The following is a 56,372-nucleotide window of genomic DNA, read 5'->3' as shown; positions in this document are numbered from 1 at the left end:
CAATGGGCGAGCAGCACAGGACCAGCCGCGAGGTACTCCGCGAGGCCGTACTCACCGGAGTGCTCGAGAGCATCGCTGATCTGCGGGTTCGACCGGAGAGCCTCGGCTCGCCCGACTTCCTCGGCCGTGAACCTCCGCTCCAGTGCGATCGAGTGGGCTTGGTCGAGTACCCGCCGCACGTCGTCGCCGAGCTGGGAGTCGTCCCCCTCGGTGAGCCGGTGCAGTTCCTCGCGGCGGAGCGTCGCCACGATCACGCCGGACCTGACGCGTGCGATGGCGGCAACGGTCAGCCCGCCCGATCCCAGGAACCGCTCGAGGTCGTCGAGCCAGAGCACGCTCTCCTTCGCAGCGGCCACGGCGTCGACCGCGGCGTCCAGCACGTCGCGAGTCTCCGGCGCGACGAGGCGCGAACGAGGCAGCGCGGCCGCGATCGCCTCGAAGGCGGTGCGCGTCTTGCCGGCTGTCGAGTCACCGACCAGGAGCACGAAGCTCCCAGGTCGCAGGTTGTCCACGACCTCGTCGAACACGTCACGGCGCACGTACGGCGGCTGCGTCGACTCAAGAGAACGGTGCACCCCGAGCAGCGTCGGGTCGGCGATGTCGCGCACCCGGCACTTGCCGCCGGCCAACGCAGCCCGGCTGAGCGAGAGCACAGAGTCCTCGCGGCGCTGGAACACCCGCTTGATCTTGTCCTCGTAGACCTTCAACGGGATGCCGACCAGCGCCCCACCGACAGCACCGAGCAGGAGCCAGCGCCAGTCGTTGACACCCAGGACCTTCAGCACCGCGGGCGCGGCTACCGCCGCCACCACGGCAATGGTGGTCGCCAGCACCCACGCGCCTCTGCCCATCCGAGATTGGTACCACGAGAGAGGCCTCCCGTTCGGCAGGCCTCTCTCGTGGCGTTCGCTCAGTACTGCTCGCCCCGCGCCGCGCGGTCGCGCAGCGAGGAGGACGGCCGGAACCGCTCCCCGTAGGTGTCGGCCAGGTAGTCGGCCCGCTCGACGAACGCGGCCAGCCCGGTGGAGTTGACGAACTGCAGCGTCCCGCCGCTCCACGGCGCGAACCCGAACCCGAAGATGCTGCCGATGTTGGCGTCACCGACCGAGGTCAGCACGTTCTCGTCCAGGCACCGCACGGTCTCCAGCGACTGGATGAACAGCAACCGGTCGTGAACGTCCTGTTCGGACACTCCGGCCTCGTCGCGGGTGAACCGGGTGACGAGCTCGGGCCACAGGAACTTCTTGCCATCGGCCGGGTACTCGTAGAACCCGGCACCACCGGACTTCCCGGTGCGTCCCAGGTCCACGAGCTGTTGCAGCACACCGAAAGCGGGGTGCTCGGCCAGCCCGGCCGATGACGGGTCGTCCGCCAGCGTCTGCTCGCGGATCTTCAGCTGCAGCGTCAGCGTCACCTCGTCGGACACCGCCAGCGGGCCGACGGCCATGCCGGCCTTGCGGGCGACGTTCTCGATCAGCGCCGGGTGCACGCCCTCGGCGAGCATGGTGATCGCCTCGGTGACGTACGTGCCGAACGTGCGCGAGGTGTAGAAACCGCGGCTGTCGTTGACGACGATCGGCGTCTTGCCGATCTGGCGCACGTAGTCCAGCGCGCGGGTCAGCGTCTCCTCGGACGTCTTCTCGCCGCGGATGATCTCCACCAGCTGCATCTTCGGCACCGGCGAGAAGAAGTGCAGCCCGATGAACTTCTCCGGGTCGGACACCGCCGAAGCCAGGCCGGTGATCGGCAACGTCGAGGTGTTCGACGCGATCACGGCGTCCGGCAGGGCGGCGGACTCGGCCGCGGGCAGCACCTTGTTCTTCAGCTCGCGGTTCTCGAACACCGCCTCGATGATCAGGTCGCAGCCCGCGAGGTCGGTGTCCGAGTCGGTGGGCGTGATGCCCGGCAGGTCCCGCGCGCCGCGCGAAGCCGCCTCGAGCGAGACGTCCTTCAGCACCACGGAGATGCCCGCCTTGGCGCTCACCTCGGCGATACCGGCGCCCATCATGCCCGCGCCGAGCACACCCAGCTTGGTCACCTTGTTGCGCGACGACGAGCCGCGCGCGTTGATCTCGTTGAGCTGGAACCAGAACGCGGTGATCATGTTCTTCGAGACCTGGCCCGCGGCCAGCTCGACGAAGTAGCGGCCCTCGATCTTCAACGCGGTGTCGAAGTCGACGTGCGCGCCCTCGACGGCCGCGGCGAGGATCTTCTCCGGTGCGGGGAACACGCCGCGCGTCTTCTTGTGCAGGAACGCGGGTGCGGCGGCGAGGAACGGGTAGAGCTCCGACTCGCCGACCTTGAAGTCCGGCACGTGGTGCCCCGGCACGTCCCACGGCTGCACGGGGCCGGGGTTGATCGCGATCCACGCGCGGGCCTGTGCGATCAGGTCCTCGCGGGACGACGCCAGCGCGTCCACGATCTTCGCCTGCAGCGCGCGCTGGGGACGCAGCTGCGTGCCCTGGGTCAGCAGCGGAAGGGCCGCCTGGATGCCGAGCATGCGCACCAGACGCGTCACGCCACCGCTGCCGGGCAGCAGTCCCAGCGTCACCTCGGGCAGGCCGAGCTTGATCGTGTCGTCGTCCAGCACCACCCGGTGGTGGCAGGCCAGCGCGATCTCCAGGCCACCGCCGAGCGCGGCGCCGTTGATCGCGGCGACGACGGGCTTGCCGAGCTTCTCCAGGCGACGCAGCTGGGCCTTGATCTCCTCGACGCTCTCCAGCGCCTCGACCGCGTTGTCCGGGGTGATCTGGATCAACGTCTTCAGGTCGCCACCGGCGAAGAACGTCTTCTTCGCGGACGTGATGATCACGCCGGTCAGCTGGTCCTGCTCCAGGCGGGAGACGGCCTCGCCCATCGCGGCCACGTAGTCGGCGTTCATCACGTTCGCCGAGCCGGCCATGTCCATCGTCAGGGTGACGATGCCGTCGGCGTCCTTCTCGTAGTGGAACGTGCCCTCAGGAATCGACACTGCTCAGACCCTCTCGATGATCGTGGCGATGCCCATGCCGCCGCCGACGCACAACGTGGCGAGGCCGCGGCGCAGGTCCTGGCGCTCCAGCTCGTCGAGCAGCGTCGACAGGATCATGCAGCCGGTGGCGCCCAGCGGGTGGCCGAGCGCGATCGCGCCGCCGTTCACGTTGACCTTCTCCTCAGGGAGGTCCATGTCCCGCAGGAACTTCAGCACCACGGACGAGAACGCCTCGTTGATCTCGACCAGGTCGATGTCCTCGATGGACAGACCGGCCTTGTCCAGCGCCTTGCGCGCGGCGGGCGCCGGACCGGTCAGCATGATCGTCGGCTCGGTGCCGACGACCGCGAGCGACACGATCCGGGCGCGCGGCGTGAGGCCCAGCTCACCGCCCGCGCGGGCGGTGCCGATCAGCATCGCGGCGGCGCCGTCGACGATCTGCGACGAGTTGCCCGGCGTGTGCACGTGCGAGATGCGCTCGACGGTGGGGTAGCGGTCGATCGCCACGGTGTCGAAGCCGACCTCGCCGGTCATCAGGAAGCTCGGCTTGAGCTTGCCGAGACCGTCCAGCGTGGTCTCCGGCCGGATGGCCTCGTCGAACTCCAGCACCGCGGTGCCGTTCTGGTCGACCACCGGCACGACCGAGCGGTCGAAGTAGCCCTTGTCCCGCGCCAGCGTCGCGCGCTGGTGCGACCGCACCGCCCACGCGTCGACGTCCTCGCGCGAGTAGCCCTCGAGCGTCGCGATCAGGTCCGCGCTCACGCCCTGCGGCACGAACGACAGGCCCAGCGCCGTCTCGGGGTCCATCGCCCACGCGCCGCCGTCCGACCCCATCGCCACACGCGACATCGACTCGACGCCACCCGCCACGACCAGGTCCTCGAAGCCGGACGCGACCTTCGCCGCCGCCAGGTTCACCGCCTCGAGGCCGGACGCGCAGAACCGGTTGAGCTGCACGCCCGCCGGCCGCTGGTCCCAGCCCGCGGCCAGCAGCGCGGTCCGCGCGATGTCCGAGCCCTGCTCACCGACCGGCGACACGACGCCGAGCACGACGTCGTCGACGGCCGAGGTGTCCAACGAGTTGCGGTCCGCGATCGCGCGCAGCACACCCGCGGCGAGCGCCACGGGCTTCACGCTGTGCAGCGAACCGCGTTTTCCCCTGCCACGCGGCGTGCGCACCGCGTCGAAGATCAAGGCTTCGCTCATGGGTCCACCGTAGGCACAGTCCGGCGGGCCCACCATGACCGTCGAGGGTGACCGTTCAGCTCACCTGGAAGTCCACATCGAGTACAGCGCCAGCCAGTCCTGCTCCGGCGAGCACGCCGCGATCCCAGCCGTCCGGCAGGACCCGTCTGATCAGCATGCCGACGAGCCTGACCGACCCCGGCTGATTTTTTCGCTCACTTTTTCGCCGGTCGGGAAGCGCGGCGGTCATGGCGGGGACCACCTCGCGGTGGTTTCGTGGTGACATGGCAGACCGTCGATCGCCGTGGATGGACGAAGATCTCGACCAGCTCCGCGGGCTGGCCCGGACGTTCCTGGAGAAGGAGGTCGCGCCGCACCAGGAGCGCTTCGCGCAGCAGAAGCAGGTGGACCGCGACCTGTGGCGGCGGGCGGGCGACGTCGGCCTGCTGTGCCTGAGCGTCCCCGAGGAGTACGGCGGCGGGGGTGGGACGTTCGCGCACGAGGCCGTGCTCATCGAGGAGCAGGCCCGCGTCGGCGACAGCTCGTGGGGCAACAGCGTCCACAGCGGGATCGTCGCCCACTACCTCTTGTCTTACGGGACCGAGGAGCAGAAGCAGCGGTGGCTGCCGAAGCTGGCGTCCGGTGAGTACGTCGGCGCCATCGCGATGTCCGAGCCCGGTGCGGGCTCCGACCTGCAGGGCATCCGGACGAAGGCGCTCAGGGACGGCGACGACTACGTCATCAACGGCTCGAAGACGTTCATCACCAACGGCGGCCAGGCCGACCTGGTCATCGTGGTCGCCAAGACCGACCCCGCCGAGGGCGCGCAGGGGATCTCGTTGCTGGTCGTCGAGGGCGAGATCCGGCGCGGCCGGGTGCTGGACAAGGTCGGGCTGAAGGGCCAGGACACCGCCGAGCTGTTCTTCGACGACGTCCGGGTGCCCGCGGCCAACCTGCTCGGCGGCCAGGAGGGCCTCGGGTTCGTGCAGCTCATGCAGCAGCTGCCGCAGGAACGCCTGCTCATCGCCGTCGCCTCCGTCGCGGGGCTGGAGCGCGCCGTCGAGGTGACGACCGAGTACACGAAGGACCGCACGGCGTTCGGCCGCGAGCTGTTCAAGTTCCAGAACACCAGGTTCAAGCTCGCCGAGTGCGCGACCGAGGCGGCCGTGACCAGGGCGTTCGTCGACGACTGCGTCGAGAAGCACCTGCTCGGCGAGCTGGACGTGCCCACCGCGGCGATGGCCAAGTGGTGGTCGACGGACCGGTTGTGCCGGGTCGTGGACGACTGCGTCCAGCTGTTCGGCGGCTACGGGTACATGACCGAGTACCCGATCGCCCGCGCCTGGGCCGATGCCCGCGTGCAGCGCATCTACGGTGGTACGAACGAGATCATGAAGGAAATCATCGCGAGGTCGCTCTAGATGGGGCCGCTCGAAGGGCTGAAGGTCGTCGAGCTGGCCGGCCTCGCGCCCGCGCCGTTCGGCTGCATGGTGCTGGCCGACCTCGGCGCGGACGTCGTCCGGGTCGACCGGCCAGGCTCGGTGCACCCGGTGCCGGGCGACTTCCTCGGCCGCAACCGGCGCTCCGTCGGCATCGACATCCGCAGGCCCGAGGGGCTCGCGCTCGTTCTATCTCTAGTAGAACAGTCGGACGTGCTCATCGAGGGCTTCCGGCCGGGCGTGACCGAGCGCCTCGGCCTGGGGCCCGCCCAGGCACTCGCCCGCAACCCGCGCCTCATCTACGGGCGGATGACCGGCTGGGGCCAGGACGGCCCGCTGGCGAACAGCGCCGGCCACGACATCAACTACATCGCCGTGTCCGGTGCGCTGGAACCCATCGGACGGGCCGACGCGCCGCCCACGGTGCCGCTGAACATCCTCGGCGACTTCGGCGGTGGCGGGCTGCTGCTCGCGACGGGTGTGCTGGCCGCGTTGTACGAGCGGGAGCGGTCCGGTAGGGGACAGGTCGTCGACGCCGCGATGACCGACGGCTCGGCGCTGCTCACGACGTTCCTGCACGGGCTGCGTGCGGCGGGCATGTGGTCGGGGCCGCGCGGCGCGAACATGTTCGACGGCGGCACGCCCTGGTACGACGTCTACGAGGCGGCTGACGGCAGGTACGTCAGCATCGGCGCGCTGGAGGAGAAGTTCTACGCGGAGCTCGTCCGGGTGCTCGGCATCGAGGACGCTCCCTCGCGGCACGACCCGGCGAACTGGCCGGAGGTGCGCTCGCGGATCGCGGCGGCGGTGAAGACCCGCACGCGGGACGAGTGGGCGGAGCTCGCGGAGGGCACGGACGCGTGCCTGGCCCCGGTGCTCGACCCCGCCGAGGCGACCCGGCACCCGCACAACGTCGCGCGTGCCACTTTCGTGGAGGTCGACGGTCGCGTTCAGCCCGCCCCGGCACCCCGGTTCGAGCGAACCCCGACCGCGGTTCCACTCCCTCCGGTGAACGTCGGAATGCACACGAACGAAGTACTTGAGGACATGGGTGTGGCGCCCGCCGAAATTGCGGAACTGCGTCGTACAGGTGTCATTGTGTGAACATGAGGCCACATATAAATAAGGGCAGCACGCGGTAACGCAGCGTGTTGCCGTGGTTTGGCGTACGGGTGAGCCCACCTGGTGGGGGTCTGGGGGCGCGGGAGCGGCGGTGCTTGCCTCGCACACAGGACATCGGCGCAGTACAGGGAGTCCTTGAGCGGCCAAACGGGTGATGTTCGGTAGCGTGTACTCGTGCCGAATCGGCTGATCCTAGGGCCATCCGGGCGTGGTTGTTGTTCATCATGCGGGTGAATGAGGGACCATGGCGGGTGAACCGGGCGGTCAGCCGCCCACGAGTGAGCTAAACGGACGGAGAGGGACCTGTGAACCTCAAGAAGGTGCTAGTGCTGGCGTCGGTTGCGCTGGTGCTGTTCCTCCTGATCACCCAGCCCGAGCAGTCCGCCTCGGCGGTCCAGCAGGTGCTCAGCTGGTTGCGTCAGGGCGCGGAGTCGATCATCACCTTCATCAGGAGTCTCTTCGCGTAGGACGTCCCGCGTGACTCTCGGCGGGTCGCTACAGCCGGTGACATTCAGCCTCCGGCGTTGAGCCTAACGGGTGGAATGAGGGCTATAACGCACAGGTAACTGGGGCTTTGGCGAATCAAGGTCTAGCGGTTGTCGGACCCCTGAAATACGGTGCGTCGCAATGGCCGATCCCCGACCGACGAGGAGGCATCTATGGTCGAGGACTCCGGGGTCCACGAGCTGTTGCAGCAGTGGGCAGCTGAACGGTCTGCTGACGCTGAGATGCAGGAGGTGAACCGGATCAAGAACGCGTGGCTCGCTGAGGCTCCCCCCTCGGCGCCTGGCATCCCCGTCCAGCGGGGCGGCAGGGGCGGGTCGTCGCGTGGCTTGGTCAAGGTGGATTCGGCCGACCCGGCCTACATCGCCGCGATGAGGAAGCGTGCCCCGGAGGCACCGGAGGCCCTGCTCGCCGCCGCGGCGAGCTACTGGCAGCTGGTCGGGGACGTCGCGGAAGCCGAGCAGTGGTGGGACGCGGGCATCAGCCCGCTGGACCAGCGCGCACTCGACTACCGCGCGGCGGGCCTGACGCCCGCTGATCTCGGCCGCCGGCTCGGACCCATGACGGTTCTCCAGCACCTTCGCCGCGGTTCCGCCGCAGCCTGGTGCGTTGCACGGCTCCAGCGTCAGCGCCGGGACGGCGTTGCGTAGGTAGTGCGGTTGGCCTCCCGGATCGGGAGGCCTGATTTTCACCAGTGGTGAGTGCGCTCGCGGGGAGTGCGTGATCCACGCGGTCGGCAGGGCTCCACAACTGCGTGGACTCTGCTCGCGGAACGCGCTCGCCGGGGTTGTTCCGGCGAGTCTTGTGGGGGCCGAGCCCCCACACCCCCAGCCGGGGCTCTGCCCCGGACCCCGTTGGCGGGGCTCCCGATTGGGAGCCCGCTACGACCCTCGCTGTAATCTTGGGCCGTGCGCGGCCTCTTCACCCCCATGCGACTGCTCATCGGGCTGGTGTGCCTGGTGTCCCTCGTCGCGTGCTGCGGGCTCGCGTACTGGCAGTGGACGCGGTTCGAGTCCGCGAGCGGCACGTTCCAGAACCTGGGATACGTGCTGCAGTGGCCCCTCTTCGGCCTGTTCCCGGCTTTCATGGTGTGGCGCATCCGCAAGCTCGACCGCGAGCGCAAGGCCAAGCCGGTTGAAGCGCCTCCGGTTCCGATGACTACGGTTGACGTCGTCAAACCCGCGCGCCCCGTCGTCCACGACGACGAGCCGGACGACGAGCTGGCGGCCTACAACCGCATGCTCGCCGAGCTCAACGCGCGGGACGAACGATGAGCGAGCGTGAGGGCGGGTCGATGGAGAAGGAGCTCAAGCGGTTCAAGGTGCTGGCCTACGTGGTCGGTGTGGCCTTGCTGCTGCTCTGTGTCGCGCTCGTCCTGAAGTACGTCGGCGACGCGCCGACCATGATGCGGATCATCGGCCCCGGTCACGGCTTCCTCTACGCCGTGTACCTGGTGGTGTCGATCGACCTCGCGATCAAGGCCCGCTGGAGCATGAAGGGCACCGGGCTGGTGCTCGTCGCGGGCATGATCCCGTTCCTGTCGTTCTACGCGGAGCGCAAGGTCCACGAGAAGATGCAGGCTGGATTGCCGCTGTGAACCTGCTAGCGTCTGGCGGTATCAACTGAACACGGCCGTCGATGTCGCGCGGGAGAGTCCCACCACGGGTGGGCGCCGAAGGAGCAAGTCCTCCCCGGAATCTCTCAGGCACAGCTACCGCACGACGAAGGCAACTCTGGAAAGCAGGCGCAAGCCTCGCCCACGGTGCAAGCCGCTCTGCAGCGGCGAAGCTCTCAGGCTCATGACAGAGGGGGAGGCTTCCGACGAGGAGTCTCCGATGGACCGTGTCATCCTTTCTCAGTGCCCGCCGGCCGAGCCCGGCTCTTCGGCACGCCCGCACCAGGGAGGAACGAGCTGATGGACAGCCAGCCAAATGAGTCCAGGCTGACGCCTTTGAACGCCGAACACGAGGCTCTCGGCGCGATGTTCACGGACTTCGCGGGCTGGCGGATGCCGCTGCGCTACGACAGCGAGCTCGCCGAGCACCACGCGGTGCGCAAGACGGCCGGTCTGTTCGACCTGACGCACATGGGTGAGATCGTCCTGACCGGTCCCGAGGCGGGCGCCGCGCTCGACTACGCGCTGGTCGGCCACATCTCCGCGCTGGCCGTCGGCAAGGCCAGGTACACGATGATCACCCAGGCGGACGGCGGTGTGCTGGACGACCTGATCGTCTACCGCCTCGGCGACGAGGAGTACCTGGTCGTCGCGAACGCGTCCAACGCGGCCGTCGTGCACGAGGCGCTCGTCGAGCGGGCTGCTCGGTTCGAGACGGTCGTCACCGACAAGTCCACCGAGTACGCGCTGCTCGCCGTGCAGGGCCCGAAGTCGACGGAGATCGTCGCCGGGCTCACCGACACCGACCTCGCGACGGTGAAGTACTACGCGTCCTACCCGACTCAGGTCGCCGGCGTCGACGTGCTGCTCGCCCGCACCGGCTACACCGGTGAGGACGGCTTCGAGCTGTTCGTGTCGCCCGCGAACGCGCCCGCGCTGTGGCAGGCCCTGCTCGAGGCGGGCCAGCCGCACGACCTGCGCCCCGCCGGACTCGGCTGCCGCGACACGCTGCGCCTCGAGGCCGGGATGCCGTTGTACGGCAACGAGCTGACCGCGGCCCTGACCCCGTTCAACGCGAACCTCGGCCGCGTCGTCAAGCTCGACAAGCCGGGAGACTTCGTCGGCCGCGACGCGCTCGCGAAGGTCGCCGAGTCCGGTGTGGACTCCGTCCTCGTCGGCCTCAAGACGCCCGAGCGCCGCGCCCCGCGGCACGGCTACTCGGTGCTCGCCGGTGACGAGGTCGTCGGCGAGATCACCAGCGGCGCGCTGTCGCCGACCCTCGGGTACTCGGTCGCCATGGCGTACGTGACCAAGGCGCACGCCGAGCCCGGCACCCAGTTGTTCGTCGACGTCCGTGGCAAGCAGCAGCCCGTCGAGGTCGTCGCACTGCCCTTCTACAAGCGCGCGAAGTAATAGGGAGAAGTCATGTCCTCGCAGTTCAACGCCTCTCTCGCGGAGTTCGATCCCGAGGTGGCCGAGGCCGTTGCCGCCGAGCTGGCGCGTCAGCAGGGCACCCTCGAGATGATCGCGTCGGAGAACTTCACGCCGGTCTCGGTGCTGCAGGCGCAGGGCTCGGTGCTGACCAACAAGTACGCCGAGGGTTACCCCGGTCGCCGGTACTACGGCGGCTGCGAGCACGTCGACGTGGTCGAGCGGCTCGCCATCGCCCGGATCAAGGAGCTCTTCGGCGCCGGGTTCGCCAACGTGCAGCCGCACTCGGGTGCGCAGGCCAACGCCGCCGCGATGTTCGCCCTGCTGACGCCGGGCGACACGATCCTCGGGCTCGACCTGGCGCACGGCGGGCACCTGACGCACGGCATGCGGATCAACTTCTCCGGCAAGCTCTACAACGTCGTGCCGTACCACGTCGCGGACTCCGACGGCCTGGTCGACATGGCGGAGGTCGAGAAGCTCGCGCTGGAGCACCGGCCGAAGCTGATCGTCGCCGGCTGGTCCGCCTACCCGCGGCAGCTGGACTTCGCCGAGTTCCGCCGGATCGCCGACGCTGTCGACGCGTACCTGATGGTGGACATGGCGCACTTCGCCGGTCTCGTCGCGGCCGGGCTGCACCCGTCACCGGTGCCGCACGCGCACGTCACGACCACGACCACGCACAAGACGCTGGGCGGACCTCGCGGTGGCGTGATCCTCTCCAACGAGGCCGACATCGCCAAGAAGATCAACTCGGCGGTGTTCCCCGGTCAGCAGGGTGGGCCGCTGGAGCACGTGATCGCGGCCAAGGCGGTGGCGTTCAAGCACGCCGCCTCGCCCGAGTTCGCCGACCGCCAGCAGCGCACGCTCGACGGCGCCCGGATCCTCGCCGACCGGCTGTCGCAGGCCGACGTCGCCGGCGCCGGGGTCAAGGTGCTCACCGGCGGCACCGACGTGCACCTGGTGCTCGTCGACCTGGTCAACTCCGAGCTCGACGGCAAGCAGGCCGAGGACGTGCTGCACCAGATCGGGATCACCGTCAACCGCAACGCGGTGCCGAACGACCCGCGTCCGCCGATGGTGACGTCCGGTCTGCGGATCGGCACGCCCGCTCTCGCCACTCGCGGGTTCGGGACCGAGGACTTCACCGAGGTCGCTGACGTGATCGCGCTGGCTCTCATTCCTGGTGCGAACCTCGAGGAGCTTCGGGGGCGCGTTGAGGTGCTGTCCGCGAAGCACCCGCTGTACAGCACGCTGTAGTAGCCGCGGAAAGGCCCTCGTCCAGGCGGAAAAGCCGCCTTGACGAGGGCCTTTCCGCGTGGGCAAGGCTTCGCCTGATCCGCTGGGACCTCCCACCCCTGCCCTCCGGGGAAAGTTTGGTCTGATCGTTCGGCCGCCGGTTTGTGCTCGGGGGCCGCGCCCGGTTGGCAGTGCGGGGGTTGGGAGTGCGGCGGGCGCTCGATTCTCTTGATACGAGCCGGTCTGAACGCCATGAAGGGAGCTTTCCCAGCGCTGACACCGCTGGGAAAGCTCCCTTCATGGCATACACCGTTGAGCGAACGGCGGATGTGCGGGAACCCCGGCCCCTTCCCCAGGGCCGGGGTTCCCCGTTCTACGGGGGTGTTGCTCTCATGTGGACGCTGAGATCTAGGCGGCCGGGGGAACCACCGTGCCGGCGGGGAGGCACTCGAGGTTGCGCTTGCCGTCAGGCTGGATCACGAACCACGTGTTGCCGACGCCCTGGCCCTTCCACTGGCCGGGCTTCTCGTCCTTCGAGTAGAAGTAGACCGGCCAGTCGCCGATGGCGACCTGCTTCTTGCCGTCCGCTCGCGTGATCAGCTTGACGATCGCGGGGTCCACGCCTTCGATCTGGGGGACCGTGTCGGACAGCATCGGGGGCCAGGTCACGGCGCATCCGCCGTTGCAGTTGGACTTCGTCTCAGGCTTCGGGGTGTCCTTCTCGAATCGGTACAGCGTGCGGCCGTCGCCGTCCTGGACGACGTTGCCCATCTTCTCGACGGCCTTGCCGACGATCTTGACGCCACTTGCGGGTGCTTGCTGCACGGGCGCCTGGGTCTGCGGTTGCTGAGTCTGCGGCGGAGCCGCCGGCGTCTCGGTTGCCGGAGCCTGTGCGGGCTCCTGCAGCACCGGGGGCTGACCCACGTCTCCGTAGTCACCCAGGACGCCCAGGTCGGTTTCCGTCTGTGCCACCGGATTCGGGTTCGCGCCGTTGCTGGTGGCGCTCCACACACCCAGACCAAGCACGACTGCCAGTCCTGCGGCCAGCCCGATGGCGATGCGGTTACGTCGGATCACACTCATGTCCTCCTTGTCCGTCCGTTCGCTCTATCGAGGCCTTACGGGCGGGGTTGCGTCTCGGTTCAGAAACAAACCGAACGCGATGCTGACTCGAACGTCGGGCAGGCACCTGAGTCGCAGGAGGTACAGGGTGATCGTCGCAGGTCAGCTCGCCGCGCTGGCGGAACGCGTGCTCGGCGCACCGCTCCCGATCGGATTTCGCGCGTGGGACGGCAGCAGCGCCGGGCCGCAGGACGGGCCCGTTGTGGTCATCCGATCACGGGACGCGCTGCGCAGGCTCGTGTGGCGGCCGGGGGAGCTGGGGCTCGCGCGTGCGTACGTGAGCGGGGAACTCGACGTCGAGGGAGACCTCACCGAGGGGCTCCGGCGGATTTGGGCGCTGGTGCGGGGCGGGACGACCAACCGGCCGAAGCTGGGTGAGGTGGTCAAGCTCGCGTGGCGGCTCGGCGTCATCGGGCCCAACCCGGCCCCACCCGCCGAGGAGGCGCGGCTGGGTGGGCGGCTGCACACGCGTGAGCGGGACCGGGACGCGATCTCGCACCACTACGACCTGAGCAACGCGTTCTACCAGCTCGTGCTCGACCCGAGCATGGCGTACTCGTGCGCGTACTTCACCGACGAGGACGAGTCGCTCGAACAGGCGCAGCGGAACAAGCTCGACCTCGTGTGCCGCAAACTCGACCTGCGGTCCGGCAAGCGCTTGCTCGACGTCGGGTGCGGGTGGGGCTCGATGATCATCCACGCGGCGAAGTACTACGGGGTGCGCGCGACCGGGGTGACGATCTCCGCGCAGCAGCGCGAGCACATCGCCCAGCGCATCGAGCGCGAAGGGCTGCAGGGGCAGGTCGAGGTGCGGCTGCAGGACTACCGCGAGATCGCCGGCGACGGGTTCGACGCGATCTCGACCATCGAGATGGGCGAGCACGTGGGGGAGGAGAACTACCCGACGTACGCCTCGACGTTGCACCGGTTGCTGCGGCCCGGTGGCCGGCTGCTGCTCCAGCAGATGTCGCGCGGGGCGAACCACCCCGGCGGTGGCGCGTTCATCGAGTCGTACGTGGCACCGGACATGCACATGCGGCCGGTCAGCCGGACGATGTCGCACCTGGAGTCGGCGGGACTCGAGATCAGGGACGTGCACGCGTTGCGCGAGCACTACGTCTGGACCGTGCGGGCCTGGGCGGAGACACTGGAGCGGCGCTGGGACGACGTCGTCGCGCTGGTCGGCGAAGGCCAGGCACGGGTGTGGCGGCTGTACCTCGCGGGCGGTGCGTTGACCTTCGAGGAGGGCCGGATGGGCGTTGACCAGATCCTGGCGGTGCGGGTGACCGAGAGCGGTCGCAGTGGCATGCCGCGCACGCGCCGGGAGTTGGTGGCCCGATGAGCTACCTGATCAGCGCGCTCGTCGCGCTCGCAGTGGTGACCGCGCTCTTCGCGTACGCGGATCGGGTGAAGCGCTACGACCTCATCGACTCGCTGTGGGGTCCCGGCTTCGCGGTGATCGCCGTCACCACGCTGCTGCTGGCGGACGGCAACCCGGCGCGGCAGTGGCTCGTCACCGCGCTCACCGCAATCTGGGGCCTGCGGCTCGGCGCGCACATCCACGCGCGCAACCGCAAGAAGGACGAGGACCCGCGCTACGTCGACATGTACCGGCGCGCCAAGGGAAACCCGCGCCTGCGCATGTACCGGGTGTACGCGATCCAAGCCGTGATCATGTGGATCGTGTCGTTGCCCGTTCAGGTCGCGCTTCACCTGGACGCGCCGTTGAACGTGCTCGACTGGCTGGGGCTGCTGCTCTGGTTGGTGGGCTTCACGTTCGAGGCCGTCGGCGACTGGCAGCTCGCCCGGTTCAAGGCCGATCCCTCGAGCAAGGGTCAGGTCATGGACACCGGTCTGTGGCGCTACACGAGGCACCCCAACTACTTCGGCGACGCCGTCGTGTGGTGGGGGCTGTTCCTGTTCGCGCTGCACACGTGGCCCGCGGTGCTCACGATCGTCGGCCCGTTGGTGATGACCTTGCTGCTTGCGAAGGGAACCGGTAAACCATTGCTGGAAAAGGACATCGGTCAGCGACGGCCGGGCTACGCGGAGTACGTCCGGCGGACAAGCGGCTTCATCCCTATGCCGCCGAGGAAGCTGGCCTGATCGGGTTATCGTGACGGCGTGGGCAACGAGATCTCCTTCCCGCGCCAGCACGCGCGCACCCAGCGGTTCACCCTCGGCGCACCGAGGACCTTCACCGTCGCACCCGACGGTTCCCGAGTTCTCTTCCTGCGGATCGCGTCGGCCACCAGCCGGGCGAACGGTCTGTGGGAACTGGACACCACCACCGGCGCCGAGCGGCTGCTCGTCGACCCGGCGGTGCTGCTGACCTCCGGCGAGGAGAACCTGCCGCCGGAGGAGCGCGCACGCAGAGAGCGCAGCCGCGAGCAGGCGGCGGGCATCGTCGCCTACGCGACGGACAAGGCCGCGCGGGTCGCGTCGTTCGCGTTGTCCGGCAGGCTCTTCGTCGCCGATCTGGAGTCCGGCTCGGCGCGCGAGCTGCCGACGTCCGGCGGCGTGATCGACCCGCGGGTCGACCCGACCGGCGCGCGAGTCGCGTACGTGTCCGGCGGCGTGCTGCGCGTCGCGGACCTGACCTCGGGTTCGGACGTCGCGCTGGCCTCGCCCGACGCCGACGACGTGACCTGGGGCGTCGCCGAGTTCGTCGCCGCCGAGGAGATGTCGCGCTACCGCGGCTACTGGTGGTCGCCGGACGGCACGCGCGTGCTCGCCGCCCGCGTCGACAACAGCCCCGTGCAGCGCTGGTACATCGCCGATCCGGCCAACCCGGCGACCCCGGCCACCGAGATCGCCTACCCGGCGGCGGGCACACCCAACGCCTCGGTGTCGCTGTCCGTGCTGTCGTTGGACGGCTCAGCCGTGCCGGTTCCGCTCGAGTTCGACTACCTGAACTCGGTGCACTGGTCCGGCGGCGGCGACCCGCTGCTGACCGTGCAGTCACGCGACCAGAAGACCGTGCGGATACTCGCTCTTTCGCCGGACACCGGCGCCGTCGCCGAGCTCGTCACCGAGACCGACGCGCAGTGGGTCGAGGTCGCGGCGGGTGCCCCGGCGTGGACGCCGGACGGCAGGCTCGTGCGGATCGTCACGGAGGACGACGAGTACCGCCTGAAGGTCGGCGACGACGTGGTGTCCGGCGACGGCCTGCAGGTCCGCTCGGTGCTCGACGTGGCCGACGACTCGGTGCTGATCACGGCGTCCGCAGGCGACTCGACGCAGATGCACGTCTACTCGATCGGTTCCTCCGTGGCACGGCTGTCCGATTCGGACGGTGTGCACTCCGCCGTGCGGGGCGGGGATGTCGTGGTCCTCTCGTCGTCCACTATGGACCACTTCGGCGCTCGGGTGACGGTGTCGACCGGCCACGTCGTAGCGTCGCATGCGGAGACCCCGGTGCTGACGCCCGCGGTCCGGCTGCTGACGCTCGGCGAGCGCGGGCTGCGCGCCGCTCTGCTGCTGCCCACCGGCCACGTGCCCGGCACCAAGCTGCCGGTGCTGCTCGACCCCTACGGCGGCCCGCACGCACAGCGCGTGCTGAGCGCCCGCAACGCCTACCTGGTGTCGCAGTGGCTGGCGGACCAGGGGTTCGCGGTGCTCGTGGCCGACGGCCGGGGCACGCCTGGGCGGGGCCCCGCCTGGGAGCGGGAGATCGCGTTCGACTTCGCGGGCGCGACACTGGAGGACCAGGTCGACGCCCTGCACGCGGCCGCCGCTCTCGAGCCCGACCTCGACCTGTCCCGCGTCGCGATCCGCGGCTGGTCCTACGGCGGGTACCTGTCGGCGCTGGCCGTGCTGCGGCGTCCGGACGTGTTCCACGCGGGCATCGCCGGGGCGCCGGTGACGGACTGGCGGCTGTACGACACCCACTACACCGAGCGGTACCTCGGCCACCCGGACGAGCGGCCCGAGGTGTACGACGGCAACTCGCTGCTCGCCGACGCGGACAAGCTGTCCCGGCCTTTGATGATCATCCACGGACTGGCTGACGACAACGTGGTGGCCGCGCACACGCTGCGGTTGTCCAACGCCCTGCTGGCGGCTGGGCGGCCGCACACCGTGCTGCCGCTCTCCGGGGTCACGCACATGACGCCGCAGGAGCAGGTGGCCGAGAACCTGCTGCTGCTCCAGGTCGACTTCCTGAAGCGCTCGCTGGCCTGACGGACTTGGGCCGCACCGGGTGACTTGCTGAAGCGCTGGCTCGCTTCATGATCGCGAGTTGTCCACACGGCGGCAGTTGTCCACAGATCGCCGAACGGCTCGCTGACCAGCGCATTTGTCGATAGACTGGCCGAGGGGCCGCCCCCCGGGATGAGTGGGGGCTGCCCCTCGGCCGTTTTTGGCGTTTACGCCTGCGCGTTCCGCACCCGGTAGGGCGGAATGCTGTTGCCGATCAACGCCAGGTCGTCGATCGTCTCCGGCTGGTACCCAGCGGCAGCCAACCGAGACACCATCAGCTGAGTCGGGTCGTCGACCGAGTCGGCGCGCCCGAACAGGTACGCCCACTCGTGCTCGTCCGAGCCGTAGTAGGCGACGGTGTCGAACACGTCGTTGAACCGCTGCCACATGCGGACCAGCGTGGTGTTCCGCCACATCGTCTGGCAGCCCGCCTGCGACACGACGACGCCGCCCTCGCGCAGCAGCGCCTTGCACATGCCGAGGAACTCGGCGCCGTACAGGCGGTTGTGCTGCGCCTCCTCCTCACGCTCGTCCGGCAGGTCCACCAGGACGATGTCGTAGCGCTCGGAGGTCGTGCGGATGTACTCGTACCCGTCGATGTACTGCACGCGGATCGGACCGGAACCCGACTCCGCGAGAGCCAGCTCGTCCAGCGTGTACCCGTAGGGCAGGTGCTCGGCGCACAGCTTGACGGCCTGCGAGTCGATGTCGATGTGGTCGACCACGGTGGCACCGTGCTGGACCGCCATCTGGCACACGACGCCCTCGCTGGAGCCGATGACCAGCACGCGCTCGACGCGGTCGGCCAGCAGCAGCGCCGGGACCATCAGCGCCTCGTGGTACGTGAGCTGGCTGAAGTCGGTGCTCTGCCGGTCGTCGTCGCAGAACAGCGAGACGCCCTGCGCGGTGCGGGCGATCACCAGGTGCTGGAAGTCGGTCTTGGTGTCGACCAGCACCTCGTTGGTCTCCCACAGCCGGGTGAGGCCTGCGCCGAGTGGTTCCTGAATCACGCCACGTGCTCCTTAATGCCCCGAGTGACGACGTCCGTCCTCGTCGAGGTAGCGCCCAAGGCGTCGGACAACAGCTGGACGGCCAGCTCGGGTTTCGCACGGGTGCCGCAGGTGAACACGTCCACGAACACCGATCCGACTTCCGGATAGGTGTGTATCGACGCGTGCGACTCCGACAACAACGCCAGCACCGTGACCCCCTGCGGATCGAACTTCTTGGAGATCACCTCCAGCACGGTCGCGTCGGCCTGCGTGAGAACCTCACCGAGGGCGTGTCGCAGGAACTGCTCGTCGTCGAGGAGTTCGGCGCTCACACCCGCGAGCTCTGCAAGTACGTGCTGTCCCGCGAACAAGCCGACAGGCTCGGTCTGACAGGGCGCTTCGGACATCAATCACTCCAAACTATGTGAAATTCGATCAGATGCAGTACGTGGCCAACGGCGGGAAGCCGTTGAAGCACACGGACGAGTAGGAGGCGGTGTAAGCACCCGCGTGGAGGATGTCCACGTGGTCTCCCGCCTCGAGCTCCAGCGGCAGGTCGTACCTGGTGTGCTGGTAGATCACGTCGTCGGCGTCGCACGTCGGGCCGGCGAGCACGACGGGGCCGACCGGTCCGCCGTCACGCGAGGTGCGCAGCGCGTACGCGATGGCCTCGCCCTCGGTCTCCGCGAGACCCTGGTAGCGGCCGATGTCGATGTACACCCAGCGGCGTTCGTCCGAATAGGACTTCCGCGACACGAGCACGACCTCGGACCGGATCATGCCCGCCTCGGCGGAGATCGCCCGGCCGGGCTCGATCATCACGCGGGGCCGTGCGTCACCGAAGTGGCGCCGCAGGGAACCCTCGATGCCCTGGGCGAACTCGGTCAACGACGGCGTGGCCTCCTGGTACACGGCGGGAAGCCCGCCACCCAGGTTGACCGTCGAGATCTCGATGCCGTCGGCCCGCAGCTTGGCGGCGATCACCGCTGCGTCCGCGATGCCGCCGTCCCAGGCGTGCACGTCCAGCTGTTGCGAGCCCGCGTGGAACGCGACACCGCAAGGATCGAGCCCCAACTCGTGCGCCAGCCGCAAGAGGTCCGCCGCCATCTCGGGATCGCAACCGAACTTGCGGCCGAACGGATACGTGGATCCCTTGCTGTGCACGAGAATCCGCAGCAGCACGGACGAACCGGGTGCGTGCGCGGCGACCGTTCGCACGTCCTGTTCGCTGTCGGACACGAAGAGCCGCACACCCCGCGAATAGGCGTACGCGACGTCCGCGGCCTTCTTGATGGGGTTGCTGTACGAGATGGTCTCGGGTTTCGCGCCGCGGGCGAGGCACAGGTCGATCTCCGCGGGCGAGGCCACGTCGAAGCTGGAACCCTGCGCGGCCAGCAGTTCCACGACTTCGGGCGCGGGGTTGGACTTCACCGCGTAGAAGACGTCGACCAGCGGCAACGCGGTGGTGATGTCCTCGTAACGCTCCCGCACGGTCTGCAGATCGATGACCAGACACGGGGTCTGAGGTTTTTCCCGATCCAGGAAACGCCGAATACGAGCCTCGGTCTCTGCACGCCGGTCAACGGCGAAGCTCTCGGCCATTTCCCTTAGGGTCCCCCTTCATCCCGGACGCGGGCACGGCCGTCCACTCTAGGGCAGGTCGGTGAAAAACGCCCCATCGGATCTCAAACATGTGATGGATCTAGCTGGACCGGAGCTCGACGAGGGTGATGTCCGGCGGAGCTCCCACGCGCACCGGCGGTCCCCAGAAACCCGCGCCACGGCTGACGTAGAGCCATGTGTCATCCACTTTTGACAGTCCCGCGACAGCGGGCTGCTGCAGCGTGACGGCCAGGTTGAACGGGAACATCTGGCCGCCGTGCGTGTGCCCGGACAGCTGCAGGTCGACACCGCGCGAGGCCGCGTCGGCCACCTGCACCGGCTGGTGCGCGAGCAGCACCAACGGCTTGGCCGCGTCCCTGCCCGCCAGCGCGCGGTCGAAGTCGGGACCGTCGCCGTAACTCTTTCCGGTGACGTCGTTGACGCCCGCGAGCTCGATGCCGCCCGCTACGGTCAGGCGCTCGTTGCGCAGCGGCGCGACGCCGAGCTTCTCGACCTCGCGCAGCCACGGCTCGTATCCCGAGAAGTACTCGTGATTCCCCGTCACGAAGAAGCTGCCGTGCCTGCTCACCAGGTCGCGCAGCGGCGCGGCCGCCTCGCCCAGTTCCTCGACGGTGCCGTCGACCAGGTCACCGACGATCGCGACCAGGTCCGGCTCCTGCTCGTTGATCATCCGCACGATGCGCTCGGTGTGCGAACGACCCAGCAGCGGGCCGAGGTGGATGTCGCTCACGACCGCGATCCGGAACCCGGAGAGCGCCGCGTCCAGCTTGCCCAGCGTCACCGGGACCTGCCGCAGCACCGGCGCGCCGAGCGCCTGCGTCATGCCGTAGCCGACGACGCCACCAGCCGCGATGCCCGTGCCGATCGCGAACGAGCGGGCGATGAACAGCCTGCGGCTCTCGTCCGGGACCGGCTCAGGCTCCTCTTCGGGCGCGCCGGCTGGCACCAGCGCCACGCGCCTGAGCATGATGCGCCGCGGGATCTCCGCCACGCCCAGGATCAGCGCCGCGTAGAACACCAGCGCGAGCCAGATGTAGCCCGACCAGCCGAGGAACGACGCGACCTCGGGCCACACGCGCCTGGTCAGGACCAGCGCGGACATCAGCAGCAGGAAGCCGACCGCGATCGCGGCGGTGCCGATGCGGCGTGCCCGGCCGGGGTGGGTCGTGTTCACCACGAGCCTGCGCCACAGGTACAGATGGCCGAGCCCGAGTGGCACACCGAGTAGCAACAGAAATGTCACCTGACCAGTATCCTTTCGACTGCCGCGGGCGTGATCCTGGAGGGGACCTATGAGGTCCGCGTTGCTCGTATCACTACTTCTCGTACTAGGCCTGGCACCGCCGGCCGAGGCCGCACCCCAGAGCTGGAAGCTCACCAATGGAGACGTCGCTGCCACCGTGACGTTGCACGACAACGGCACCTTGTCGTTGATCGTGGCCAAGGGCGCGACGACGGTGCTGAACCCGTCGGCGCTCGGCATCCGCACGTCGGCCGCCGATCTCAGCACCGGGCTGGCGTTCGCCGGCCGGACCGACCGCCGCGTGCAGGAGACGTACGCGACCGCGAGCGGGCGCCGCAAGCAGCACCAGGTGGACGCGAACGAGACCACGCTGCGGTTCACCAAGGGCGCGGAGAAGCTGGACGTGGTGTTCCGCGTGTCGGCCGACGGCCTCGGCTACCGCTACGTGCTCGGCAAGTCCGCGACGGTGACCGGTGAGGCGTCGGAGTACGCCGTGCCGCCGTCCGCGCGCGCCGTGCTGCTGCCGTGGGACAACGGCAGGCAGGACTACGAGAACATCCACGTGCACACGACCGTCGGCGCGGCGCAGCAGGTCGCGTACGGCTACCCGTCACTGTTCCAAGTGGACGGCACGTGGCTGCTCGTCACGGAGTCCGACATGACCGGGAACTACGGTGCCAGCCGGATCACGTTGTCCGGCGGGAAGTTCCGCGTGACGCTCCCGGACGCGAACACCGCGAGCAACGGCACCACGCCGTGGCGCGTGCTGATCGTCGGCGACCTGCCGACCGTCGTCGAGAGCGACCTGAGCACGGACCTCGCCAGCCCCAGCAAGATCGGCGACATGTCGTGGGTCAAGCCGGGCACCTCGGCGTGGTCGTGGTGGGGCGACGGCACCGGTGACCTCGCGCTGCAGAAGCGGTACGTCGACTACGCCGCCAAGCAGGGCTGGGAGTACATCCTCGTCGACTCCGGCTGGAAGACCTGGTCGGCGTCGCAGGTGCAGGAGCTGATCAGGTACGGAACCGCGCGCAAGGTAGGCGTGCAGCTGTGGGTGCACTACAGCGACCTGGACACGGCGTCCGAACGGGATTCGAAGCTGCCGCTGTGGCACTCGTGGGGCGCGGCCGGCCTGAAGATCGACTTCATGAACTCGGACTCGCAGGCGCGGATGAAGTGGTACGACGCGATCCTCGCCGCGACCGCGAAGAACAAGCTGCTGGTCAACTTCCACGGCTCGACCGTGCCGCGCGGCACCGAGCGCACCTGGCCGCACGTCATGAGCTTCGAGGCCGTGCGCGGCGCCGAGGGCATCAAGCCCAAGCCGGGCAAGGTGCCGTACCCCGTGTCGCACTACCTGACGTTGCCGTTCACCCGGAACCTCGCAGGCTCCATGGACTTCACGCCGGTGACGTTCAGCGCGGTGCGCGACAACAGCGAGGCGGCCGAGCTCGCGCTGTCGGTCGTGTTCGAGTCCGGACTGCAGAACTTCGCGGACAAGATCGCGAACTACCCGAAGTACCCGATCGCGGAACGGCTGCTGAAGACCGTGCCCGCCGCGTGGGACGACACGAAGCTGCTCGAGGGTGACCCCGGCAAGCTCGCCGTGTTCGCCCGCAGGAGCGGTGCCGAGTGGTACGTGGGAGCGAACGTCGCGGGCGCCGCGCGCACGCTCGACGTGCCGCTGGCGTTCCTCGGCTCGGGCACGTGGCAGGCGGAGATCTTCAACGACAACGCCGACCGGAAGCTCACGTTCAGCACGCGCACCGTCACCGCCGGTGGGACCCTGTCGCTGCCGGTGGCACGTGACGGGGGATTCACCGTGCGCTTCGTGCAACCCGCGAGGCCGTAGGTGGCGTGACTATCCCGTACCGCAGGACGGGAGGACTACATGAGTGATCGGGACGCCGCGTTCGAGGCTTACTTCGCGGCCCGTTCCGACGCCATGCGCGGCACGGCATACCTGCTGTGCGGCGACTGGCATCGCGCGGAAGACCTGGTGCAGACGACGTTCACGAAGCTCTACCTGGCGTGGCGTCGAATACAACGGCACGAGGCGATGGACGCGTACACGAGGCAGACGCTCGTGCGCACGTTCATATCCGAGCGGCGCCGGGGGTGGTTCCGCAACGAGTCGGTCGGTGAGCCGTCGGCCGAGCTCGTCGCTCCGCCCACCGGTCTTCCCGAGGAACGGCTCGTGCTGTTGGAGGCACTGGCGAAGGTGCCTCCGAAACAACGGGCCGTTCTGGTCCTGCGGTACTGGGAGGACGCGTCGATCGAACAGGCGGCCGCTCTCCTCGGTGTGTCGGAAGGAACGATCAAGAGTCAGGCCGCGCGGGGGCTGCAGACGCTGCGCGGTCTGCTTGACCAAGAGAGGGTTCGATGAACGAACAGGACCTCAAGCGGGCATTTCAGGACGTGATGGTGGCGAGCAGCCCGCCGCCGTCGATGGATCCGTCGCAGGCGCTCGGCGTGGCGCACAAGGCGCGGTCGCGACGGCGTTCGACGTGGGCGGGCGCGCTGGTCGCCGTGGTGGTGGTCGGCGTCGGTGTCGGTGCGGCACTGATCGTGCCGGACGGGTCCGCGCCGTCGCCGTCGCTGCAGATGGGCAACTCCAACTCCGCTCCGCCTTCGGTGACGCCGACGTCAGGTCCGCCGACGACCAGGCAGAGCGGCGACCCGTGGCCCGATGGGCAGACCGACCGCACGGCGACCAGCGGTCCTCATGCGGACAAGGCCGTCGTGCTGATGAACGACCTGGGTTCGTCGCTGCCGCCGGGATTCACCGCCCCGGACCTGAAGCACCCCGACGGCCGCCCGATACGGCGGCCGCAGGCGCAGTACGCCGCGAACGTGGGCGAGCAGGACTACTGGGAGTACATGGCGACCATTCCCGTCAAGAAGGACGCCGGGGTGGGTGTCCTGCTGGTGCAGTCGCGCACCCCGGACGGCAAGCCGGCGGGCGATCTGTGCGAACTGGCGCAGACGTTCTGGGGCATGCCGGGCGAGTGCTCGGTGCTGGACGCCGGCGGCAAGAAGGTCGGCGTGGTGACCAAGAACACGAGTGGTCGCGACGACTTCGACCAGTGGGCCGCCTACCGGCACGAGGACGGAACCGTCATCTTCCTCGCGCAGTCGGTGAAGGTGGGCGAGGGCGGGTACGCGCCGTTGGCGCAGCCCGTGTTCACGCCGCAGCAACTGGCGGAGCAGGCCACGTCCGCGAAGTTCAAAGTGAGCTGATCCTGGCGGGGTGAGAGGGTGGTCGCATTGCCGCGGCCACCCTCTTTCTGCAGGTAAAGTGCCGTTCGCAATGCGCACTCTGCTGATCGACAACTACGACTCGTTCACGTTCAACCTCTTCCAGCACCTGGCCGAGGTGAACGGCGCCGAGCCCGTGGTCGTCCGCAACGACGACCCGCGCTGGCGGCTGTCCTCGTTGCGGCGGTTCGACAACGTGGTGATCTCACCGGGCCCCGGCCGTCCGCAGAACCGCGCCGACTTCGGCATCTGCCGCGCGGTCGTCGAGCACGCCGACATCCCGCTGCTCGGGGTGTGCCTCGGACATCAAGGACTGTGCCTGCTGGCCGGTGCGACCGTCGGTCCCGCGCCCGCGCCGCGGCACGGGCTCGTGTCGTCCGTGCGGCACACCGGCGTCGACCTCTTCGAAGGCCTGCCGTCGCCGTTGTCCGTGGTGCGCTACCACTCGCTGGCGGTCACGGATCTCCCCGACGAGCTGGAACCGATCGCCTGGAGCACGGACGACGACGTGCTGATGGCCGTGCGGCACCGTTCGCGGCCCGCGTGGGGCGTCCAGTTCCACCCCGAGTCGATCTGCACGTCGCACGGGCGAGAGCTGCTGGCGAACTTCGCGCGACTGACGCCCGGTGCGCGCGGCGTGACGCCTGAGCCTGTCTTCGCGCGAGCGCCCGCGACCCGCCAGGTGCACGTGCGGCGAATTGACGAGCATCCGGATCCCGAGGCTTTGTTCGCGGCGCTGTACGGGGCTTCTGAGACGGCGTTCTGGCTCGACAGCGGCCGCGACGGCCGGTTCTCCTTCATGGGTGACGCCAGCGGCCCACAGGCGCGTGTGGCGTCATACGACGTGTGGGAGGGCGCGCTGACGGTCGACGGTCTGTCCACGTCCTGTCCGTCGTTCTTCGAATGGCTGGACGCCGACGTGGCCGCCCACCGCGTCGCCCAGCCGGACGTGCCGTTCGACTTCGCGCTCGGCTGGGTCGGCTACCTCGGCTACGAGTTGAAGGCCGAATGCGGCGGCGAGCTGACGCACCGTTCCGAGCAGCCGGACGCGCACATGGTGTTCGCGGACCGAGCGGTCGTGTTCGACCATCTCGACCGGTGCGTCTATTTGATGTCGTTGACCGACGGCGACCCGTGGCTTTCTTCCGCACTGGAAACGGTGCCACTGGGTGAGCCGGTGCGTCCGGCCGGTCCTTTCGAGGTGCAGCTGCGGCACGGCCGCGCGCACTACACGAAGCTGATCGACGCGTGCATGGAAGCGATCACCGCGGGGGAGACCTACGAGGTCTGCCTGACGAACATGCTGTCGTGGCGCGGCCGGCTCGACCCGTGGGAGACCTACCGCGTTTTGCGCGCCGAGAACCCGGCTCCGTTCGGCGCGTTGCTCAGGTTCGGTCCGTTGTCGGTGCTGAGCACCTCGCCGGAGCGCTTTTTGCGGGTCTCGCGAGACGGTGTCGTGGAGTCGTCGCCGATCAAGGGCACACGTCCGCGCGGGGCGACTGTTTCAGAGGACGAGCGGCTGCGTGAATCACTCGCTTCGTCGGTGAAGGACCGCGCCGAGAACCTGATGATCGTGGACCTGGTCCGCAACGACCTCGGCACGTGCGCGGTCGTCGGTTCGGTCGAGGTCCCGAGGATTTTCGACGTCGAGACCTATGCGACGGTTCATCAGCTCGTGAGCACCGTGCGCGCCCGCTTGCGACCGGACAGTTCCGCCGTCCGATGTGTGCGGGCCGCGTTCCCCGGAGGTTCGATGACTGGCGCGCCGAAGGTCCGCACGATGCAGATTCTCGATGGCTTGGAAGCCGGTCCGCGGGGCGTCTACTCCGGCGCACTCGGATACTTCTCGCTGAGTGGAACAGCCGACTTCAGCATCGTGATCCGGACGCTCGTAGCCGACCGCGACAAGGTGAGTTTCGGTGTCGGCGGAGCTGTCGTAGCGCTGTCGGACCAGGCAGAGGAATTCGAGGAGACAGCCGTCAAGGCGACAGCCGTGCTACGACTCATCGAGACCGAGTTTCCCGGCCGTTCATCCGGTTAACACGCCGGCCGGTACCCCGGCCGGCGTGTGAAACCACGCAGCTCAGGAGGCGTGCGCTTCCTGGAACTGCACGACCAGGGTCTGCGGAATGCGACCGCGGTCCGAGATCTGGTGGCCCTGAGCACGAGCCCAGTCGCGAATCCGCTGCGCTTCGGCCTTGTCGCTGGCCTTCACAGTGCTCTTGCCGGTGCCCTTGCGCTGCTTGCGGCCGCCAGCGCGACGAGCCTTGCCGACGAAGTCGGCCAACGACTCGCGAAGCCGCTCCGCATTTCCCTTCGACAGGTCGATGGCGTACTCGACACCGTCCAGTGCGAAGGTCACGGTCTCGTCGGCTTCTCCGCCGTCGAGGTCGTCGATGAGTTGGACGACGGTCTGCTGTGCCACTGTTCCTCCGTTGTGTACTCACATAGCCCGCGGTGTCCTCGACGTAACCACGTGCTTCGACATCACCATAGTCCACAGGACGTTTATCGGCTAACCTTTCGCCGCTAAAATGTGATGGTAAGCCCCCCGGTCGGGGGCATTTTGCCGGTTAACACACGGTGTTATGGGTCCAAAATGTGCCACCGTGCCCTGGTGACCTGCGGGAACTGGCCGGCCCTTTCCTCAGAGCCCTCTGTCTCGGTTCGCACCTCTGGTCCAGGAGTGTTGCGCCACTTGCCGGAGGGCATGCCCAGAAATGCCAACCGGGAATGGCGTTCACTCGTGTGGGTTATGTTGCCCCGGTCGCCGTCCCCACGGCGCGCGTATCGTGGCAGATACCCACCCAGGGTAAGGAAGGTCGGGAGAGATGCACGGCTACACCTCGGACAAGGACGCTTACCTCAAGCGACTGCGCCGCATCGAAGGTCAGATCCGGGGACTGCAGCGCATGGTCGAGAACGACGAGTACTGCATCGACGTCCTCACCCAGATCTCAGCCGCCACCAAGGCATTGCAGGCCGTCTCCCTCGGCCTCCTCGACGAGCACCTCAAGCACTGCGTGGCCCAGGCCGTGGCCGAAGGAGGCCCGGTGGCCGACGAAAAGCTCGCCGAGGCGTCCGCCGCCATTGGCAGGCTCGTCAAGTCCTGAGGGGGTCGCGCCGCGCGCGGGAGTGATCCGATAGAGTCACTCCTGCTTCTAGCCCCCGTAGCCCAATCGGCAGAGGCAGCGGACTCAAAATCCGTCCAGTGTGCGTTCGAGTCGCACCGGGGGCACATCATCTGAGCATTGAAGAAGGCCCTTGACCAGCGTAGATCCGGTCAGGGGCCTTTCTCGTGCCTAGCCGCAAGCAGTTGTTCACGGGTATCCACGGGGAATACGCGGGCGCGCCCGCGCTGGGCTCAGCCCTCCTCGAGCGCCTGTTCGATGCGCTTGCGTGCTGTGCCTTCCCGGCCGGCGATGACCTTGGCGTAGATCTGGAGCAGTACTAGCGACGCTGTGCCCCGCCCACTCGGCGACCTGCGTCGGCGGGACACCTCCGTTCAGCCAGGTCGACCCCGCGGCATGGCGCAGGTGGTATGTCCGGCGAGCGAGTGGTGAGGCGAACTCGTGCGGCTCTGGCTCGATGCTTCAGCTCTCGCTGATCGCGGCGCCGGCCGGTACCACTCCATGCCGCACCGGTCTCGGGTGCCGACTCCCACAGGAGCAGCTCGCCCCTTCCCGCGGGATCGCGAGATCCGTTTCGCGGAGGTTCACCGCCTCGCCGGGCCGCAGGGCTGAGTAGTACATGCTCCCGAAGAACGCGACCTGCGTTCGACGGCGTACTCCATGGCGTTGAACCAGACGGATCGCTTGCGCTTCACGGTCGCTGGCGCCGCAGGTTCACCGTCCAGCTTCACCGCGAGGCGACTCATCGCAGCGCGCGCGACATCTGCATCTGCCAGCGTGGAGGCGCTCTTCGTGTTGTCGGCCAACCACTTCAGCGCCGCTTTGATCTCATCGGGTTGTTCGACCTTGTCCCGGCGGTTGAGGTTGAACGCCCAGCCTTGGAGTGCCCGCCGGATGGCCTTGTCGGCAGGTTTGCCGCGGCTGGAGCTCAACATGGCGGGCATGACGGTGGTCAGCGTCTCCGCGACGCCTTTGCGGGAGTTGCCCGCTGCACCGGGCCACTTCATCCATGTACGCGAAGTCGAAGAACGACATGTCGTTCTCCGCTCGCGCCATCGAGACGGGTCGACCGGTTTCGACGACGAACGCCTCGCCCTTCGTGGCCGCCGAAAACAGGTCGGAACGGAAGCCGTCCGCGAGCGCCCACGGTGGTCTACCCAGAGCACGGCCGACGTTGAACGAACCCCCACTGCACCGTCAGCTCCGCCACGCGTGGCGCGTCCTCTGCTCTTCCCGCGCGAACAATCGCGTTCCCCATGCCACCCCAAGCGAGCAGGACTAGCCTGCGCGCATGCGGATCGCAGCTACCGTCCTGGGCATCGTCGCGATGGTGTTCCTGGCGAGCTTCGCGTTCGTCCTCGGCATCATGGCGTTCACGCCGACGATGCCGTGCACGGGAGCCAACGCCAACACGGGCACCTGCGCGTACGGGCAGCTGCCTCAGAAGATCATGCTGATCGGCCCTTGGGTCGTGGTCGTGGGCGCGACGCTCGCGACGTTCGTCAAACCTCCTGACGACGGGCCGCGGGCCTACATGCCGTGGCTCGGAGTGCTCGCGATCGCGTTCGTGTACCTCGCCGCGATCGCGGCCGCCGGAGGCTAGGAAACGCGAGAGCCCCCGGCGGTCGCAGAGGGCTCTCGTCTCACTCAGGTCAGGCCGTGGGGGCCAGGTACAGCAGACGGTTCGGCGAACCGGTACCGGGGTTTGTGACCTTGGAGGGGCGGACTGCGAAACGAGGTACGGAGCCACCTGAGGCCGGGGTCGCGTTCCGGTTGTTCTGCAGGTACCGAGCCGCGGCACCAGCCACGTGCGGGGTGGCCATCGACGTGCCCGAGATGGTGTTCGTGGCGCTGTCGCTGGAGTTCCACGCCGACGTGATGTCCCGGCCTGCAGTTGCTGGCAGTGGTGGGGCACCGAAGGGCGAAGGGCGAGGTGTGTCCGCGGAAAGCGCGGACCGTCTCGCCTTCGGGTGTTTCCGGGGGTCGAGCACCCAGACCCCAGCCGGGGCGCCGCGCTCCCGGACCCCCGCTTCAGGTCGTCGCTTCGTCTGTCCGGTGGTGGACTTCGATTTCCGGCTGTGTCACTTCGAACAGCCGCGCGAGCAGGTCGCGTGGCGCGCGATGCATGGTGACGCCCTTCTTGTCCGCGCTGCGCGTTGAACTCATCGAACATCCACTTTGGGAATCAACGGCTCGTGCGCGGCTTCGGGCGACCAGACCCACATCGCGGGCGGAGCCGCGCGCACGAACCGTTCGAAGATCCGTTCCTGGTTCGGCCTTGGCGATGCCGGGATCGGTGACCTCGACGGACAGTGCGACGTGACCGTCCACGACCACAGGGATATCACTTTCTGTAGCGACGCGCTCACCAGCGGAGATGTGAGCATTAACACTCGCCTGTGACGTTCTCGTGTTCATTTCGTAATATGGCGCGCCGTGTGACCATGCCCCGTCCCCAACGCAAGGTGTTCCCGAATGTCGGGCCGACATAGAACGAAGCAGACAGCCAGCCGGAAGCTGCCCATCGCAGTCGCCGCCACCCTCACCGTGGGCCTGGTCGTGACCTTCTGGGCCGTCCGCGTCTTCGACCAGCCGGTCGATCCAGCCGGAGCGGTCGCCAATCTGGCCGCCCCGTCGATCCCTGTCAGCCAAGTCACGACCTCGACTACCGCGCCCCCGTCCTCGCAACCTCCGGCGACCACTACGGCGCCTCCGGTGACCACGACAGCACCCGAGACCACCACGCCGCCCCCCGTGCCGCCCCCCGCGCCGCCCTGTCCGACCACCCTGGACGGAGCCAAACCGCATGCGGCGCAGGTGGGTCACCACCTCGATGGCAAGTTCGACGTCAACGACATCGGCGGTGCCGCCGGCCGGGCCGGCGACGACCATGCCCTCGGCCTGGCGCTGGACTTCATGGTCAATACCGTCACCGGCAATGCCTTGGCCGACCACGTGCTGGCCAATCGCAAGGCGTTCGGCGTCACCTACGTGATCTGGCGCCAGCGCATCAACGACGGCAGCGGCTGGAAGGCGATGGAGGACCGGGGCAGTCCCACGGCCAACCACATGGACCACGTGCACGTTTCTTTCCAGGCGAACGCGACCGTCAACGTCACCTGCTGATCTCTTCGAGCGGCATGCCGACCCGCTCCACCCGGTAGGGCGTTGCGCAGACGCGCGCACGCCCCCTTCGTCAGTTGCCGAGCTTCCTCAGTCGAGCATCCGAGCAAGCAGGTCCCGCAACTGCACGCGGTCAGCCGCGTCCAGCGCTGCCAACGGTTCAGCCGCGAACCGCAACGACCCCTGGAACCGCCGAGCCAACTCCCGCCCGGCCTCGGTGGCGACGATGTTCTTGACTCGCCGATCCTGCTCATCCGGCCGCCGCTCGACCAGTCCTCGAGCTTGCAGCCGGTCGATGATCCCCGTGACGTTGGACCGCTCCGACCCGAGCTTCACCGCGATCTGGTGCATGGGCAGCGGCTTCTCCAATGCGACCAACACCTTGGCCTGCACAGGGGTGAGCTCCACGGCTGAGGCCGCCGCCTCGTGCTCACGCGTGTACCTGCCCACGATCTGCGCGAGCAGTGCCACCACCTCAGTCGTCACCGCATCCATGACGAGCATCATAGTTGACGCCATGAACTATCTAGCTGCATACTAGTTCAGAACAATAACTATCATGGGAGTGAACCAAGTATGAGCCCCGTCGTACTGATCACCGGCACCTCCTCGGGCATCGGCCTGGCCACCGCGGTGCAGGCCGCGCAGGCGGGTTACCGCGTGGTGGCAACGATGCGCGACACCGCCAAGGACGGCCGCCTCAAGGAGGCCGCGAGCGAGGCCGGGGTCGAGGTGGACGTGCGCAGGCTCGACGTCACCGACGCCGCGAGCGTGCGGGCGGCCGTTGACGGCGTCATCGCTGACTACGGGCAGCTGGACGCGGTCGTCAACAACGCGGGCGCTGGGCATGTCGGCACCGTCGAAACCGACGACGTGGCCAACTTCCGGTCGGTCATGGAGGTCAACTTCTTCGGTGTCGTCGAGCTGACCAAGGCCGCGCTGCCGCATCTGCGGGCCAGCAGCGGTCGCCTGGTCACGGTGACCAGTGTCGGTGGCGTCGTCGGCCAGCCGTTCAACGAGGCGTACTGCGCCGCCAAGTTCGCCGTCGAGGGCATGATGGAGAGTCTCGCGCCGGTTGCCGCGGCGCAGGGCGTGACCGTGACCGTCGTGGAGCCGGGTGCGGTGGCCAGCGAGTTCGTCAACAACGTGCAGATCGACCGGGGCGCCATCTTCGAGCAGATGGGCGTGTACGCCGGGTCGTTCAAGAACTACATGGGGCGTACCGGTGATTCGTTCGCCGCGGCGCAGACGTCCGACGAGGCCGCGCGGACCGTCGTGGAGGCGTTGACCGCCCAGAACCCGGCGTTCCGGGTGCAGACGTCGGAGTGGGCTCGCGAGTTCACCGGTCGCAAGCTGGCGGACAACGACGGGTCGGCTGTGCAGGAGTTGACGCGGGGCTGGATCGCCTGAACCGGCGGGTACCGGGGTTTCGGCAGCACGGACTCTGCCTACGCGGTGAGGTCCTTGCTGTAGAAGACTTCCGCGTACTGGCGGTCGGTGAACGCGGGCACCTCGACGTACCCGTGCTTCAGGTAGAGCTCACGCGCCTCGACCAGGTCGAGCCTGGTGTCCAGGATGATCTGGGAAGCACCCAGATCGCGGGCGGCGGAGTCGACGGCGGCCAGCATGAAGGCGCCGCCGCCGGTGCGGCGGCGTGCGTGGCGCACGAACATGCGGGTGAGCTCGACCGTCGAGTCGTCGACGATCTTCAGGCCCGCGCACGCGTCCGCGGTGCCGTGGTAGCGGCCGATCAGGAACACACCGGTCGGTGGGGCGAGATGGTCGCTGGGGGAACCCGCCAGGCCTTCCTCGATCTCCTCCGGTGTCGAGTCGCGGCCGAAGTGGTGCTGGTAATAGCGGTCGCTGACGTCGATGTAGAACTCCCGGAGCAGCGCGAGCGCCTCGTCGGATGCTACGTCCGCCAACGCTGCCGTCCAGGTCTGACTGGTGGTCATGAACCTCATTGTGGCCACGAGCGGATGATGTTCGCTCGCCATTTTCGGGTGCCTGGCCGATCCCGTTCGGTCCGAAGAGGACGGTCGCATCTCGGCTTTCAGGGACCCCGGTCTGAACACCCCAAGACCGTGGTCGGATGTGCACCCCGCCCCCACCCCCTACCGTGGTCACGATGTCCCTCTGGCGCGACGTGCTGGTGGCGGTCGCGGTGGCCGCCGTCAGCCTCCTGTTCACGGCCCCCGACCCGGTGGCCTCGTCGCTGGCGGTGGCCCTGAGCGCTCCGCTGGCGATCAGGCGCACCCACCCGGCGCTCGCCCTCGTGGTCGCCACCGCGGCGGCCGTCGCGCACGCGGCGCTGGTCGACACCTTGTCGGTGGCGGTCGTGACGGTCCCGGTGCTGGTCCACAGCTTCGCGCGGTGGGAACGGCGGGGGCTGGCGCTGACCGCGGTGGGCATCGCGCTGGCGGGTGCGGTCATCGGTCCGGTCACCTGGCACGCGGGGCAGCCCGCGAGCACCGTGGTCTTCACCGTCTCCGCATACGTCGCGGTGGTCGCCGGGGTCTACGTCGCCGGCTGGAGCGCTCGAGAGCGGGCTGCTGCCCTGGAACAGGCCGCGCGGGCCCAGGAACGCGCCGAGATCGCCCGTGAGGTGCACGACGTGGTGGCGCACTCGTTGTCGATGATCGCGGTGCAGGCCGAGGGTGCGAGTGCGCGCCCGGACAAGGCGGCCGACGTGCTCGCCGTGATCGCGGAGGAGTCCCGGCGAGCGTTGAACGAGATCCGCGACATGGTGGGGATGCTGCGGCGCGACGACTACCGTCCCGCACCCGGCCTGGACGACGTGGAGGAACTCGTCGAACGGCTCGGCGAGCGCGCTGAGCTGCGCATCGTCCACAACGGATCCCCGATCGGCCCGGTGCTGGGGCTCACCGTCTACCGGGTCGTCCAGGAGTCGCTCACGAACTTCGTGCGGCACGCCGGACCACAGGCCAAGGCCGAGGTGACCGTGGTCATCGGCGCCGACACCACCGACATCACCGTGCGGGACGACGGCCGCGGTGCGGAGGCGCGCCCGGATGGGCGTGGTCAGGGGTTGCGGGTGATGCGTGAGCGGGTGCGCGCGCACAACGGAACGTTGGTCGCGTCCGCGGTGGACGGCGGCTTCGAGGTCCGCGCAGTCCTGCCCACGAGGGGAGAGCCGTGCCGCTGAAGGTGTTCATCGTCGACGACCAGCGGCTGGTCCGGGACGGGCTGCGCATGATGATCGAGTCCGACGCCGCGCTGTCGGTCGTGGGCGAGGTAGCCGACGGCGCAGCCGCGGTCGACGCGCTCGAGACCGTGGCCGCCGACGTCGTGCTGATGGACGTGCGCATGCCGGTCATGGACGGCGTCGAGGCCACCAGGGCGCTGACCAGCAGAGGCCACGAGGCGAAGATCCTCATCCTGACGACGTTCGACCTCGACGAGTACGTGTTCGCGGCGCTCAAGGCGGGCGCGGCGGGTTTCCTGCTCAAGGACGCGCGCAAGGAGGAGTTGCTCTCCGCCGTGCACAACGTCGCGGACGGCGGCTCGGTCGTCGCCCCGACTGCCACGCGCAGGCTCATCACGCACGTGCTCGACGCGTTGCCCAAAGCACAGGACCCGAGGCTGAAAACCCTGTCCCAGAGGGAGATCGAGGTGCTGACGGCCATCGCGGACGGCGCCGTCAACCGCGAGATCGCCGCCCAGCTCCACATGGCCGAGGGCACGGTGAAGACCCACGTCGGCAACCTGCTGCAGAAGCTCGGCTGCCGCGACCGGGTCGGACTGGTGTTGTTCGCGTTCGAGTCCGGGCTGCGACCACGGTCGCAGTGAACAAAGGACCGCGGTCCGATGTGCTGACCAGCGCAAATCCCTAGCGTCGAAGGCGTGTCAGTCAGAGCTGAGAACCTCACCAAGACCTACGGGACGGGCGATGCGGCGGTGCCCGCGCTGCGCGGCGTGGACGTCGAGTTCGCGCAAGGCACGTTCACCGCGATCACCGGCCCGTCCGGCTCCGGCAAGTCCACGCTCATGCACTGCCTCGCCGGGCTGGACCGGCCGGACAGCGGACAGGTCTTCCTCGGCCGCGAGGAGATGACCGGCCTCGACGATCGGGAGCTGACGCGCGTGCGGCGCGACCGCATCGGGTTCGTGTTCCAGTCCTTCAACCTCGTCCCCACGCTCACCGCGCGGCAGAACATCCTGTTACCGCTGGAACTCGCCGGTCGGCGGGTCGACCAGCCGCGCTTCGACGAAGTCGTCGACGAGCTGGGGATCGCCGACCGCCTCGGGCACCGGCCGAGCGAGCTCTCCGGCGGCCAGCAGCAACGGGTCGCCATCGCGCGGGCACTCGTCACACGCCCCGCCGTGCTGTTCGCCGACGAACCGACGGGCGCGCTGGACTCCCGCAACGCCAGGGCATTGCTGGCGTTCCTGCGCGAGTGTCGCGAGCTGACCATCGTGATGGTGACGCACGACCCGGTCGCGGCGTCGTTCGCCGACCGCGTCGTGGTGCTGGGAGACGGGAGGCTGGTCGCGTGATCGCGCTCGCCGAGCTGCGCCACAACCCACGCCGCATCATCGCCGTCGTGCTGGCCATCATGATCAGCGTCGGCTATCTCGCGGCGTCCGTCACGGTGGTCGCGAGCGAGAGCGCCACGATGGAACGCGGCGTCATCGCCCGCGTGGCGAACACCGACGTCGTGGTCACCGTCGCCGGCCAGCACGCCGCAGAACAGAATTCCGGGCTGCTGCAACAGATCCGGCAGGTCGAGGGTGTCGAGTCCGCTGACCTCAGCTACCTGTCGCACGGGCGGGTCAGCGGGTCGTCGGAGTGGGTGCAGCAGCAGTCCGTGCCGGACAACCCGGCGCTGCGCTGGACCGGCCTCGCGGCGGGGGAGTGGCCGCAGGGCCCTGACGAGATCGCGCTCGGCACGGTCACCGCCGAGCAGCTCAACCTCGCCGTCGGCGACCAGATCACGATCAGCGACACCGGCTCGTCGGCGACGCTGAAGGTCACCGGGCTCACCCACGAGGGCAACTCGCTGCTGTCCGGTCTCGCTCAGTCCTCCTTCGTCGCGCCCGCGTTCTACACCGGGGCCAGCACCATCCGAACCTCGCTGCAGACCGAGATCCTGGTCATCGGCGTCGCCCCGGAACGGCTGGCAGAGAAGATCAGGGCCGTCGCGGGCGTCAGCGGCGTGGAGACGTCCGCCGAGTTCGTCCAGCGCAAGATGAGCGATCAGGCCGGCGGCGTGTTCGTGTTCCAGTTGCTGCTGCTGGTGTTCGGGGCGATCGCGCTGCTCGTCGGCGGAATCATGATCGTCAACACGTTCCTCGTGCTCGTCGCGCAACGACGCCGCCAGATCGGACTGCTGCGCGCGATCGGCGCCAGTGCTGCACAGGTCCGGCGCAACCTGCTCGTCGAGGCGCTGGTGATCGGTGCCGTCGGTTCGATCGCGGGAGCGCTGCTCGGCGTCGGAGTCGCCGCGCTCGTCGCACTGGGCATCGGTGAGCACCTCACCGTCCCCATCGGACAGATCGCACTGGTCGCAGCGACAGGAGTGGTCATCACCGTCCTGGCGGTGCTGGGACCGGCCAGACGGGCGACCCGCATCCCGCCGCTCGACGCGCTCAGGCCGGTCGCGGATCGGAGCACCGAACGCCGGTCGTCGAGGGTGCGGACCGCCGTTGCCGCTGTGCTCGTGGTCGGTGGCCTCGCCCTCAACACCGTGGAGGGGCCGTACGCCTTGCTGTTCGCGGTGGGCGGGCAGTTCGTGTGCGCGATCGGCTTGCTGCTGGCCACGGGTGCGTACCTGCCGCTCGTGCTGCGTGCACTGGGCAGCGTGGTCAGAGGACCGGTGGCGCGGCTCGCGGTGAGCAACACCCTCCGCAACCCAGGCAGGGCTGCGGCGACCGGCGCGGCACTCGTGCTGGCGGTAGGGCTGGTCGTCACGCTCCAGGTGGGCGCGGCGAGCATGAAGGCCACGGCGAACGACAACCTGGATGTCCGCTTTCCGGTCGACGTCACGGTGTCCGTGTTCGACGGCGCCTTACCCGCGCACACCGAGGCCGCCATCGCCAAGGTGGTCGGCATCGCCGAAGCGGAACCGCTGAAGGCGACCCGTGCGGCGCTGGGTGCCGCGCACCTGCGGGTGCTCGCCCACGAATCGGTGCCGGACGACCGGATCCTCGCGGACCCCTACCTGGCCACGAGCTCGACCACGCTGACCGGTACGACGGGGGCTGTGACGCTCCCGATCGTCCAGGACTTCCTGGCCCCGGCGGACACGCTGCTCGTCTCGCCCGCGGTCATGGAGCGGATCGATGCGAACGCGGTCGTCGGCACCGTGTGGGCGAAAGCCTCACCGGACGCGGACATCACGGAGCTGCGCGCGCAACTGCGGGCCGTGGTCGCGCCGATCCCCGGCGTCGAAGTCGGGGGTGGCCTGTCCGCCAAGGCCAGCTACCACGAGTTCCTGGACCGGATCCTGCTCGTCACCACGATGCTGCTGGCCGTGGCTGTGCTCATCGCGTTGATCGGGGTCGGGAACACGCTCAGCCTGTCGGTGCTCGAACGCACTCGTGAGTCGGCGTTGCTGCGGGCGCTCGGGCTGCAGGGCCACGATCTCCGCCGGATGCTGGCGATCGAGGCGGTGCTGCTGAGCCTGTCCGGGACGGTGGCGGGCATCGGGGCGGGAGTGCTGTTCGGCTGGGCCGGGACGCGGGCCATCAGCGCGGAGCTGAACTTCCGCGACACGGCGTTCGCGATGTCCGTACCTCAGACGGCCACCGTTGCGGCGGTGGCGATCGTGGCCGGCGTGGTGGCGTCGATCATGCCGGGACGACGCGCGGCACGAGCGTCACCGGTCGCGGCGCTGGCAGAGGAGTGAAGAGCCATGCGCGTGTCTCGACCTCCTTGACCGCCACGTGCACCGGCCGGTAGTCGGCGGGGTCGATGCCGCGGTGACCGTGTCGCACGACGGCCTGGTGGATCGTGTCGGAGACGATCAGCGCCAGGTCGGCGTGTGGGCGGCAGGTCAGCTCCCGGTACAGCGGCGGGGAGTTGACCAGGCGGCACGCGAGGTTCAGGTCGGTGCCGACCCAGCCGGCGCGACCGTGCAGCACCTCGCCCGCGTGCACCGCCACCCGGAGCCGGATCCGCGGTTCCACAGTTGAGTTGTGGTCGCGCAGAGCGGCAGCCAGCCGGGGAATCAGCGGGTCGAACAGATCCACTTTGGACACCGTAGGAGGTATCAGCACGATCATGCCGTCGCCGCGGTCCTCGATGACCAGCCGGTGCCGGGAGATGCCGCGGAACGCGGTGCGCACCATGGAGTCGAGTGCTGCCCGTGCACGGAGCTGGACGCGGTCGTTCCACCGGCCCGAGCCGGCCATGTCGACCACGACCAGCGAGCGGTACTCAGGATCGACCCGTCTTCCGAAACGCGATATTCCCTGTCGCACAGCATTCTCCCGTGTCGTCCGGTGTCTGCTGGTTCGAGTTTCGGTGCGGTGGCAGGGCATTTGACGCCACGGGATCGAACGTGACGGTGATGGCCGGACGTGGACAACCATGAACGGAGGTGGTGGTGATCAGTTGACGATTTCTGACAGCCTTGAACGCCGTGCGGGTTGACGGAAGGGGCTGGGCATGGTCCTCAAGCGCGAGGCGACTCCGACCGGCCCGGTGACCGACCTGTTCGACCGGTTGCACGAGTTGCACCTCGACGCGGGCGAGCCCGGAGTGCGCCAGATCGCGACGGGGATCGGCAGGGGCGTGCTCAGCTACACCACGGTGCACAACGTGTTCCGCGGGCCCAAAGTCCCCAAGTGGGGGCATCTCGAGCTGATCGTCGAGCAGCTCGGCGGTGACGTGGAGGCGTTCCGAACGCTGTGGCGAACGGCCCGGCTCGCCGAGCTGGCCGCACCCGGCCCGAATGAACCAGGTCCGGTCGAGCCCGAGCGGCACTCGGCGGCCCGCGACTACGGCCGGACGGAGCCGGACGCGGTTGCGGCGGGTCCGGTTGATCACGTCGATGACGGGCAGCAGTTCGACTTCGTCTTGGTGACGCACCGGATTCCGGTGCACGGCAGGCCGGATGCGGTCGCCGGAGGTGCGTGGACCTACAGCCCAGTTGGGGTGGACGCCATCTTGGGCGAGGAGGTCGGCGTCCGCAACGGCGCGTGGGTCGGCTGGTCGTGGCAACCGGGCGAGTCGGTCAGGTCCGCCGCGCTGGGGCGGGTTCATCTGAGGTCCATCGAGCTGTCGGACCGTGAGATCGAATGGCACAAGGAGGGGTACTGCAACTCAACGCTGTGGCCGATCTACCACGACTCGATTGAGCGGCCCGAGTTCCACAGGGACTGGCGGGACGCGCACCGGGTGGTCAACCGGAGGTACGCGGACGCGGTCACCCGTGTCGCCGCGCCGGGTGCGGTGGTCTGGGTGCACGACTACCAGCTGCAGCTGGTGCCAGCGATGCTGCGCGCGCTCCGACCGGATCTGCGGATCGGGTTCTTCCTGCACATCGCCCAGCCGCCGGTGGAGCTGTTCGGTCAGCTGCCGGAGCGGGAGGAGACGTTGCGCGGCCTGCTGGGCGCCGACCTGGTCGGGTTCCAGCACCCGCGTGGGGTGTCGAACTTCCTCCGGCTGTGCACCGAGCTGCTCGGGTTGGAGGTCGGCACCGACTCGGTCGTTGTCGACGGGCGGCGGGTGCGGGTCGAGGCACATCCGATCTCGGTGGACGTCGCGGCGATCGAGGAGGTGGTGAATCGGCCGCGGATCACGCGGCGGGCGGCGCAGATCCGCGCTGAGCTGGGCAATCCGCGGACGCTGCTGGTCGGGATCGACCGGCTCGACTACACGAAGGGAATCGAGCAACGACTACTGGCTTATGGGGAGCTGCTCGATGGTGGGCAGCTGTCCGCGGACTCGTCGGCGTTCCTCCAGGTGGCCACGCTCAGCCGGGAGAACCTCGCGAGGTACGCGCTCCTGCGGGAACGCGTCGACCGGTTGGCCGGGCACCTCAACGCCAGCTACGGGCGGATGGGGAACCCGGTCGTGCACTACACGAACCGGGTGCTCGACCGCGACGAGATCATGGCGCTGTACGTGGCCGCCGACGTCATGGTGGTGACGCCCTTGCGGGACGGCATGAACCTCGTCTCCAAGGAGTACGTCGCGAGCCGGGTCGACAACCGGGGTGTGCTGGTGCTGAGCGAGTTCGCGGGCGCTGCCCATGAGCTCAGCGAGGCGTTGCTGGTCAACCCCAACGACGTCGACGACCTGAAGAACGCCGTCCTGCGGGCCGTGGCGATGAGTCCGGCCGAGCAGGGACGCCGGATGGAGGTGATGCGGAAGCACGTGCGCGAGCACGACGCGCAGGCGTGGGTGGACGGGTTCCTCAAGGACCTCGGCTAGATCACCCGTTCGTTGCCGCCGTCGATCGGGACCTGGGCGCCGGTGGTGCACGCGAAGGTGTCCGAGCAGAGGGTCGCGACGAGCTCGCCGACGGCGGCGCTGGTGACCTCGGTGCCCAGCAGGTTGCGTCGCTTGTACTCGGCGACGGTCAGGCCGTAGTGCTCGGCGCGCTGGGCGAGCACCTCGGGGGTCCACAGGCCGGTGTCGAACACGGCGTCCGGGTGGACGGTGTTGACGCGGATGTTGTCGGCGGCCCACTCCAGTGCGGCGACGCGGGCCAGTTGGGTGACGGCTGCCTTCGACGCCGAATAGGCGGCCGCGCCCGGACCCGGTGCGGGCACGTTCTTCGACGCGACGACCACGACACGGCCGCCGCGCGGTGACAGCTTCAAAAGGGGGTGGACCTGAGCGAACAGGGTTGCGATCGACGAGGCGTTGACGGACATCGTGTGGTGCCACGCGGAGGCGTCCAGCGACGCGATCGGGGTGTTGCCGGGGAACACGCCCGCCGATGCCACGATCATGTCGATGCCGCCGAAACGTTCCACGCCAACGGAAAGGGCGTCCGCGACGGCTTGTGAGTCGGTGACGTCGACCTGGAGGCCGAGGTAGTCCGGTGTGCTGTCGGTCGGCGTCAGGTCTAGGCCGATGACGCTCGCGCCGCGTGCGCGCAACGCGTCCGCGCACGCGCGGCCGATGCCGGATGCCGCGCCGGTGACCAGTGCGACTTCGCCGGTGAACTCGGCCGGTGCGCCGGCGAGCCGGAGCTTGGCCTGTTCGAGTTCCCAGTACTCCATGTCGAACAGGTCGCTCGCCGGCAGTGCGCGGTAGCCGCCGAGTGCGTCGGCCCGCGTGATGATGCCGATCGTGTGGGCGTAGATGTCGAACGCGATGTCGGCGTCCTTGGCGCGCCTGCCGGCGGTCAGCACGCCGAGCTCGGGGTCGAGCACGACGCGCGGTGCCGGGTCGAGCATCGTCAGGCCTGGGCGGGCGTGGTCGGCGAAGTAGCGGCGGTAGTCGTCGGCGTAGCCGGAGACGTCCCTGCCGATCAGCGGGACGCGCTTGGTGCGGATCACGTGGTCCGGGGTCGCCGGTCCTTCCGCGGCAACGGAAGTGACGTCCGGGCGGGCGACGAAGGCCATCGACGCGCGGTCGGTGTGCCTGCTGACGATCATCGGTGAACCGGCGACGTCCGAGATCTGCTTGCGCAGGCCGGCCAGCACGACAGGAGCGACAGGAGGTGTTGCCGCAGCGGGGAAATCGAGCCTGGACAGGTGCGCTTCGGCCAGGCTGACCAGTTCGACGTGCCGGTTGTAGGCCTCTTGGGTGGTGGCGCCGAACGTGAACAGGCCGTGGTTCATCAGCACCATGCCGATGGTGTTGTACGTGACGTACCGGGGGAACAGCTCCGCGCACAGCTGGGCGAGCTTGAAGCCCGGCATCACGTAGGGGATCACGACGACGCGGCCGCCGAAGACCTCCTCGACACGGGGCTTCTCGAGGTTGGTCAACGTGATCACGGCGTCGGCGTGGCTGTGCAGCACCGCCCGGTGCGGCAGCACGGCGTGCAGCAGCGTCTCGACGCTCGGGTCGGGTGCGCTGGCATCGAGCAGTGCGCAGCGCAGCTCGTTCATCATTCCGCTGTCCGGCAGCGACGGGACGGTCAGCAGCTCGCGCAACCGCTCGAGCCGCAGCGGCGCGAACCCGGCGCGCTCGATCGACGACAGGTCCCAGCCGCTTCCCTTGACGTACAACACGTCCACCGGTGAGCCGGTGACGTCCCGGACGGTCACCTTGACGGACGTGTTGCCGCCGCCGTGCAGCACCAGGTCCGGTTCGCGGCCGAGCAGGCGGGAGCCGTACACGCATTCGTCGAGCGGGTCAGAAATCGTTTCAGCCCAGCGGTTTTCCATGGAAGACCCGTTCGTCGGTGATGATCGCGGTCACCAGGTCCGCAGGGGTGACGTCGAAGGCGTAGTTGAGGGCGTTGGGCACACCGACCTCGGCGGGGTCGCGGATCTCGATGTGGACGTCCGCGCCCGACGCGGTGGCCAGGTCGACCGTCGACTCCGGGGCGGCGACCACGAACGGGATTCCGGCGCGCGCGGCGGCCAGCGCGAGCGGGTAGGTGCCGATCTTGTTGACGACGTCGCCGTTCGCGGCGATCCGGTCCGCACCTACGACGACCGCGTCGGCCAGTCCGCGGGCGATCACGGTCGGGCCGGCCGAGTCGACCACGACGGTGTGCTCGACGCCCATTCGCGCCAGCTCCCACGCCGTCAGCCGGGCGCCCTGCAGCAGCGGGCGCGTCTCGTCGACGTACACGTGGCCCAGCGAACCGGTTTCGTGCAGCGCCCGCACCACACCCAGCGCGGTGCCCCACTCGACGCAGGCCAGTGCGCCCGCGTTGCAGTGCGTCTGCACGTTGACCTTGCGGCCCAGTCGCTCCGCGAGCCACGAGGCGCCGCGGAACCCGAGCACGCGGTTGCGGCGGATGTCGTCCTCCAGCACGTGCACGGCCTCGGCGGTCATCGCGTCGACGCCCTGCGGCAGCAGCGCCAGCACGCGGTCGACGCCCCAGGCGAGGTTCACCGCGGTGGGCCGGGCGGCGCGCAACCGGGCCGCGTCCGCGCGAACGTCACCACCTTTGTGCGCGGACAGCGCCACGCCCAGCGCACCCGCGACGCCCAGCGCGGGCGCGCCGCGGACGGCGAGCCGCTGGATCGCGTCGACGAGCTGGTCGACGTCGTCGATCTCCACGACCTTCAGCTCGCCGGGCAGCAGCGTCTGCTCGATCGCGATGATCCGTCCGTCCACCCAGTCGATCGTCCGCATGGACTCTTTCTACAGCTCGCGCAGCAGCAGTACGTCTGGTGCTGACCCTCAGTGATCGCCCCGGTGAGGAGAGTCACCGACAGTAGGGGTGTTCGACGTCCGTCACCGACTGCCACGATCGAATCGCGCTCCGCAACGGTGCGGAGGGTGTACGAGGAGCATCGAGTGGCGAACCCCATCCCCGACCTGTCCGGTCTGAACGTCTTCGTCGGCGGCCCGATCCAGCACGCCATCCAGGGCACCGGCTTCCACGACCCGCTGCGCGACGCGATCAGCGACGTGATCGAGGCCGTCCGAATCGCGAACGGCACCGTCTTCTCCGCGCACGAGGCCGAGCGGTTCGGCGCCGACACCGCGCGGTTCACGCCGGACCAGGTCGCCGTCAGGGACTTCAGCTGGATGCGGCGCTGCGACGTGTTCGTGCCCGTCCTGCCGGTCGACGAGAGCGGCGAGCTGCTGCGCACCGACGGCACGCACGTCGAGCTCGGCTGGGCGTCGGCGCTGGACAAGCCGATCGTGGTCGTCACGAGTGCGCCGGTCAGCGAGCACGCGAGCCATCTGCTGCGCGGACTTCGTTCCGCGGCAAGGGTGTCGTTCTTCGACATCACGCGCATCCGGCGCGACCGCGCCCATCTGCTCGCCCTGCTCGAGTCCGGCGCGCTGGAGGTCGCCCGATGACCGCGATCGTCGAGAACCCCGCCCGCGCGACCGTGCTGGGCATGGAGCTGTCCTCACCGGTGGTCGTCGGCTCCGGACTGCTCACCGACCAGGAGCGCAACATCCGCAGGCTGCTCGACGGCGGCGGGGGCGCGGTGATCACCAAGACCATCCACCCGAACCCGCCGCCCGGCGGTGACGAGCGGATCGTCCGGCTGCCCACCGGCATGCTCAACAGCACCACGTACTCGCGCAAGAGCGTGACCGAGTGGTGCGACGTGATCAGCCGGTTCGCCGACGAGAAGCTGCCGGTAATCGCGAACCTGCACGCGGACTCACCGCGTGAGCTCGCGGAGCTGGCCGAACGCGTGGTCGCCGCCGGCAGCCCCGCGCTGGAGCTCGGATCTCGTGCATCAACGAGTCCGAGGAACTGGCCGAAACCCCGCACCGCGTTGCCGCGTACGCGAAAGCCGTCCGCGAGCGGGTGACCGTGCCGTTCAGCGTCAAGCTCGCGCTCGGCGAAGGCGCACCGGCGCGCGTCAGAGCGGCGATCGACGCGGGCGCGGACGCGATCACCTTGAGCGACACCATCTCCGGCATCGCGGTCGACCCGAGCAGCGGCGAGGTGCGGCTGGCAGGCGCGTACTCCGGTGCCGGCATCAAGCCGCTGGTGCTCGCGGAGATCTTCGCGTTGCGGCGGCAGGGGATCGCGATCCCGGTGCTGGGCAGCGGCGGCGTGCAGGAGGCGTCCGACGTCGTCGAGTACCTCAGCGTCGGCGCGCACGCCGTGCAGGTGTACACCGCGCTGCACAAGGACATGCACGAGACGCTCAAGTCCATCCGCGACGGAGTGGAGGCGTGGCTGCGCGCCCGGCATCTGACCGTGGCGGACGTGCGAGGACGGAGCCTGCGGTGAACTACGGCGACCTGACCAGCTCCGAGGTCGTCGACGCGATGCGCGGCGCCACGCTGATCTGGCCCATCGGCGGGCTGGAGCAGCACGGGCCGCACCTGCCGCTGTCCATCGACTACGACATCCCGGTCGCACTCGCACACGAGGTCGCGTCCCGAGTGGATGGTTACGTGCTGCCGGGGCAGCCGGTCTCGGCGCGGTCGTTGCCGCAGAGCGGTGGCGGGCTGCACTTCCCCGGCACGGTGCACCTGCGCGGCACGACCTTCATCAACTACTTGACTGACGCGTTGCGCTCGCTGGAACCACTTCAGCTCGGTAGGTTGGTCGTGATCAACGGTCACTACGAGAACGAGGCGTTCGTGTTCGAAGCGCTCGACGAGTGCCGCGGCGACAGCGAGATTCTCGCCTTCAGCTGGTGGAGCCTGGTCGACGACGACTGGGTCGCCGAGCACGTGCCCGGCTTCCCCGGCTGGCACGCCGAACACGCGGGCGTCACCGAGACGAGCCTGATGATGCACCTGCGCCCCGAGGTCGTGCGGCCAGCGCGACCCGATCACGAGACGCCGCCGCGCGCCGGGATCTACGTGCACCCGCTGGACGCGAAGCGCATGTCGACGGACGGCGTGCTGTCCAGGACGTCCGGTGCGTCGGCCGAGCTGGGCAAGCGGCTCTTCCACCACGTGGTCGACAACGCCGTCGACCTGATCGAGTCCGGGTACGGCATGCGGTGACCCGCCTCGCCGTGGTGGCGGCCTGCCTCCTGCCGACCGCGCTGGACCTGACGATCCTCACGCTCGCCGTGCCGTCGCTGATCCGGCAGCTCGGCGCGTCGCCGCGCGAAGTCCTGTGGATCGCGGACATCTACTCGCTGCTGATGGTCAGCATGGTGCTCGTCACCGGCCCGTTCGGCGACCGCATCGGCCACAAGCGGTTGCTGCTCAACGGTTTGGTCATCTTCGGGCTGGCGTCGGTGTGCTGCGCCTTCGCGTCCAGCCCGGCTCTGCTGATCGCGGGACGCGCGCTGCTCGCCGTGGCCGCGTCGATGATCATCCCGGCGACGCTCGCGATCATCAGGCAGATCTACCCCGGCGACCGGGAACGCGGGTTCGCGATCGGCGTGTGGAGCGCGGTGAACGCGGGCGGCGCCGCACTCGGGCCGGTCGTGGGCGGCCTGCTGCTCGAACACTTCTGGTGGGGCTCGGTGTTCCTGGTCAGCGTGCCGTTCGTGGTGGTCGCACTCGCCGCGGCTGCGCTGGTGCTGGTCAACGAACCCGCTGCCGCCCCGGAACCGTGGGAGCCCGCGTCACCGCTGCTCGTGGTCGCCGGTGTCATCGGGGTGATCTACACGGTCAAGGACCTCGCGCACGGCGGAACCGTTGTCCTGCCCGCGATTCTCGGCGCCGGCTGCCTGTTCCTGTTCGTGCGCAGGCAACTCCGTGCCGAGCACCCGATGCTCGACCTCACGCTGTTCCGCTCACCGCTGCTGCGCGCGGGCGTGACGACGGTCGTCGTGCCGGTGCTGGTGGTCGTGGGGTTCGAACTCCTGCTGGGACAACACCTCCAGCTCGCGCTGGGCATGTCGCCGTGGGAGGCGGCGGTGTTCCTGCTGCCGATGCCGCTGGCCGCCTTCTTCGCCGCGTTGTGCGGTGGTGCGCTCGGCCTGCGCTTCGCCGTTCCGCTCGGCCTCGGTGCCGCCGCCGTGGGTTACGCGGGGCTGGCGGCGTCGGCGGACCACGTGGTGATGTCCGTCTGCCTGGTGCTCATCGGCGGCGGCTACGGCATGGTGCAGACGGCGGCCTCCGACGCGATCATGAGCGGCGCGCCGCCGGAACGCGCCGGATCGGCGGCCGCCGTCGAGTCCGTGTCGTACGAACTCGGCGCGGGACTCGGCGTCGCACTGCTCGGCAGCCTGATGGGCGCGTTGACCATGGCCGGGTTCGCCGACGGCTTCCGCGTGGTCGCGGTCGTGTGCGCGGTGCCGTTGCTGCTGGTCGGCGGTTACGTGCTGCTGCGACGGTCCAGGTACGCGGCGATGCCGTCCAGGTAGAGGTTCAGGCCGAAGTTGAAGTCGGCCCCCAGGTCCTGCTCGTCGTAGAGCGTGTCGTAGTCGAACACGCCCGCGTCGACGACCTTCGCCAGCGCCGGCATCTCGCGCGGGTCGACGAACCGGCGCAGCGCCGCGGCGTACACGCGGCTGAACGCCTCCGGGTTCTCCCGGTACCCCTCGGCCAGCTCGAAGCTCAGCCGCAGCTCGCCGTGCAGGTAGGTGATCAGGCCCATCACGATGCCGACCTTCTCGCCCTCCTCCAGCGGCGTGTCCTCCAGTGCGCTGAGCCCGCGGTCGAACCACGCCAGGTTGTTCGGGCCGATCGGCGGGCCGCTGATCGTGACCTGCGCGTACCAGGGGTGCTTCTGGAACGAGGCCATGATCGCCTCCGACCACGTGGTCAGCCCGATCCGCCAGTCGCCGCCCGGCAGGACGGGCGGTGGGTCCAGTGCACCGTCCGTCATCAGCGCGAGCAGCTCGTCCTTGCTCTTCACGTGCCGGTAGAGGGCCATCGTCGCGTTGCCGAGCTCGGCCGCGACACGCGCCATCGACACGGCCGCGAGCCCCTCGGCGTCCGCAACGGCGATCGCGGCGCGGGTGATGTCAGCGGCCGTGAGCGAAGGCTTGCGACCTCGGCGCGGTGTCTCACGCACACCCCAGAGCAGCGTGATCTCCGGGGGCAGCTCGGTCATGACGATCAGTCTAGGCCCTTGCCGCTTTTATGCGTATCACCTACGCTATCGTGCGTATGTCATACGCATAAAGGGGGTTTCGGGTGATTGTCGAGGTGGAGGGACTGCGGAAGACCTACGGGTCGGCCGTGGTGCTGGACGGGGTCGACCTGAAGGTCGCCGAGGGGTCGGTCTTCGGGTTGCTGGGGCCGAACGGGGCCGGGAAGACCACGACGATCCGGATACTGAGCACGTTGTCGCGTGCCACGTCCGGCGAGGTGCGGGTCGGCGGGTTCGACGTGCGGCGCGAGCCCGCGAAGGTGCGCGGCGTGATCAGCCTGACCGGCCAGTACGCGGCGGTCGACGACGAGCAGACCGGCCGGGAGAACCTGGTGATGGTCGCGCGGCTCATGCGGCTCGCCCGGCCCGCCGCGCGCAGGCGTGCCGATGAGCTGCTGGAGCGGTTCGACCTGGTCGATGCGGCCGACCGCAGGGTGAAGACGTACTCGGGTGGCATGCGGCGCAGACTCGACCTCGCGATGAGTCTCGTCGCCGGCCCGAGGGTGATCTTCCTCGACGAGCCGACGAGCGGGCTCGATCCGGTCAGCCGCACGACGATGTGGGACGCCATCGCGGACCTCGTCCGCACCGGCACGACGATCTTCCTCACCACGCAGTACCTCGAGGAGGCCGATCGGCTGGCCGACCGGATCGTGCTGCTGTCCAAGGGGAAGGTCGTGGCGGACGGCACGACCGACGCGCTCAAGTCGCAGGTCGGTGGTGACCGGCTCGATCTCCACTTCGACGACCGGTCCGCCGTGGAACGCGCCGCGGCGTGCGTCGGCGGGCACGTGTTCGCCGAGCGGCTGGTGCTCGGCATCGCGTCGGACGGCAGCGCCGCGCACCTGCACCACGTGCTGGACTCGTTGCGGCAGAACGATATCGCCGTGCTCAGGGTGTCGTCGCACCGGCCGACGCTCGACGACGTGTTCATCGCGCTCACGGCGGGGGTCGCGGCATGACGCTCACGTTGATCGGGCGCAGCGTCCGGCTGACCCGCCGCAACCCGGACACGCTGCTCATGTCGATCCTGTTGCCGCTCATGATGATGGCGCTGTACGTGTACGTGTTCGGCGGCGCCATCAACACCGGGACCGCGTACATCAACTACGTGGTGCCCGGCACCATCGTGCTGTGCACCGGATACGGCGCCACGTCCACCTCGATGGCGGTCGCCGACGACATGCGCAAGGGCATGATCGACCGGCTCAGGTCGTTGCCCATTCGCGGTTTCGCCGTGCTGACCGGTCACGTGGCCGCGAGCGTCACGCGCAACGCGCTGGCCACCGCGATCGTGGTCGTCGCCGCGGTGGCGATGGGGTTCCGCCCGTCGGCATCGGTCGCGGACTGGGTGCTGGCGATGGGGTTGCTGCTGCTCTACGTGCTCGCGCTGTCGTGGCTGGGCGCCGCGGCGGGTGTGGTCGCCAAGTCCGTCGAGTCGGCGAGCGTGCTGAGCTTCTTCATGCTGTTCCTGCCATACCTGAGCAGCGCGTTCGTGCCGACCCACACGATGCCCGCGTTCCTGCGCGGGGTGAGCGAGCACCAGCCGATCACGCCGGTCATCGAGACCGTGCGCGGCCTGCTGACCGGAACGCCGATCGGGTCGACGGGGTGGGTCGCGCTGGTGTGGGCGTCCGGGCTGCTGCTCGCGTCCTTCACGCTCGCCACCTGGCTGTACCGCCGCCGCACCAGCGACTAGGACGGCCGGCGCGTGCCGATGCGGACTGTGCTCGAATTCATGTGCGACCCCCAGGTGCACGATCTTAGGGTGTGCGCATGTCGGTTACCGCTCTGCTGAGCTTCACGCTCGTCGCGTTGCTGACCGTGGTCACGCCCGGTCTGGAGACGCTGCTCGTCGTGCGCACCGCGTTGCTCAGCGGCCGCCGGGTCGCGTTGGGTGTGGTCGCGGGCAGCACGCTGGGGTGCCTGGTGTGGGCGACCGCGGGGCTCGTCGGGCTCACCGCGTTGCTGACGACGTCGAAGCTCGCCTACGACATCGTCCGCATCGTCGGCGCCGCGTACCTGGTGTACCTGGGCGTGTCCGCGTTGTGGGCGGCGCGCAAACCCGAGCCGGTGCAGGAGACCCCGCGCGTCGAGGTGCGGTTCAGCTCCGCGTTGCGCGTGGGTCTGCTGACGAACCTGTTGAACCCCAAGCCCGGCGTGTTCTACATCAGCCTGCTGCCGCAGTTCCTGCCCGCGGGCGAACCGGCGGCCTGGGGAGTCCTGCTGGTCGGCATCCACCTCGCCATCGGGCTCGTGTGGCTGCCGACCGTCGCCTGGACCGCGGACCGGGCGCGCAGGATCCTCCTGCGGGACAAGGTCAAGCTGTGGCTCGACCGGGTCACCGCCTCCGTGCTCATCGGGCTCGGCGTGAAGCTCGCCGTGGACTAGTCGCCCGCTTGCTGCCACGGACCGAACTGGCCGTCCGGGCCGGACGCGGTCTGCTTGCGCTCGTGCAGCTTCGCGTCGCCGCCGACGACCAGCACTCGCACCAGGCCCATCGCGTCGCGCACCGCGGCCGGGGCGATCTCGGCGTAGCCGCCCAGGTCCTGCCACGCGCCGAACGAGCCGGTGGCCTTCTTCTTCGCCACGCTGATGCCGTAGGCGTCGTTGCGGGTGAAGGCGAACACGGCGGGCTTGTCGCCTGCCGACGCCGCCGCGGCCACCGGGCCGACACCGCCCTGGCCACCGATGTGCGCCAGCGCCCCGAAGGTGCCGTTCGGCGTCGACTCGGCCAGCGTGCCGATCGCGCCGTCACCGTGCTCACGCGTGAGGACGCGGACCTTGCCGTTGTCCACGGTCACCGCGGGCGCGTGCGTGCTCTCGGCCGTCACCGGCTTCAGCACCATCGACGCCTGCGGGTCCTGCTGCCAGTGCAGCAGGCTGCCGTTGCCGTCGCAGAACACGTGCATCCGGCCGCTCGGCGCGGTGAGCGCGACCGGCGGGGACATGACGACACCGTTGGTGGCCGGTGCCGCGGTCCACGCGCTGAAGCCGCCGTTCTCCTCCCACGCGTTGCTGAGCTCGTCGTTGCGGTTGACCGCGAACAGCTCCAGCTCGCCGCCGTGGTTCACGCCGAAGCACGGCGTGCCGTACGCGGGGGCCGCGCCGTCCGGGTTGCCGACGCTGGACCAGCTGCCGAAACCGGCGCCCGGTCCGGTCTGGCGGGCGGTCATGATCGCGCCGGTCTCCAGGCTCAGCACGGCGATCTGGAGCAGGCCGTCGCCGCGCTTCGCCACCGCGACGCCCGGCGCGTACGTGCCCGCGGTCAGGCTCACCGGGCCGACCCACGCGCCGTTCACCGGCTGGTGCCAGTGCATCACCGAGTCGCCGGCGACGATGAACGCGTGCAGCGCGCCCGTGCCGTCGGTCGCCGCCCACGGCGAGACCACCGGCCAGCGCTGGTAGTTGCGGGACACGTTGCGGTCGAACCGGTCACCGGTGATCGGGTCGTGCTCCGCGTAGGCCGCGTATCCGGCGGCCTTGGTGCCGCGCAACGCGTCCGGCACGTTCTCCGGCGACGTCTCGGTGTTGTAGCAGCGGTAGCGGGTGAGCAGTGCGAACTTCCGGCCGTCCGGACCCTCGTACGCCTTGACCGCCTTCTGCGCGAACAGCGCCGCGTAGACGTGGTCCTCGTGCTCGGGATCGGTCAGGCCGGGCAACGCGTCGTTCGGGTGCGGGTCCTGGATGCGGATCACCGTCGGCTGGTACTCCTGCAACAGCTCCAGGAGCACGTTGTTCAGGTCGTTCTGGTTGTACTGCTGGACGAACCCGACCGGGCTGTCCGTCGGCAGGATCGTGTCGGTCACGTAACCGGCGTCCAGCCACAGGTTCTTCAACGCGTCCCGGTGCAGCGGGTCACCGCCGTCCGGCAGGCTCAGGTAGATCAGCTGCACGTTCGGCTGGCCGACCAGGGTGTCGATCTCGACGACCATCGTCGCGACCGTCTTGGTGGCCCTGGTCCAGTTGTTGGGCTTCCCGGCCAGCGCGGCGTACCCGCTGCGGGAGCCTTCCTGCACGCTCGCGGCGAGGTCCTCGCGCGACCAGCCCCCGTCCTCCCAGCCCTCGTTCTCGTCCGCGCCCAGGATGATCGTCCGCACCGGCTGTCCGGAGAGGATGGACGGCTGGATGTCCGGGTTGAGGAACAGGAGGTCGTCGTCGGTGTGCGCGACGATCTGCACGAAACTGCCGCCGCCGGGCAGGCTCTGCGCCCCGCCCCCCACGGCGAACGCGATACCTGAATTTGCGCCGATGGCGGTCGCCGCCGCGGCGGTGACACCGGCCGCGAGCACGGCACGCCGACTGACGTGTGCCATGAGAATCCCCCCAGGATTTCCCTCTAACAACAACTAATCCCCAGGACGCGTTCGCCCTGGGGAGGTTGCTTGCGACTCCAATCTACTGGTCGTGTTCCACGTCGACCTCGGTGATGTGCTCGAACGGGTGGTCCGCTCCGGTCAGCACCGGGTCGAACCGCGTCTCGCCCTTCAGGTAGCGCTGGAAGAACGCGGACAGGTACCCGGCGCCGACGATCCGCTGCTGCTCCTCGGTCAGCTGCTTCTGCTCCGCGTGCGAAGCGTCGTTCGTGCGGCAGTTGCCGGGCGCGACGCCGTCGTGGTCCGCGTCGTCCCCGGAGTCGACCTGGCCGCTCGACGGCGACCACTGGGTGTTGAAGAAGGTGTGGTTCGCGCCGTGGACGGTCAGCAGGTGCAGCGGCGCGGTGTTGCGCGTCGCCGCGTCCTCGAAGTACTGCCGCGCTGCCGGGTTGCTGACCTTGTCGCAGGCGCCGATCACGGTCATGAACGGGATCTGCGAGACCACCGAGTCGGCGCCGCCGCTGGGGATCGGCTCCAGCGCGATCACCGCCTTCACCCGCACGCCCTGCGGCCACTCGCCGTGGTAGCCGTCCGCGGAGTGCCGCGCGGCGGACCGGCCACCCTTGGAGTGGCCCATCACGCCGACGCTGGTCATGTCGACGTGACCCCGCAGTTCGCCGAACGCGCCCGCGAGCGGGCCTTCACCCGAGGCGGACAGCCGCTGCCACGCGGCGAGGTGCTCGTTGATCAGGGCGGCGCGGTCGGCGAAGTCGTCGGGGCCGTGCTGTCCGCCGTTGATGTGGTTGGCGTTGATCGAGACGACGACGAAGCCCTTCGCCGCGAGGTCGCCGCCGAGGTAGTCGTAGCCGCGGTAGCTCGGGATGGGCTCGATGCCCTCGGCGCACGGCCACCGGTACAGCTCGCCGTTCGGGTTCCGGTCCGCGCAGGTCGCGTAGTAGCCGTGCAGGATCACCACGAGCGGGTGAACCCCGCTGATGTCGGCAGGGTGGTGCACCACAGCGGGCAGTCCGGGCGTGAGCTCGTACTCGGCGGTGCGGACCTCGTCGGCCGCCGCCGTGCCGGCCAGGCCCGCCACCAGCAGGGATACCGCTAGAAGCAGTCGCAACATGGTCCACATTCCTACCGGCGCCACGTCCGGGCGTGGTCCACGTTTCGTAATGGTCCTGCTACAGACGGCCGCTACGATCGCGCCCGTGCACAAGAGATCCGTCGGATGAACACCCTCGAACGGGACAGCGAGCTCCGGCGGATCGAGGCGGCACTGGAGTCGGCGACGCGCGGCGAGGGTCGTGTCGTCCTCATCGAGGGACGCGCGGGCATCGGCAAGACCCGCCTCGTCCACGCCACCCGTGAGCTGGCCAAAGCCCGCGGGTTCGGCAGGCTCCAGGCCGTCGGTGACGCGCTGGAGAGCGCGATGGCGTGGGGTGTCGTCCGGCAGATGGTCGAGCGGTCCGTGTCGCGCTACAGCGGCGAGATCAGGGAGAAGATCCTGGCAGGCCCGTCCGGCGCCGCGCTGAAGGCGCTGGACCAGGCGGTCGTGGACCCGAGCGAGGCCGAGCTGGCCCGCACCCTGCACTCGCTGTGGTGGGTGGCCGTCGACCTGTCGTCGACCCGGCCGCTGCTGATCACCGTGGACGACGCGCACTGGGCCGACCTGTCGTCGCTGCAGTTCCTCGTCTACCTCTCACGGCGGATCGCCGACCTGCCGATCGCGCTGGTCGTCGCGACCAGGCCGCCCGCCGAGAACACCGGGCCGCTCGCGCAGCTGAGCGTGTCGCGGCAGGCGGAACGGCTGCTACCGCGCCCGCTGAGCACCGAGGCACTGGGTGCGCTGATGTGCGACCGCAGGCCCGCCGCCGAGGTCGTCGCCGCCGTGCACGCGGCGAGCGGCGGCAACCCGTTCCTCGCCGGCGTGCTCGTCGACGAGCTGGCCGCGCTGGCGTTGCCACTGGACCAGGCCTCGACCGCCGAACGGGTCGGCAGGCTCGGGCCGAGCACGGTGTTCCGCGCGGCGCTCGGACGCGTGTCCGCCGAGGCTGTCCGGCTCGCCGGCGCGGCCGCGGTGCTGGGTACGGGGAGCGACCCGTGGCTGGCGGGTGAGCTGGCCGGGCTCGACGCGAGCGAGCTGTCCGGTGCCGTCGAGGCGCTGGCCGCCGCGAACGTGCTGACCAGCGACGATGACCACCTCGTGTTCGCGCACCCGGTCGTGCGCGAGGCCGTGCTGACCGACCTCGGACCGGTCGCCCGCGCCGCGCTGCACGCCCGCGCGGCGACGTCACTGCTGGCCGCGAACGCACCCGTCGACCGCGTCGCCGCGCACCTCGTCCAGGCGCCGAAGGGCACGCTGCCGGACGCGGCGGGCGTGCTGCGCAGGGCCGCCACCGCGCTGCTGGCCGCCGGTGACGCCGCCACGGCGGTCGCCCACCTGACTCGCGCGATCGACGAGGCTCCCGACGACGCGGGCCTGCGGGCCGAGCTGGGCCGGGCGCTGCTGAGGTGCGGTGACGCGGCCGAGGCGCAGCGCCAGCTCAGGGCGGCCGCGGCCGGGTTGCCCGATGCCGAGTTGGTCGCCGCCGCGGCGTCGGCGACGGCCGTGGTGGACGGACCGCTGGCGGCGATCGCCGAGCTGACCGACGCGATCCGGACCCGGCCGGGCGGCGACGGCAGGCTGCACCTGGAGGCGCGGCTCGCCGTGATCCGGTCGTTCCTGCCGGACCAGCGCCAGGCCGCGTCCGACCACCTGACCTCGTACGCGGCGCTCAGCGGCGGCACGCCGGACGAGCGCACGCTGCTCGGACTGCTCGCGCAGATGGGCCGCTACGAGGTGTGGCCCGCGGACGAGGTCGCCGCGACGGCCGTGCGCGCACTGGCCGGTGGCGCGTACTTCGACGACGCCACTGGCAGCACCGACGCGATGGTGGCGTGGCTGGTGGCGCTGCTGGCACTCGTGTCCGCGGACGGCGTGGCGGACGCGAGCCGGGAGATCGACCGCGCACGGCTGCGCGTGCGGGCGCACGGGTCGCCGGTCGAGTACGCGATGGTGGCCAACGCGGACATGTTCCTGAAGTGGCGGCTCGGCGACGTGACCTTCGTGGACGCCGAGGCCAACGGCGCGCTCGCCGCGGTCCGCGACGAGGAACCGGTGCCGCAGGTCGTCGCCTTGCGGGCGACGTCGACGCACTTCGCGGCCTACGCGGCGTTCGAACGCGGCGATCTCGACGGCGCGGCGGACGCGCTGGCCGCGTTCGACGCCGAGCAGTCGCTTCGGATGATGCCGACCATCTGGCTGCACGAGCCGCGCGCGTTGCTCGCGCTCGCGCGGGGCAACCCCCAGCTGGCGCTGTCCGAGGCCTACCTGCAGCGCGACCAGATGCGCGCGGTCGGCGTCGACCCGCCCACGATCCCGTGGCGCGAGCCGGCCGCGCGGGCGTTGCTGCAGCTCGGCGACGAGGCGACCGCGCTGGCGCTCGCCGAGGAACAGCTGGTCGTGGCGCGGAAGTGGGGTGCGGCGACCGAGGTGGGGGTCGCGCTGCGACTGCTCGCGCACGCCGATCCCGCGCGGCGGCTCGCGCTGCTCACGGACTCCGTGTCCGCTCTGGAACGGTCGCCCGCACGGCTGCAACGGGCCAGGTCGCTCGTGGACCTGGGGGAGGCGCTGCGGGTGGCCCGGCGCCGCACGGACGCGCGGGAGCCGTTGCACCTGGGCATCAAGCTGGCGGCCGAGTGCGGGTCGTCCGTGCTGCGCACGCGTGCCGTCAAGGCGCTGGAGGCACTGGGTGACCGGCCGCGCAGGCAGGTGTTCGCCGGGCCGGAGGCGCTGACCGCGTCCGAGCGCCGGGTCGCGGACCTGGCCGCGCTGGGCAGGGCCAACAGGGAGATCGCGCAGGAGCTGTTCGTGACGCCCAAGACCGTTGAGAATCACCTCGGGCGCATCTACACCAAGCTCGGCATCAGCGGCCGGAGAGACCTGGCTCGCGTACTCGCCTGATGCAGATGCGCGTGGGGGTGGGCCTGATACACCCATCTTTTCGGCTTTTTTCTTGAGGGTCGTCCCCTCATGCCTTTGGGGGTCCCGCTCCTAGAACCTTTACCTACCACAGGAACTCACCGAGGTAGGGGAAGAAAATGATCCGCAAGGCCATCATCGCCGCCGCCACTCTCTCCACCGTCGTTCTGCCGGGCATCGCGTCCGCAGACCCGATCGTCGGCCAGCCGGCACCCTGCGTGCGGCTCACCGACGTCACCGGGCCCGCCTTCGACGTCAAGCAGTGCGGCGTCAGCGACGTCGACCAGTTCCGGGCGGGTCTCGAGAACAACGGCAACGCCTACTGCGGGCCCGCGTCGCTCTACAACGTCCTCCACTACTGGGGGCACGAGAAGAACGCGCCGGTCGGGTGGCAGACCACCAAGACCAAGAACCTCGACCCGATGGATCAGGCCGACTACAACGTCATCACCAACTCGATCTGGCGCATCGGGGTGGACTCGTCGTACAACGGTGGTACCAAGATGAGCAACCTGCAGACCGCGTGGAACATCGCTACCAAGCCTGCTCGTGATGCTGGGTGGGCCACCGCTGTCGGCAACATCAACTCCAAGGACACCGCCGACTTCTCCGGCGAGTTGGCCAAGAAGCTCAACCGCGGGCCTGTGCAGATGGTTTACGGTCGCTACTCGGCTGGGCCGCAGGCTGGAAGTTTGCAGCGTGGTGGTGGGCACATCGTGACTGTTGTTGCCGCCAAGGGGTCGTTCAACGGTTCCACCGTGCAGCTCAAGCTGGCCGACCCAGGGCGTGCTGGTGACCACGGGTCTGATGGGTACCTGAGCACGCAGTCCGACTACGAGTCGCTCGACGTGACGTTGACCAAGAAGACCATCTCTCAGTACTCGCCGGTTTCCGATGACGCTGACACGCCTGAGGACGAGAGTCTGCAGCCTGGGACGTACACCAACGTTGTGCGGTGGGAGCTGACTGGGCCGCGGTACGTCGGGTCCACGCGTCAGATGGTGGAGACGTTCAACTGGTTCGACATGGCTCCGCCGGTTGGCTGATCGTTGGGTTGGGCCCCGTCCTTTTTGGGCGGGGCCCTTTTGTGTGCTGCTCGTGGGTTAAGTGGTTGGGGCGCTGCCCCTCTTGGGTTCTATTGATCGTTGCAACACCTGGGTTGTGAGCAGGGGTTGCAGTGGTCGAGAACCGGAAGTGTCGTGCATCGCAGAGGTCGAAGAAGCTGGTGGTTGAGTGCCAGGTTTATCT

Annotated in this window: 54 protein-coding genes, 1 tRNA gene and 2 riboswitches (1 of these 57 running past the window's edge); of the genes, 35 read left to right on the top strand and 20 right to left on the bottom strand. The window is 69.2% G+C overall.

The features are described 5' to 3' along the window. The 3 genes from FKR81_RS37080 to FKR81_RS37070 all read right to left on the bottom strand — a co-directional run. Positions 1-851, bottom strand: partial view of a tetratricopeptide repeat protein gene (locus FKR81_RS37080; RefSeq protein WP_146358927.1) — the beginning only. 1,177 nt of this gene lie to the left of the window's left edge; only the first 851 of its 2,028 coding nucleotides appear in the window; it begins with the start codon at positions 849-851; its stop codon lies off the left edge, out of view. A gap of 59 nt (positions 852-910) precedes the next feature. Beyond that, positions 911-2,908: a 3-hydroxyacyl-CoA dehydrogenase NAD-binding domain-containing protein gene (locus FKR81_RS37075; RefSeq protein WP_146358979.1), complete on the bottom strand. Its 1,998-nt coding sequence runs from the start codon at positions 2,906-2,908 to the stop codon at positions 911-913. 66 nt (positions 2,909-2,974) lie between these two features. Next, complete coding sequence (locus tag FKR81_RS37070; protein ID WP_146358925.1) at positions 2,975-4,177, bottom strand: acetyl-CoA C-acetyltransferase; 1,203 nt, start codon at positions 4,175-4,177, stop codon at positions 2,975-2,977. A gap of 263 nt (positions 4,178-4,440) precedes the next feature. On the opposite strand from FKR81_RS37070, the gene FKR81_RS37065 reads away from it, so the two are divergent. The 8 genes from FKR81_RS37065 (at position 4,441) to glyA (ending at position 11,527) form a co-directional block, all read left to right on the top strand. Continuing rightward, positions 4,441-5,577: an acyl-CoA dehydrogenase family protein gene (locus FKR81_RS37065; protein WP_146358923.1), complete on the top strand. Its 1,137-nt coding sequence runs from the start codon at positions 4,441-4,443 to the stop codon at positions 5,575-5,577. Continuing rightward, positions 5,578-6,699, top strand: a complete 1,122-nt coding sequence (locus FKR81_RS37060) for a CaiB/BaiF CoA transferase family protein (RefSeq protein ID WP_146358921.1) — start codon at positions 5,578-5,580, stop codon at positions 6,697-6,699. It begins immediately after the preceding gene. Between the two features lie 323 nt (positions 6,700-7,022). Further along, positions 7,023-7,184 carry a hypothetical protein gene (locus FKR81_RS44035; RefSeq protein ID WP_186763391.1) on the top strand — a complete coding sequence of 54 codons (162 nt, stop codon included), beginning with the start codon at positions 7,023-7,025 and terminating at the stop codon, positions 7,182-7,184. A gap of 192 nt (positions 7,185-7,376) precedes the next feature. Beyond that, on the top strand, positions 7,377-7,871 hold the full coding sequence (locus FKR81_RS37055) for a helix-turn-helix transcriptional regulator (protein WP_146358919.1): 495 nt from the start codon (positions 7,377-7,379) through the stop codon (positions 7,869-7,871). Between the two features lie 279 nt (positions 7,872-8,150). Next, positions 8,151-8,495 carry a hypothetical protein gene (locus FKR81_RS37050; RefSeq protein WP_146358978.1) on the top strand — a complete coding sequence of 115 codons (345 nt, stop codon included), beginning with the start codon at positions 8,151-8,153 and terminating at the stop codon, positions 8,493-8,495. After that, entirely contained in the window at positions 8,492-8,818 is a 327-nt protein-coding gene (locus FKR81_RS37045) for a DUF3817 domain-containing protein (RefSeq protein WP_235922121.1), read from the top strand. Before FKR81_RS37050 ends, FKR81_RS37045 begins: the two co-directional genes overlap by 4 nt. Before the next feature lie 39 nt (positions 8,819-8,857). Then, positions 8,858-8,948: riboswitch (glycine riboswitch) on the top strand. Between the two features lies 1 nt (position 8,949). Beyond that, positions 8,950-9,034, top strand: a riboswitch (glycine riboswitch). A 102-nt stretch (positions 9,035-9,136) separates the two neighbouring features. Further along, positions 9,137-10,249, top strand: a complete 1,113-nt coding sequence (gene gcvT / locus FKR81_RS37040) for a glycine cleavage system aminomethyltransferase GcvT (protein WP_146358974.1) — start codon at positions 9,137-9,139, stop codon at positions 10,247-10,249. A gap of 12 nt (positions 10,250-10,261) precedes the next feature. Beyond that, on the top strand, positions 10,262-11,527 hold the full coding sequence (gene glyA / locus FKR81_RS37035; protein ID WP_146358917.1) for a serine hydroxymethyltransferase: 1,266 nt from the start codon (positions 10,262-10,264) through the stop codon (positions 11,525-11,527). 387 nt (positions 11,528-11,914) lie between these two features. Here the strand turns inward: glyA and FKR81_RS37030 are convergent, their stop codons facing one another. Further along, positions 11,915-12,583, bottom strand: a complete 669-nt coding sequence (locus FKR81_RS37030; protein ID WP_146358915.1) for a COG4315 family predicted lipoprotein — start codon at positions 12,581-12,583, stop codon at positions 11,915-11,917. Positions 12,584-12,716: 133 nt separating this feature from the next. Between FKR81_RS37030 and FKR81_RS37025 the strand changes: the two genes are divergently transcribed. Genes FKR81_RS37025 through FKR81_RS37015 form a run of 3 tightly spaced genes read left to right on the top strand, consistent with a single transcriptional unit; the run spans position 12,717 to position 16,810 of the window. Beyond that, on the top strand, positions 12,717-13,970 hold the full coding sequence (locus FKR81_RS37025; RefSeq protein WP_328593184.1) for a cyclopropane-fatty-acyl-phospholipid synthase family protein: 1,254 nt from the start codon (positions 12,717-12,719) through the stop codon (positions 13,968-13,970). Beyond that, entirely contained in the window at positions 13,967-14,734 is a 768-nt protein-coding gene (locus tag FKR81_RS37020; RefSeq protein ID WP_146358911.1) for a DUF1295 domain-containing protein, read from the top strand. The genes FKR81_RS37025 and FKR81_RS37020 overlap by 4 nt, the downstream gene beginning before the upstream one ends. A gap of 18 nt (positions 14,735-14,752) precedes the next feature. After that, complete coding sequence (locus FKR81_RS37015; protein WP_146358909.1) at positions 14,753-16,810, top strand: S9 family peptidase; 2,058 nt, start codon at positions 14,753-14,755, stop codon at positions 16,808-16,810. Positions 16,811-16,995: 185 nt separating this feature from the next. Here FKR81_RS37015 and FKR81_RS37010 read toward each other — a convergent pair whose 3' ends face one another. From FKR81_RS37010 to FKR81_RS36995, 4 genes are all read right to left on the bottom strand, one after another. Then, positions 16,996-17,838, bottom strand: a complete 843-nt coding sequence (locus FKR81_RS37010; RefSeq protein WP_146358907.1) for a spermidine synthase — start codon at positions 17,836-17,838, stop codon at positions 16,996-16,998. Then, a complete protein-coding gene (gene speD / locus FKR81_RS37005; RefSeq protein ID WP_146358906.1) occupies positions 17,835-18,227 on the bottom strand; it encodes an adenosylmethionine decarboxylase in 393 nt (130 codons plus the stop codon). Before speD ends, FKR81_RS37010 begins: the two co-directional genes overlap by 4 nt. 28 nt (positions 18,228-18,255) lie before the next feature. Further along, on the bottom strand, positions 18,256-19,311 hold the full coding sequence (locus FKR81_RS37000; protein ID WP_407936575.1) for a type III PLP-dependent enzyme: 1,056 nt from the start codon (positions 19,309-19,311) through the stop codon (positions 18,256-18,258). Positions 19,312-19,522: 211 nt separating this feature from the next. Next, positions 19,523-20,686 carry a metallophosphoesterase gene (locus tag FKR81_RS36995; protein WP_146358902.1) on the bottom strand — a complete coding sequence of 388 codons (1,164 nt, stop codon included), beginning with the start codon at positions 20,684-20,686 and terminating at the stop codon, positions 19,523-19,525. Positions 20,687-20,735: 49 nt separating this feature from the next. Between FKR81_RS36995 and FKR81_RS36990 the strand changes: the two genes are divergently transcribed. From FKR81_RS36990 to pabB, 4 genes are all read left to right on the top strand, one after another. Continuing rightward, positions 20,736-22,538, top strand: a complete 1,803-nt coding sequence (locus FKR81_RS36990) for a glycoside hydrolase family 97 protein (protein WP_146358900.1) — start codon at positions 20,736-20,738, stop codon at positions 22,536-22,538. Between the two features lie 39 nt (positions 22,539-22,577). Next, a complete protein-coding gene (locus FKR81_RS36985; protein ID WP_146358898.1) occupies positions 22,578-23,072 on the top strand; it encodes a SigE family RNA polymerase sigma factor in 495 nt (164 codons plus the stop codon). Continuing rightward, positions 23,069-23,926, top strand: a complete 858-nt coding sequence (locus tag FKR81_RS36980) for a hypothetical protein (protein ID WP_146358897.1) — start codon at positions 23,069-23,071, stop codon at positions 23,924-23,926. The genes FKR81_RS36985 and FKR81_RS36980 overlap by 4 nt, the downstream gene beginning before the upstream one ends. Positions 23,927-23,996: 70 nt before the next feature. Next, positions 23,997-25,985, top strand: a complete 1,989-nt coding sequence (gene pabB, locus FKR81_RS36975) for an aminodeoxychorismate synthase component I (RefSeq protein ID WP_146358895.1) — start codon at positions 23,997-23,999, stop codon at positions 25,983-25,985. A 42-nt stretch (positions 25,986-26,027) separates the two neighbouring features. Here pabB and FKR81_RS36970 read toward each other — a convergent pair whose 3' ends face one another. Next, positions 26,028-26,369 (bottom strand): histone-like nucleoid-structuring protein Lsr2, encoded by a 342-nt coding sequence (locus tag FKR81_RS36970; RefSeq protein ID WP_146358893.1) that lies wholly within the window; start codon positions 26,367-26,369, stop codon positions 26,028-26,030. 406 nt (positions 26,370-26,775) lie between these two features. Here FKR81_RS36970 and FKR81_RS36965 point away from each other — a divergent pair, with 406 nt between their 5' ends. Together FKR81_RS36965 and FKR81_RS36960 are read left to right on the top strand one after the other, a co-directional pair. After that, on the top strand, positions 26,776-27,057 hold the full coding sequence (locus tag FKR81_RS36965; protein ID WP_146358892.1) for a metal-sensitive transcriptional regulator: 282 nt from the start codon (positions 26,776-26,778) through the stop codon (positions 27,055-27,057). A 51-nt stretch (positions 27,058-27,108) separates the two neighbouring features. Continuing rightward, positions 27,109-27,182 (top strand) — tRNA-Leu (locus FKR81_RS36960). A 477-nt stretch (positions 27,183-27,659) separates the two neighbouring features. On the opposite strand, the gene FKR81_RS44030 is transcribed toward FKR81_RS36960, so the two are convergent. Beyond that, on the bottom strand, positions 27,660-28,082 hold the full coding sequence (locus FKR81_RS44030; protein ID WP_186763390.1) for a hypothetical protein: 423 nt from the start codon (positions 28,080-28,082) through the stop codon (positions 27,660-27,662). A 284-nt stretch (positions 28,083-28,366) separates the two neighbouring features. Here FKR81_RS44030 and FKR81_RS36950 point away from each other — a divergent pair, with 284 nt between their 5' ends. Continuing rightward, entirely contained in the window at positions 28,367-28,678 is a 312-nt protein-coding gene (locus FKR81_RS36950) for a hypothetical protein (protein ID WP_146358890.1), read from the top strand. 49 nt (positions 28,679-28,727) lie between these two features. Here the strand turns inward: FKR81_RS36950 and FKR81_RS44555 are convergent, their stop codons facing one another. Next, positions 28,728-29,066: a S8 family serine peptidase gene (locus FKR81_RS44555; protein WP_146358888.1), complete on the bottom strand. Its 339-nt coding sequence runs from the start codon at positions 29,064-29,066 to the stop codon at positions 28,728-28,730. Positions 29,067-29,106: 40 nt separating this feature from the next. After that, complete coding sequence (locus tag FKR81_RS36940; RefSeq protein WP_146358886.1) at positions 29,107-29,406, bottom strand: hypothetical protein; 300 nt, start codon at positions 29,404-29,406, stop codon at positions 29,107-29,109. Positions 29,407-29,550: 144 nt separating this feature from the next. Here FKR81_RS36940 and FKR81_RS36935 point away from each other — a divergent pair, with 144 nt between their 5' ends. Then, positions 29,551-30,201, top strand: a complete 651-nt coding sequence (locus FKR81_RS36935) for a hypothetical protein (RefSeq protein ID WP_146358884.1) — start codon at positions 29,551-29,553, stop codon at positions 30,199-30,201. Positions 30,202-30,288: 87 nt separating this feature from the next. On the opposite strand, the gene FKR81_RS36930 is transcribed toward FKR81_RS36935, so the two are convergent. Beyond that, positions 30,289-30,693, bottom strand: a complete 405-nt coding sequence (locus FKR81_RS36930) for a MarR family winged helix-turn-helix transcriptional regulator (protein WP_186763389.1) — start codon at positions 30,691-30,693, stop codon at positions 30,289-30,291. A gap of 81 nt (positions 30,694-30,774) precedes the next feature. Here FKR81_RS36930 and FKR81_RS36925 point away from each other — a divergent pair, with 81 nt between their 5' ends. Then, positions 30,775-31,608 (top strand): SDR family NAD(P)-dependent oxidoreductase, encoded by an 834-nt coding sequence (locus tag FKR81_RS36925; protein ID WP_146358882.1) that lies wholly within the window; start codon positions 30,775-30,777, stop codon positions 31,606-31,608. Positions 31,609-31,646: 38 nt separating this feature from the next. Here the strand turns inward: FKR81_RS36925 and FKR81_RS36920 are convergent, their stop codons facing one another. Continuing rightward, positions 31,647-32,153: a GNAT family N-acetyltransferase gene (locus FKR81_RS36920; RefSeq protein WP_146358880.1), complete on the bottom strand. Its 507-nt coding sequence runs from the start codon at positions 32,151-32,153 to the stop codon at positions 31,647-31,649. Positions 32,154-32,326: 173 nt separating this feature from the next. Here FKR81_RS36920 and FKR81_RS36915 point away from each other — a divergent pair, with 173 nt between their 5' ends. Genes FKR81_RS36915 through FKR81_RS36900 form a run of 4 tightly spaced genes read left to right on the top strand, consistent with a single transcriptional unit; the run spans position 32,327 to position 37,067 of the window. Continuing rightward, positions 32,327-33,364 (top strand): sensor histidine kinase, encoded by a 1,038-nt coding sequence (locus FKR81_RS36915; protein WP_146358879.1) that lies wholly within the window; start codon positions 32,327-32,329, stop codon positions 33,362-33,364. Beyond that, entirely contained in the window at positions 33,355-34,008 is a 654-nt protein-coding gene (locus FKR81_RS36910) for a response regulator (RefSeq protein WP_146358877.1), read from the top strand. The genes FKR81_RS36915 and FKR81_RS36910 overlap by 10 nt, the downstream gene beginning before the upstream one ends. A 54-nt stretch (positions 34,009-34,062) precedes the next feature. After that, on the top strand, positions 34,063-34,716 hold the full coding sequence (locus FKR81_RS36905; RefSeq protein ID WP_235922119.1) for an ABC transporter ATP-binding protein: 654 nt from the start codon (positions 34,063-34,065) through the stop codon (positions 34,714-34,716). Beyond that, complete coding sequence (locus FKR81_RS36900; RefSeq protein WP_146358873.1) at positions 34,713-37,067, top strand: ABC transporter permease; 2,355 nt, start codon at positions 34,713-34,715, stop codon at positions 37,065-37,067. The genes FKR81_RS36905 and FKR81_RS36900 overlap by 4 nt, the downstream gene beginning before the upstream one ends. Here the strand turns inward: FKR81_RS36900 and FKR81_RS36895 are convergent. Then, positions 37,009-37,641, bottom strand: coding sequence for a hypothetical protein (locus FKR81_RS36895; protein WP_235922118.1), 633 nt, complete (start codon positions 37,639-37,641; stop codon positions 37,009-37,011). The genes FKR81_RS36900 and FKR81_RS36895 overlap by 59 nt on opposite strands. A 187-nt stretch (positions 37,642-37,828) precedes the next feature. Here FKR81_RS36895 and FKR81_RS36890 point away from each other — a divergent pair, with 187 nt between their 5' ends. Beyond that, positions 37,829-39,598 (top strand): alpha,alpha-trehalose-phosphate synthase (UDP-forming), encoded by a 1,770-nt coding sequence (locus FKR81_RS36890; protein ID WP_146358871.1) that lies wholly within the window; start codon positions 37,829-37,831, stop codon positions 39,596-39,598. Here FKR81_RS36890 and FKR81_RS36885 read toward each other — a convergent pair. Continuing rightward, positions 39,595-41,511 (bottom strand): bifunctional aldolase/short-chain dehydrogenase, encoded by a 1,917-nt coding sequence (locus tag FKR81_RS36885; RefSeq protein ID WP_146358869.1) that lies wholly within the window; start codon positions 41,509-41,511, stop codon positions 39,595-39,597. The two genes, FKR81_RS36890 and FKR81_RS36885, sit on opposite strands and share 4 nt — an antisense overlap. Beyond that, positions 41,492-42,433 (bottom strand): S-methyl-5-thioribose-1-phosphate isomerase, encoded by a 942-nt coding sequence (gene mtnA / locus FKR81_RS36880; RefSeq protein WP_146358867.1) that lies wholly within the window; start codon positions 42,431-42,433, stop codon positions 41,492-41,494. Before mtnA ends, FKR81_RS36885 begins: the two co-directional genes overlap by 20 nt. A gap of 165 nt (positions 42,434-42,598) precedes the next feature. On the opposite strand from mtnA, the gene FKR81_RS36875 reads away from it, so the two are divergent. From FKR81_RS36875 to FKR81_RS36860, 5 genes are read left to right on the top strand one after another with little or no spacing between them, the layout of a single operon-like run. Further along, positions 42,599-43,111 (top strand): nucleoside 2-deoxyribosyltransferase, encoded by a 513-nt coding sequence (locus FKR81_RS36875; protein ID WP_146358865.1) that lies wholly within the window; start codon positions 42,599-42,601, stop codon positions 43,109-43,111. Further along, positions 43,108-43,578 (top strand): beta/alpha barrel domain-containing protein, encoded by a 471-nt coding sequence (locus FKR81_RS44550; RefSeq protein ID WP_222598520.1) that lies wholly within the window; start codon positions 43,108-43,110, stop codon positions 43,576-43,578. The genes FKR81_RS36875 and FKR81_RS44550 overlap by 4 nt, the downstream gene beginning before the upstream one ends. Further along, a complete protein-coding gene (locus FKR81_RS44545; protein WP_235922117.1) occupies positions 43,575-44,006 on the top strand; it encodes a hypothetical protein in 432 nt (143 codons plus the stop codon). Before FKR81_RS44550 ends, FKR81_RS44545 begins: the two co-directional genes overlap by 4 nt. Next, positions 44,003-44,734: a creatininase family protein gene (locus FKR81_RS36865; RefSeq protein ID WP_222598519.1), complete on the top strand. Its 732-nt coding sequence runs from the start codon at positions 44,003-44,005 to the stop codon at positions 44,732-44,734. Before FKR81_RS44545 ends, FKR81_RS36865 begins: the two co-directional genes overlap by 4 nt. Further along, the gene (locus FKR81_RS36860) at positions 44,731-46,050 is read left to right on the top strand and encodes an MFS transporter (RefSeq protein ID WP_146358863.1); all 1,320 of its coding nucleotides are present in this window, start codon (positions 44,731-44,733) and stop codon (positions 46,048-46,050) included. Before FKR81_RS36865 ends, FKR81_RS36860 begins: the two co-directional genes overlap by 4 nt. Here FKR81_RS36860 and FKR81_RS36855 read toward each other — a convergent pair. Then, the gene (locus FKR81_RS36855) at positions 46,002-46,742 is read right to left on the bottom strand and encodes a TetR/AcrR family transcriptional regulator (RefSeq protein ID WP_146358861.1); all 741 of its coding nucleotides are present in this window, start codon (positions 46,740-46,742) and stop codon (positions 46,002-46,004) included. The two genes, FKR81_RS36860 and FKR81_RS36855, sit on opposite strands and share 49 nt — an antisense overlap. A gap of 83 nt (positions 46,743-46,825) precedes the next feature. Here FKR81_RS36855 and FKR81_RS36850 point away from each other — a divergent pair, with 83 nt between their 5' ends. The 3 genes from FKR81_RS36850 (at position 46,826) to FKR81_RS36840 (ending at position 49,172) form a co-directional block, all read left to right on the top strand. Further along, the gene (locus tag FKR81_RS36850; RefSeq protein WP_146358859.1) at positions 46,826-47,743 is read left to right on the top strand and encodes an ATP-binding cassette domain-containing protein; all 918 of its coding nucleotides are present in this window, start codon (positions 46,826-46,828) and stop codon (positions 47,741-47,743) included. Next, on the top strand, positions 47,740-48,480 hold the full coding sequence (locus FKR81_RS36845; RefSeq protein ID WP_146358857.1) for an ABC transporter permease: 741 nt from the start codon (positions 47,740-47,742) through the stop codon (positions 48,478-48,480). Before FKR81_RS36850 ends, FKR81_RS36845 begins: the two co-directional genes overlap by 4 nt. A 77-nt stretch (positions 48,481-48,557) precedes the next feature. Continuing rightward, positions 48,558-49,172 (top strand): LysE family translocator, encoded by a 615-nt coding sequence (locus FKR81_RS36840; protein ID WP_146358855.1) that lies wholly within the window; start codon positions 48,558-48,560, stop codon positions 49,170-49,172. Here the strand turns inward: FKR81_RS36840 and FKR81_RS36835 are convergent. Both FKR81_RS36835 and FKR81_RS36830 read right to left on the bottom strand, forming a co-directional pair. Then, positions 49,169-51,097: a PIG-L family deacetylase gene (locus tag FKR81_RS36835; protein WP_146358854.1), complete on the bottom strand. Its 1,929-nt coding sequence runs from the start codon at positions 51,095-51,097 to the stop codon at positions 49,169-49,171. The two genes, FKR81_RS36840 and FKR81_RS36835, sit on opposite strands and share 4 nt — an antisense overlap. Positions 51,098-51,179: 82 nt before the next feature. Continuing rightward, entirely contained in the window at positions 51,180-52,226 is a 1,047-nt protein-coding gene (locus FKR81_RS36830; RefSeq protein WP_146358853.1) for an alpha/beta hydrolase family protein, read from the bottom strand. A 105-nt stretch (positions 52,227-52,331) separates the two neighbouring features. Here FKR81_RS36830 and FKR81_RS36825 point away from each other — a divergent pair, with 105 nt between their 5' ends. Further along, positions 52,332-55,106, top strand: coding sequence for a helix-turn-helix transcriptional regulator (locus FKR81_RS36825; RefSeq protein ID WP_146358852.1), 2,775 nt, complete (start codon positions 52,332-52,334; stop codon positions 55,104-55,106). 137 nt (positions 55,107-55,243) lie between these two features. After that, positions 55,244-56,170 carry a hypothetical protein gene (locus tag FKR81_RS36820; protein ID WP_146358851.1) on the top strand — a complete coding sequence of 309 codons (927 nt, stop codon included), beginning with the start codon at positions 55,244-55,246 and terminating at the stop codon, positions 56,168-56,170. The last annotated feature ends 202 nt before the right edge of the window (positions 56,171-56,372 follow it).

The sequence above is a fragment of the Lentzea tibetensis genome (assembly GCF_007845675.1).
GTDB classification, from domain to species: Bacteria; Actinomycetota; Actinomycetes; order Mycobacteriales; family Pseudonocardiaceae; genus Lentzea; species Lentzea tibetensis.
Note: the sequence above shows the minus strand (reverse complement) of the source record. Positions and strands in the feature narration are given on the sequence as shown.

Excerpts from the sequence above, each read along its gene's own strand:
- FKR81_RS36820 (WP_146358851.1), top strand. The coding sequence starts at position 55,244 with ATGATCCGCAAGGCCATCATCGCCGCCGCCACTCTCTCCACCGTCGTT.
- FKR81_RS36980 (WP_146358897.1), top strand. The coding sequence starts at position 23,069 with ATGAACGAACAGGACCTCAAGCGGGCATTTCAGGACGTGATGGTGGCG.
- FKR81_RS37045 (WP_235922121.1), top strand. The coding sequence starts at position 8,492 with ATGAGCGAGCGTGAGGGCGGGTCGATGGAGAAGGAGCTCAAGCGGTTC.
- FKR81_RS36845 (WP_146358857.1), top strand. The coding sequence starts at position 47,740 with ATGACGCTCACGTTGATCGGGCGCAGCGTCCGGCTGACCCGCCGCAAC.
- FKR81_RS37065 (WP_146358923.1), top strand. The coding sequence starts at position 4,441 with ATGGCAGACCGTCGATCGCCGTGGATGGACGAAGATCTCGACCAGCTC.
- FKR81_RS37055 (WP_146358919.1), top strand. The coding sequence starts at position 7,377 with ATGGTCGAGGACTCCGGGGTCCACGAGCTGTTGCAGCAGTGGGCAGCT.
- FKR81_RS36885 (WP_146358869.1), bottom strand. The coding sequence starts at position 41,511 with ATGGAAAACCGCTGGGCTGAAACGATTTCTGACCCGCTCGACGAATGC.
- FKR81_RS36930 (WP_186763389.1), bottom strand. The coding sequence starts at position 30,693 with ATGGATGCGGTGACGACTGAGGTGGTGGCACTGCTCGCGCAGATCGTG.
- FKR81_RS37050 (WP_146358978.1), top strand. The coding sequence starts at position 8,151 with ATGCGACTGCTCATCGGGCTGGTGTGCCTGGTGTCCCTCGTCGCGTGC.
- glyA (WP_146358917.1), top strand. The coding sequence starts at position 10,262 with ATGTCCTCGCAGTTCAACGCCTCTCTCGCGGAGTTCGATCCCGAGGTG.
- FKR81_RS37060 (WP_146358921.1), top strand. The coding sequence starts at position 5,578 with ATGGGGCCGCTCGAAGGGCTGAAGGTCGTCGAGCTGGCCGGCCTCGCG.
- FKR81_RS36990 (WP_146358900.1), top strand. The coding sequence starts at position 20,736 with ATGAGGTCCGCGTTGCTCGTATCACTACTTCTCGTACTAGGCCTGGCA.
- FKR81_RS36890 (WP_146358871.1), top strand. The coding sequence starts at position 37,829 with ATGGTCCTCAAGCGCGAGGCGACTCCGACCGGCCCGGTGACCGACCTG.
- FKR81_RS36830 (WP_146358853.1), bottom strand. The coding sequence starts at position 52,226 with ATGTTGCGACTGCTTCTAGCGGTATCCCTGCTGGTGGCGGGCCTGGCC.
- FKR81_RS37075 (WP_146358979.1), bottom strand. The coding sequence starts at position 2,908 with ATGGACATGGCCGGCTCGGCGAACGTGATGAACGCCGACTACGTGGCC.
- pabB (WP_146358895.1), top strand. The coding sequence starts at position 23,997 with ATGCGCACTCTGCTGATCGACAACTACGACTCGTTCACGTTCAACCTC.
- FKR81_RS36840 (WP_146358855.1), top strand. The coding sequence starts at position 48,558 with ATGTCGGTTACCGCTCTGCTGAGCTTCACGCTCGTCGCGTTGCTGACC.
- speD (WP_146358906.1), bottom strand. The coding sequence starts at position 18,227 with ATGTCCGAAGCGCCCTGTCAGACCGAGCCTGTCGGCTTGTTCGCGGGA.
- FKR81_RS36835 (WP_146358854.1), bottom strand. The coding sequence starts at position 51,097 with ATGGCACACGTCAGTCGGCGTGCCGTGCTCGCGGCCGGTGTCACCGCC.
- FKR81_RS36920 (WP_146358880.1), bottom strand. The coding sequence starts at position 32,153 with ATGACCACCAGTCAGACCTGGACGGCAGCGTTGGCGGACGTAGCATCC.
- FKR81_RS37020 (WP_146358911.1), top strand. The coding sequence starts at position 13,967 with ATGAGCTACCTGATCAGCGCGCTCGTCGCGCTCGCAGTGGTGACCGCG.
- FKR81_RS36985 (WP_146358898.1), top strand. The coding sequence starts at position 22,578 with ATGAGTGATCGGGACGCCGCGTTCGAGGCTTACTTCGCGGCCCGTTCC.
- FKR81_RS36935 (WP_146358884.1), top strand. The coding sequence starts at position 29,551 with ATGTCGGGCCGACATAGAACGAAGCAGACAGCCAGCCGGAAGCTGCCC.
- FKR81_RS36915 (WP_146358879.1), top strand. The coding sequence starts at position 32,327 with ATGTCCCTCTGGCGCGACGTGCTGGTGGCGGTCGCGGTGGCCGCCGTC.
- mtnA (WP_146358867.1), bottom strand. The coding sequence starts at position 42,433 with ATGCGGACGATCGACTGGGTGGACGGACGGATCATCGCGATCGAGCAG.
- FKR81_RS44030 (WP_186763390.1), bottom strand. The coding sequence starts at position 28,082 with ATGAAGTGGCCCGGTGCAGCGGGCAACTCCCGCAAAGGCGTCGCGGAG.
- FKR81_RS36925 (WP_146358882.1), top strand. The coding sequence starts at position 30,775 with ATGAGCCCCGTCGTACTGATCACCGGCACCTCCTCGGGCATCGGCCTG.
- FKR81_RS36965 (WP_146358892.1), top strand. The coding sequence starts at position 26,776 with ATGCACGGCTACACCTCGGACAAGGACGCTTACCTCAAGCGACTGCGC.
- FKR81_RS44550 (WP_222598520.1), top strand. The coding sequence starts at position 43,108 with ATGACCGCGATCGTCGAGAACCCCGCCCGCGCGACCGTGCTGGGCATG.
- FKR81_RS37070 (WP_146358925.1), bottom strand. The coding sequence starts at position 4,177 with ATGAGCGAAGCCTTGATCTTCGACGCGGTGCGCACGCCGCGTGGCAGG.
- FKR81_RS36950 (WP_146358890.1), top strand. The coding sequence starts at position 28,367 with ATGCGGATCGCAGCTACCGTCCTGGGCATCGTCGCGATGGTGTTCCTG.
- FKR81_RS36855 (WP_146358861.1), bottom strand. The coding sequence starts at position 46,742 with ATGACCGAGCTGCCCCCGGAGATCACGCTGCTCTGGGGTGTGCGTGAG.
- gcvT (WP_146358974.1), top strand. The coding sequence starts at position 9,137 with ATGGACAGCCAGCCAAATGAGTCCAGGCTGACGCCTTTGAACGCCGAA.
- FKR81_RS36825 (WP_146358852.1), top strand. The coding sequence starts at position 52,332 with ATGAACACCCTCGAACGGGACAGCGAGCTCCGGCGGATCGAGGCGGCA.